Below are 57,671 nucleotides of genomic sequence, written 5' to 3' on the forward strand. Positions count from 1 at the left end.
CAACACGTTTTGCCGTGTTGTTATCCACATAAAGTGTGGGTGAAATTCAGAGGTTGTCTGGTAAATAAAATGAGGTGCTTTTGCGAATACTGATTCGGGTGGTTAAATTTCTCTCTTCGAGTTCGCAACAAATTCTTTCGCAGTTCTGCTCAAGGTTGCAAATTTTCAATTCCAGTATGCTTAAAGTATGCGCCGGAACCATTTCCAGCATATGGAAAATTTCATGACGCACACTTTCACCGAACGTTTTGTTAGATTTATGATGTGTTAACCAGTCTGAAAGTTCTGATTTTTTATCTTCTTCGCTTTTATTCCGATAGAAACGGCTGGTTTGTATATGCCGTATTTTTGCCAGGAAATGGGTATAAAACCGATGTATCTCACCGAGTTGTTTAATATTCATCACAGCCTCATTAAATCAATTTAGTGAAAAATACGCCATCAGCCTGCGACGACAGGCTGATGGTTTATCACGGAATCAGAGTGGGGCAGCAGGGGCAGCAGCCTGGTCGTAACCACCCCAGATGGTCTGGTCATAGTTGATGATGGAACCCGTCATCAGCCCCGACTCTTCACTGGCTAAAAACGCCACGGCACGTGCGGCTTCCTCAGGCTGGATCAAGCGGCCAAAAGGTTGTTCCGCTGCTGCTTTCTCCAGCCAGTTATCCTCAGCTCCGTGATAAGTCCGCATAATGCGGTCTTCACCTTCTGATGACATCCAGCCAAGGTTAATACCGTTGACCCGAATACGATTGCGCAGCAATGCATAGGCGGTATTGCGGGTTAACGTCGCCAGCGCTCCTTTGGAAGAACAATAGGCTGCAATGAACGGTTGACCCGCCAGTGCCGACATCGAGCAGATATTGACAATGCTGCCGGCAATGTTTTCCCGGCGCATAATCTTGATCGTTTCCTGCATCAGGAAAAAGGGGCCACGTACGTTAGTTGCAAACATTTGGTCGAACAGCTCGGGTTCAGTATCCAAAATAGTGCCGCGATCGGTCATCCCTCCCGCATTCACCAGCACATCAACCTGGCCAAAAATTTTATCTGCCGCTGCAATTACCTGGCGGCAGTCTTCTACCGAGGACAGATCGGCGCGCACAAATTCGACTCTGGCGTTGCCTTCCGCGTTAAGTTTTGCAGCGAGGTCTGTTCCCTTTGCGTCATTCCTGCCACAAATAACCACACCGGCAGCACCTTGCTGCACAAAGTGTTTCGCGATTGCAGCGCCTAAACCCTGAGTACCACCCGTGACGACCGCCACTTTTCCGTTTAACTGATTCATTCAATAGCCCCTTCGACGAGAATGTATCCTGCTGCAATGAGTGCCGCTTGCAGGGTGTCATAACCAATACGTGCATATTTCAGTGGCGGTGCTTTTGCCGGGTCCTGCTCTGCTTCCACCACAAACCAGCCCTGATAGCCAATTTCTGCCAGTTTCTGAATGATGGCGTTAAAGTTGATGGCCCCATCGCCTGGTACGGTATAAACGCCTTTGAGAACCGCATCGAGGAAACTGTGTTGATTCCAGTCGAGTGAAGCCAGCACGTCCTGTCGTACATCCTTGGTATGGACATGAATAATGCGATTACCGTGCTTTTCCAGAATGCGCATGGGGTCAACCCCGGCAAAGACCAGATGACCGGAGTCAAACAGCAATCCAACGTTGGTGCTGGTGGCGGCCATCAGGCGATCAATATCATGCTCATCTTCGATCGCCGTCCCCATATGATGGTGGAAGGCCAGCGGTACACCGTAATCAGTACAGAAGTCGGCGAAGCGTGAGAGCTTATCACCGTATTCCTTGATCTGTGCATCGCTGAGACGCCGACGTTTTACCAGCGGAACATTCTGTTGGTTCTGTATCGTGCCCGCTGTTTCGCCATACACCAGACAGGTTGCGCCACAGTCGCGAAACAACTGCATTTGCGGCAGCGACTTTCTGATCTCATCTTCGACGCTGTTATCCAGCAGGGTGCCGGAATACCACCCTGAAACCAGCTCCAGTTGAAACTCACGCAGCAAGGGTTTGAGGGCATCGCTGGTCTTTGGGAATTTGCCGCCGGTCTCAACTCCCTGAAAACCGGCCATATGACTTTCCACCAGACAGGTTGAAAGCGGTGTGTCTCCCCCTAACTGCGGGAGGTCGTCGTTAGACCATGCGATGGGAGCGATGCCCAGTTTGGCTTTCAGCATTTTTAACCCTCCTCAATTAAATACCGATACGCTGATTTTTACGCCCGGCAACATGTTCTGCCCGGGCCTGATTAACGCTGTCGCGGGTGCTCACTTCCGGCACACCCACATCCCACCAGGCATCGCCAGGGGTCCAGTCGAATGGATGGGTTGCAATGGAAATCACGGTCGTGCGGTCATTGCCTTTGGCCCAGGTAATCGCGGCTGCCAGTTCGTCCAGGGTGGTGACTTTCCGCGCCAGTGCCCCCATCGATTGCGCATTGGCGACAAAGTCGACATGGAAGGGTTCCTGCACGCGGCAATCTTTCAGCAGGTTATTAAAGGAAGCACCACCTTTGGCGTTTTGCAGACGGTTAATCACGGCATAGCCGCCGTTATCACACACCAGCAGGATAAATTTGTGCCCCGACAACACGCTGGAATAGATATCGGAATTCATCATCATGTAGGTGCCGTCACCGATCATCACGAACACATCCTGATCTTTGCCTGCCATGGCGGCTCCCCAGCCTGCGGACAATTCATAGCCCATGCAGGAGAAGCCAAATTCACAGTCAAAAGTGCCGGGATTTTTGACGCGCCAGCCTTTGACCAGCTCACCTGGCAGGCCGCCAGCGGCACTGATGATGTAGTCTTCGGGAGCGGCGAGGGCATTCACCACACCAATCACCTGCGCATAGGTGGGGTCACCTTCGCCACAGGTACGCTCCTGTCGTCCGGCGATCAGCGCATTCCAGCCCGCAAAGGCTTTACGGCCACGTTCCAGCCAGCTGCTGTCGGCCTGCCAGTGGCCTAATGCCGCATCTAATTCGGTGATCCCTTCGCGGGCATCGCATACCAGCGGGATAGCACTGTGCTTATGTGCGTCAAAGCGGGCGGCGTTCAGTGCAATAAACTGGGCTTTCTGATCAAATACCGTCCAGGAGCCGGTAACGAAATCCATCAGGCGCGTACCGACCGCAATGATGACGTCTGCATTGCCCGCCAGCTCATTGGCCGATGTGGAACCGAGGATGCCGACAGGCCCCATGTGCATTGGATGATCATGGGTGAAGGCACCTTTACCGGCGATGGTTTCCACCACCGGAATACCATGCGCTTGGGCAAATTTTTCCAGTGCGTTCTCTGCCTGAGAGTAACGAACGCCACCACCGGAGATGATTAACGGGCGTTTAGCGCGCAGCAGACACGCTTTCGCTCTGGCAAGTAATTCCAGGTCAGGACGCTGACGCGGCATGTGATGGACACGAGGTTTGAAGAACTCTTCAGGATAATCACAGGCCATTTCCTGCACATCCTGGCAAACGCCAATAAAAGCGGGGCCACAGTCACCCGGATCCAGCATGGTGGCAACCGCCTGTGGCAGTGAAGAGATGATTTGTTCGGGCCAGGTAATGCGATCCCAGTAACGAGTAACTGTTTTAAACGCATCATTCACGGTTTGAGTCGGGTCGGTAAAGTGTTCGACCTGCTGCATCACCGGATCCGGGACGCGGCGGGCAAAACTGTCACCACAAATCATCAGCACCGGCAGACGACTGGTGTGCGCCACGCCCGCTGCAGTCAACAGATTGGTAGTGCCCGGACCAATCGAGGCGGTGACAACCATGATCTGGCGACGCACCATCGCTTTGGCGAACCCCACTGCCGCGAATGCCATCGACTGTTCATTCTGCCCGCGCCAGGTGGGAAGGGTGTCCTGCACGGCTTCTAAGGCTTCACCGAGACAAGTCACGTTGCCGTGGCCAAAAATTCCATAGACCCCGGGGAACAGCGGCACGCGTTTCCCGTCAACTTCCGTAAACTGATTACTCAGGTAGCGAACTATTGCCTGAGCTGTCGTGCAACGAATCGTAGCCATAATGTCACTCACTCTCATTGGACGCCCGAACACAGCATCATGGTTGTAATCAACAACATTCTTTGCCTTTTTATTTAAGTGGCAATAAAAGTTGCAAAATCAGATCGTCATAAGTCCTTCCCATGAGGGCAAAAGAACAACATTTATTCAGGCGCGGGTGCGTTTGCGGCTGCTTTCGGTGCGCTGTTCCCGTTCTGTAATGGTTTCAATGCGTGGCTGCGATTTTTCCGGTTGCAGAGCCGCTGCCAACGCCATGGCGATACTTTGTGCCAGACAGACCGGGGCTGCCAGTGAACGCGAGAAGCTGTACTCCTCCTCGGGCACGGTAAACAGCACGCGCGCATCCTTTGCCAGCGGTGACAGATTGCTGTCCGTTATCGCCACCACGGGTATGCCACGGGTGAACACCTCATCTGCGATGGCGATAACCTCTTTGGCGTAATGACGAAACGCAATCGCCAGCAGAACGTCGTTGTCGCGCATATTTTTCGCCATTTGTGGCGCCAGGCCACCCGATGTATCCAGCAGGATCACCCGACGATTCAGCATGGTAAAAAGATAACGCAGCAACAGGGCGATCGGTTCCGAACGAAGCTGGCCGATGATGTAGATGGTTTCCGCGTCTTTCAGTAACCGGGCGGCATTATCCAGATCGGCTGCTGTCACGTTCTGGAGCAGCTCCTGCAAGGTGGCAATATCGCGAATCACCAGGCTCTGGAGAAAACCCAGGCTGCCTTTTTCTTCATTCTTTCTCAGGTCGGCTTCCAGCGCATTTATGCGCTCGTTATAACCGGGAGCAGCAGTCGCCAGCCGTGACTGGAAAACGCTTTGCATCTGTTTAAAGCCGCTGTAGCCAAATACCTGCGCAAACCGCACCAGTACCGAAGGGTGCAAACCACACTTTGCCGCCACGGCGTTGATGGATTCCAGCGCCACGGTATTGGGGTTCTGCGTGATGTAACGGGCAGCCTGCTTATGCCTTTCCGACAGCTTTGGATACTGCGCCGTGATTTCATTAACGATTTGCTCATAGGTTTCATGCGGTAACGAATTCGCGGTGGGCGGGTCTTTACGCACTTTGGTCATTTTTCGTTTTACCTCTAAGACTCGGCCTGTTTACGCGTCAGCATGGTCACGCAATAAAAATTGCAAGTGATGCTGGAATGCAATTAGTTCTAACGCATTCCCGGACGCGGTGGAAAATTTCTTCGTAAAATTTGTGATTCCACTCGAAAAAATCATTTTAATTTTTTCTGAATTCTGAACGTGTTTCATGATGTTTTTATATAACACAATGAAAATAAACATAAAAAATCACTTGCATTTACCGTCTAGTAAAGAATTTAACCATATTGCAATTTTTGTTGCCATGATTCTACTATTGCAACCATCAGTGCTGCGAGAGCGTCTTCAGCGAATTTTTGGAGATGGTCATCAGTCGTTGCAACGTCATTCAGGTACAACCCGGCGCACCTGCCAGGCCTGAATCAAATGCCGGAGGAAAGATAAATCATGTACGAACATTTTGGACAATTTATTAATGGCAAGTGGTGCAACGGTAACGGCAGGGAACCGGTCAGCGTTGTTGATCCGGGTAATGGCAAACTACTGGGTTCCATTCCTTCCGCATCAACAGAGGATACGCTGGCGGCGTTGAGCGCAGCGGAAATCGCGTTGGAGGGCTGGAAGCATACCCCGGCATGGACCAGAGCCGATCTCCTTGAGGCGGTGGCGCGCGAGATGACGGCAGCGGCGGCGGAAGCTACCGTGGTGATTTCTAAAGAAAGCGGTAAACCGCTGGCGCAGGCAAAGCGCGAGTGGGAGCTCTCCATCGACCAGTTTGTCTGGTATGCCGGTGAAGCGCGTCGTATTTATGGCCGCGTGGTGGAAAGCCGGGTACCCGGCGGGCGCTGCGAAGTTTTGCATGAACCTGTCGGTGTGGTGGCCGCCTTTACCGCATGGAACTTCCCGGTGGTGCTGGTGGCACGCAAACTGGCTCCGGCCCTGGCGGCGGGTTGTACTGTGGTCCTGCGCCCTTCGAATGAAGTGCCCGGTTCCGCCATGATGATATTTGAGTGTCTGCGCAAAGCCGGTTTACCCGCTGGTGTAGCTAATCTGGTCGTCGGACCAACTGCGGATACCTACGAACCCCTGATTACTTCGCCGGTGGTGAAAAAAGTCTCGCTGACCGGTTCAACGCAGCTGGGCCAGCAGATGATTCGTGACTCTGCTGCCACCATCAAACGACTCAGCATGGAGCTGGGCGGGAATGCACCGGTTATTGTCTTTGACGATGCCGATCTGGAAAAAGCGCTCGATTTATCCGTGGCGACCAAGTTTGCCAACTGTGGTCAGGTGTGCGTGACCTGTGACCGCTTTTACGTGCATGAAAGTCTCTACAGCGCATTTGTTGAGGGATTTGCCAGCCGGGCCAGCAAACTGCAAGTGGGTTACGGCCGGGATGAAGGCACGGCGATGGGCCCACTGATTAACCCCCGTCGCTTACAGGCGATTGAAGCCATTGTTGCCGATGCGCGGCAGAAGGGGGCCAGTGTGGTGACCGGCGGACATCGTATTGAACTCAACGGCGGTTATTTCTATGCGCCAACAGTTATCGCCGATGTTCCTGACGATGCGCTGGCGATCGCCGAAGAGAACTTCGGTCCTATTGCCGCCATCACCTCTTTCAATGACAGCGAAGATCTGTGGGCACGCGTCAATAACTCCTCTTTTGCCCTCTCTGCTTATGCCTTTACCCGCGATCCGGCGCGTATCCGGGAAACCGTTGCGCGTCTGGAGTCGGGCATGGTCGGCATTAACAGTTATGCACTGGCGGCAGCAGAAGTCCCGTTCGGCGGGATCAAAGCCAGTGGCATGGGGCGTGAAGGCGGTTCTGAAGGTATTCACGACTATATGAACGTCAAACTGGCCCAGATCGTGGTGTAAGGAGCGGAAATGAAACTGAACAATATTAAAGCACGCTGGAGCGAAGGCAAAACCGTCCTTAACGGCTGGCTGAGTATGGCTAACGCCTTTTCTGCGGAGATCATGGCAGAGCAGGGTTATGACTCCCTGACTATCGACCTGCAACATGGTTTTATCGGCTATGAAGAAGCCAAACCGATGCTCCAGGCGATGCGCGCCAGTGGCGTTGCGCCGATGGTCCGGGTGCCGTGGCTGGAACCCGGCATCATTATGAAAGCGCTGGATGCCGGTGCATGGGGGGTGATCTGCCCGATGGTAAATACCGCTGAACAGGCGCAGTCGCTGGTGTCCTGTGTACGCTATCCACCTACCGGCAGTCGCAGCTTTGGGCCAACGCGCGTATCAATCTCCGCAGGGGCCGATTACGGCCAGTATGCCGACGACCATGTGGTGTGCTTTGCCATGATCGAGACGGCAGAAGCGGTGAACAACCTTGAAGCGATTGTCGCGACTCCGGGACTTGATGGAATTTATATCGGTCCGGCTGATTTGACCCTCGGTCTGACGGGCCGGAAATATCGCACTGGCTTTGATCGCGAAGAGCCCGAAATTGTTGAGGCGATTAAGCACATCCTTGATGTTGCCCACCGCGCCGGGAAAAAGGCAGGTCTGCATAACGGCACCCCGGCTTATGCCGCCAGAGCGGCGGAGTGGGGCTTCGATTTGGTCACCGTCTCCAATGACGTACAACTGCTGCGTGCGTCAGCTGCGGCCAGTGTGCAGAAATTTCGTGAGCTGAATGAAGGCGCAGCACGGAATAGCCAACCAACCCAGCCTGGAGGCTATTGATATGCCACATGTATTGGTTGCCGGAAAAATTCATGAAGCCGGGTTGGATATTCTGCGTAAAGCACCGGGCATCACCCTGACGCTGGTGCCGCAAGTCAGTGTCGAAAGTTATGCACCTCACCTGCCACAGGCTGATGCGTTATTGATCCGTACTCAGCCTCTGACAGCGAAAGAGATTGCGCTGGCCAGTCAGCTGAAAATGGTTTCACGTCATGGTGTGGGTTATGACTCGGTTGATGTTAACGCGCTGACGGAGCGCAACATCCCGTTGGCGATTGTGGGTGACGTGAACTCCCTTTCCGTTGCGGAGCATACTCTGTCAATGCTGCTGGCGGTGGCAAAGCGGATCTGTTACTTCGACCGCAGCATTCGCGAAGGGCAGTGGAATCGTCGCAACAGCTTTTCCGCCGTGGAAATCGCGCATCGTACTCTGTTTATTCTGGGTTTTGGCCGCATCGGCCGTGAGGTGGCGCGGCTGGCAAAGAGCTTCCGCATGGAAGTAACGGCTTACGATCCTTATCTTTCCGACGAGGTGTTTGCTGAGCATGGTGTGAGGCGGGTGACTGAGGTCCATGCCGGGCTAAAAACCGCCGATGCCGTGACGGTGCACCTCCCGCTCAGCGGTGACAAACCGTTAATCGGGCGTGAGGAGCTGGCGATGATGAAAAGTGGCGCGATGCTGATTAACACCGCACGCGGCGGCATTGTCGATGAAGATGCGCTGGCGGATGCCTTGCAGCGTGAGCATCTGGCGGGTGCGGGGCTGGATGTTCTCAAAGAAGAACCCGCCAGCCTGAGTTCTGCGCTGTTGCAGCAAAGCGATCGGCTGATTCTCAGCCCCCATTCGGCGGGGTTAACCGAAGAAGCGGCGATGCGGATGTCGGTATCCGCCGCCACCAATATTGTGAATTACTTCAACGGGCAACTGGATAACCATCTGGTTGTAAATCAGCAGGTTCTGGCGTTACAGGACCTGATGAGTCAGTTGCCCTGATAACCCTAACTTCCCTCTCTCTGGAGAAATTCATGATCAGAATCGCGATCCTGGGTGCCGGTCGCATCGGCCAGGTCCATGCAGCGAATGTGGCCCGACATCAAGACGCAACACTTGCCGTGATTGCCGATCCCTTTATCGCCAATGCCCAGGCGCTGGCGGCAACGTGGGGCGGTGCGGCGATTTCCGACCCGCTGGCAGCGATTGCGGACCCGGACATTGACGCGGTGGTGATTGGCACACCGACTCACACCCATGTGGAGCTGATGCTGGCGGCCGCCAAAGCGGGTAAGGCGGTGCTGTGCGAAAAACCGGTCGATCTGGATATCAGCAAAGCACTGGCAGCAGATAAGGCGCTGGGTGAACGGCGCAATAAGGTGATGCTCGGCTTCAACCGGCGTTTTGACCCGGGATTCAGTGAAATCAGGCAGCGGATGCAGCAGGGGGAGATTGGTGACCTGCACCAGGTGATTATCACCAGTCGCGACCCAGGGCTGGCACCGATGGGTTACCTCGAAACCTCGGGTGGCATCTTCCGCGATATGGTGATCCATGACTTTGACCTGGCGCGCTGGATGCTGGGGGAAGAACCGACCGAAGTTTTTGCTGTCGGCAGCCGCCTGTTTGAACCGTCGCTGGAGAAACTGGGTGACTACGACACTGTGATGGTGCAGATGCGTACGGCCTCTGGCAAACAATGTCAGATCAACTGTAGCCGCCAGGCGGTTTATGGCTACGACCAGCGCATGGAGGTGTTTGGTTCCGCGGGCATGTTGCTGAATGACAACCTGCGTGAAACCACGGTGCGTCGCTACAGCGCAGACGAAACCGAAACGCGTGGCCCGCTGCTTAACTTTTTTATGCAGCGCTATACCGACGCCTATCGGCTGGAGATGGCCGCCTTTATCGCGTCAATCAAAGAAGGCTCGCCGCTGCCGACCTCGGTGTTTGATGGCTGTCAGGCACTGAAGTTGGCTGACGCGGCGCAGCTTTCCGCCGATACCCACGCTGTTGTCACGCTGAATTAAAAGGAGAGAACCATGCGCAAACTCGGAGTTGGTCTGATCGGGACCGGATTTATGGGCAAATCCCACGCCATGGCGTGGCGGGCTGCGGCGTCATTTTCCGGCGAGGTGCAGCCGGTGCTGGTTAGCGTGGCGGATATTGACGGGGCAGCGGCAGAGAAGGCGGCGCAGCAATATGGTTTTCAGCGCTGGACTACTCACTGGCAGGATCTGATTGATGATCCTGAGATTGATGTGATTTCCATTACCTCGCCCAACCGTTTCCATGCGGAGCAGTCGCTGGCAGCGATTGCTGCCGGTAAGCATGTGCACTGCGAAAAGCCGCTGGCACCGAATAGCGAGATTGCAGAACAGATGTATCGTGCAGCGGAAAAGGCCGGTGTGGTCACGCAGGTCGGTTTTAACTACATCAAAAACCCGTTGCTAAAACTGGCGAAAAACATGATTGCGGCGGGTGAACTGGGGGATATCACCGGTTTTCGCGGTATTCACGCGGAAGACTTTATGACCAGCCCGCAAGTCCCCTGGTCCTGGCGTCTCGACCCGACCGGAGGGGCGGGAGCCGTTGCGGATTTAGGCAGCCATATTCTCGGCATGGCGCGCTTCCTGCTGGGGCCGATTACCGGGTTATTCGCCGATCTGGATACGGTGGTGAAATCCCGCCCGGAACACGCTGGTTCAAGCGTGATGAAAGCGGTTGAAGTGGATGATATCGCGCGTCTGACGGTGAAGTTCGCCCGTGGCTGTGCCGGACAGATTGAAGCCAACTGGGTTGCATCCGGGCACAAAATGCAGCTGGGTTTTGAAGTGACCGGTACGCGCGGCTCGCTGATTTTCAATCAGGAACGCTTCAACGAACTGCAATTCTTCCAGTTCGGTGGCAACGAAGCGCAGAACGGCTTCAGAACGCTGGTGGCGGGACCTGAACATGCACCTTATGGTTTGTTCTGTCCGGCGGCAGGGCATCAAATCGGTTTTAACGATCTGAAAACCATTGAGATGCTGGAGTTTATTCAGTCAATCAGTCAGGGCAATGCCATTGGCCCGGATTTTAAAGAGGCTTTTGAGATTCAGAAACTGGTAGACGCAGCGGTGGCGTCTTCACGCGAGCGCAGCTGGATTTCAATATAAGTCACGTAGAGGTGAGAAGGCAGGACGCTCAGGCGAGGCAGGATGCCTCATTTATTCTAATCAGGAGAACAGTTTTATTTCCTGAATATCTGGCCATTATGTGTATCTGATGAAAAATCAGTGTTCTTCTTTTTTATTTATATTTTTATGGGAGATGTGCTGAGAAATTTGCAGTAGAAGTAAACCCTACGTAATAGCAGTAAATAATAAAATCATCGCGTCAGTGAATAGCTGATATTAACGACTATTGTGGAAGGCTATCATGAAGAAAATCATCTTACTCTGTCTGACTCTACTCACTCTCAGCCCTTCTGTGTTTGCTTTACAGGTCGGCGTCAGTATCGCACAAATGGACGATGTATTTCTCTCCCGGCTGAGAGGTTACATTATTGAGCACGCGAAAGAATATCCGGATATGAAATTACAATTCGAAGATGCGCAGGGTGCCGTCGATAAACAGCTCAGTCAGGTACAAAGTTTTATTAGTGCCAAAGTCGACGTGATTATTGTCAACCCGGTCGATACTCAGGGTACCAAAAATATGACGGATGCTGCCCGGGCAGCAAAAGTTCCTCTGATTTATCTCAACAGGATGCCAGCGGATTCAAAAATGGGTGATGGCATTAGTTATATAGGCAGTGACGAAATTGAAGCCGGTCGTCTGCAAATGGGCTACCTCGCCGAGATGGTTAAAGATCGTAAAAGCGTCAATGTAGCCATTATGAAAGGGCTGCTGAGTAATGATGCAACCCGCTTCCGCACCCAGGGCGCGAAAGAAGTCATTGCCAAACATCCCAACATGCATGTGGTGATGGAAGACACCGCCAAATGGATGCGCGAAGACGGCATGAACCTGATGAACAACTGGATTCTCACCGGCCAAAAGATCGACATCCTCTCAGCGAATGCCGATGAAATGGCCATCGGCGCGGCAATGGCGATTAAAAGCAATGGCCTGAACATCGGCAAAGACATTCTGGTGGGCGGTACCGACGGCGGCCCGAATGGTTTGCAGGCGATCAAAACCGGCTTGCTGACAGTGACGGTGTTCCAGGACGCGAAGTCACAGGCTTATGGTGCCGTGGATATGGCAGAGAAAGCAGCCAAAGGCGAAACCCTTAAAGACATCAACTTTATCCCGTTCCAGCTGGTGACACCGCAGAACTACCAGAAATTTATGACCCATTAATCGTTGTTCCTTTCTGTGTCCTTCGCACCTGTGAAGCCGGCAGGTGCATTTTTTTCAATCAGGAGTCGTTATGAAAACAATTAAGGGTCCTGGCGTTTTTCTGGCGCAGTTTGCCGGAGACAGTACGCCTTTTAATACGCTGGCGGGGATGGCTGCATGGGCCGCAGAAAAAGGATTTAAAGGCGTCGAGATTCCGAGCTGGGACACCCGCCTGATTGACCTGCGCAAGGCGGCTGAAAGCCAGACCTATGTTGATGAGATACTGGGAGTATTAAGCGAACACGGCTTAACTCTGACGGATTTGGCCAGCCATCTCCAGGGGCAGCTGGTGGCACTGCATCCGGCATTCGATCTGCCTGCCGATAGCTTTGCGCCGCAAGCACAGCGCAACAATCCACAGGAACGGCAGCAATGGGCGACTGAGCAGCTGTATCTGGCTGCGAAAGCCTCACGCCGTTTTGGTCTAACCAAACACGTTACCTTCTCTGGCACCCTGTTGTGGCCTTACCTCTATCCCTATCCCCAGTGGCCGGAAGGGTTGATTGAAGAAGGCTTCAGTGAGCTGGCGCGCCGCTGGATGCCGATCCTTAATGCCTTCGATGAACAGGGCATTGACCTGTGCTACGAAATTCACCCGACGGAAGATCTGCATGATGGCCTGACATTTGAGCGTTTCCTGGAGAAAACCGGCAATCATACGCGTTGCAACATCATGTACGACCCGAGTCATCTGGTGTTGCAGGGGATCGATTACCTCACTTACATCGACCACTACCACGAACGTATCAAAGCCTTTCACGTTAAGGATGCGGAATTCCGCCCGAATGGCAAAACCGGGGCCTACGGTGGCTACCAGCCGTGGACCAGCCGCGCCGGACGCTTCCGATCGCCGGGCGACGGTCAGACCGATTTTGCAGGCATCTTCTCAAAACTCACTGGCTATGACTTTGATGGCTGGGCGGTGCTTGAGTGGGAGTGCTGCTTCAAAAACCCGGAAGATGGCGCGCGGGAAGGGGCGAAGTTTATTGATGAACACATTATCCGCGTCACCAACAAGTCCTTTGATGACTTCTGCAAATCCTATGCAGATCAGTCACTGAATAAAAAAATCCTCGGCATTTAAGGAGCCCCTTATGAGTAAATCATCCCTGCAAGGCCGACGCATTCGTCTCGGTATGATTGGCGGTGGCGAAGGTGCCTATATTGGTGGGATCCATCGCTTTGCCTCCCGGCTGGATAATGAGTATGAGCTGGTGGCTGGCGCATTTGATGTCAATGCCGAACGTGGGCATGCTTTTGCGGCGCAGCATCATATCGCGGCAGATCGCTCCTATGACAACTACACCTCAATGATTGCCGCCGAAAAAGTGCGTGAAGACGGGGTTGATGTGGTGGCGATCTGCACCCCCAATTTTACCCATTTCCCGATTGCACGCGCTTTTCTTGAGGCGGGTATTGATGTCATTTGTGAAAAACCACTGACGACCACGCTCGATGATGCCGAAGCACTGGCGGAGGTGGTGCGCACCACCGGCGGTTTTCTCGGCGTCACCTATACCTACTCCGGCTATCCGATGATTATGGAAGCCCGCCAGCGTGTGGCTCAGGGGCTGATTGGCAATGTGCGCACCGTGCAGGTGGAATATCCGCTGGAGTGGATGGCGACCGGGGTCGAACTGAAAAATAACCAGCAGGCGGCGTGGCGTGTTGATCCAAAGAAAAATGGTCGTGGCGGTTCAATTGGGGATATCGGTACCCATGCCTACCATCTCGCCGCTTATGTTACCGGGCTGAAGGCGGAGAGTGTGATTGCTGACCTGGCCACCTTTGTCGGAGGACGTGCGCTGGATGATAACGCCCATGTGATGATTCGGTACGAGGGTGGCGCGCGCGGGTTGTTGTGGTCGTCTCAGGTGGCGATTGGTTGTTCTAACGCATTGCGTCTGCGTGTCTTCGGCGAAACCGGCAGCCTGATGTGGTATCAGGAACAGCCCAATGAGCTGGTCTACACGCCGCTGGAAGGTTATACGCAGATTATCAAACGCGGTCGGGAAGATCTGGATGATCTGACCAAAGCCCGTACCCGCACGCCGCCCGGGCACCCGGAAGGTTACATTGAAGCTTTTACCAATCTCTACAGCGGGTTTGCTTCTGCTTTGCGCGCGCGCGATCAGCAGCAGGAGATTGAGGGTATCGGCGCCGCTGTGCCACAAATCTATGACGGGCTGAAAGGTGTGGCGTTTGTCGATGCCGTGGTCGATAGCCACGAACAAGGTACCGTTTGGGTGAAGCCCAAATATCGCTAAGCATCAGCAACTCACTGAAAACGGAGGCTCCCCGATGCATACTTTACCTGTTCAGCATGGTGATCCTGATTCTGCTAAAAGGATTGAAGGGCGCTTCAGACAGTTGGCAAAGCATCAGGGAGTCAACGCGAATCAGCTAAAGCTGAATCTGATGGAGCACTATCTCAATCAATGGCGCTGTAAGCTCGCTCTGACAGCGATTAACGTCTGCGTTCTTGACGATGCCTTCCGGCGTAAAATGCGCAAACCTATCCCTGTCTATCTTAGTGTTTCCGGGCTGACGCTCATCACCAGTCATCAGGGCATCGCGGTTAGATTGCCCTGTTATGTCAGTCCCTATGAGCATTGCCGCATCATCTCGCTGGAAAAATACCGTGGTTGTCCTGATGCGAATGGTATGAATTTTAATGCAATGCTGTTACCGCAATCTTTGTTCGCTGAAGGGCTGGCGTGGGAAGGTTATGTGCAGATTTTTGACCCGATTTATCATCAGGAGATGCAGCGCAATCGCTTAATTGAAAGCGTGAAAGCTGACCTTTATCATCAGGTGCAACAGGGGCTGGAGCGCTATCAACGTGAACTGGAGCAATAAATAAGGCTGTTCCGGGGAACAGCCTTAGGTCTCACATCAGCGTAGTGATGAATTAATCCTTTTTATCCGGCAGGGCATAGGCAATCACATAATCACCCCGGTTGGCATTGGTGCCGGTGCGGGTTGCCCCTCCGGCGACCACTACGATGTACTGTTTGCCATCTTTACCCATATAGGTCATCGGCGCACCCTGACCACCGACGGGCAGACGTCCACGCCACAGCTCATGACCCGTGTTATTGTCAAACGCGCGGACATAGTAATCCAGAGAACCGTGGAAGAATGTCAGGCCTCCTTTAGTTACCAGCGGGCCACCCATGGTTGGCATACCCAACGGGATATTCACTCCTGGCGTGATGCCATGCACAGGCGCGTCCTGAATACTGCCTACCGGCACCTGCCAGCGGATTTTTCCCGTGGTGAGGTCGATAGCTGTCATGCTACCAAATGGCGGTTTGAAACAAGGCACACCCAGCGGTGACATAAACATTGAGCGTTGCACACCCCAGGGCGTACCTAATTGCTCGGAGTATTCCCCTTCGGTACTGGCCTTCAGTCCTTTACGTTCAGCCTCTTCACGTTTAATGAACTGGCCCCATTGCGCCATGCGGATATCGTTAACAATCAACGTGCCGGTAGACATATCCAGTGCGCCGCCACCCCAGTTAAACCCGCCGTAATAGCCTGGATAAATCAGGGTACGCTGTTTATCGGACAACGGGGTAAACGGACCTTCCCAGCGCATTTGTTTGAACTGGATACGGCAATAAAGCTGGTCAAAAATCGATGCGCCCCACATATCGCTCTCTTTCAGCGGCGTAGCACCGACAGAGATGGCTGAGAAGGGTTGTGTGTCAGCAACTTTCATACCCGGCATGGCATCGGTCGCGACCTTGCGGTATTCAACTGGAACCACGGGTTTACCGGTGCGACGATCAAGAACGAAGACTTCGCCACGCTTGGTTAACTGAATAACCACCGGCGTAACCTGGCCATCTTTACCAGGTAGATCGTACAGAATCGGCTGGGAAGAAACGTCATAGTCGAACTGGTCAGCGTTGGCGGTGCGGAAGTGCCAGCGCTCTTTACCGGTTTTCATCTCAACCGCAACGATGGAGTCATTATATTCTTCAGAATAGCCATGGCGGTTGCCGTTCCAGAAGTCAGGCGTCTGGTTACCTGTCGGGAAGTAGGCGAGACCCAGTTTCGGATCGTAGGAGGCAGTACCCCAGAAGTTAGGTGACTCTTCGGCGTAAACTTCGCCATCTGGCAGCGGCGAGCTGTCTTTTGCGCCACGTGCCGGATCCCATGCCCATAACAGCTTGCCGCTACGAACATCATAGCCACGCACTACACCAGAAGGCTCACCGGTTTCGAGGTTGTCATTCAGATGACCACCGACCATGATGATGCCATCAGCAACCAGCGGTGCAGAGGTCGGGAAGAAGTCTCCCGGCGCTCTCGGGCCAAGGCCTTTCAGCAGGTCGACGAAACCGTGGTCACCAAAATCGTCACACAGCTTACCGGTTTCAGCATCGACGGTAAAAATGCGCGCATCAATGGTGGTGCCGACGATGCGCTTGCGGCAGGCTACTGTTGCCACAGGCAGGCTGTGATCGTCAGCATTTATCGGCAATGTCGTCAGATCCGCATAACCAATACCACGACAGCGTTTCCAGGTGGCATTGGCACCGCCAATTTTAACCTGCGGGTCATAACGCCACTTTTCTTTACCGGTTTCAGGATCAATAGCGATGATCTTATTGAAAGGGGTACACATATACATTGTGTCACCCACCTTCAACGGTGTGGTCTGGTATTCAGCACCATCGATCGCCAGATCCCCGGTGCGATAAGTCCAGGCAACTTTCAGGTCTTTGACGTTGGTGGTGTTGATTTGCTGAAACTGAGCAAAACGCTGTCCCAGGGTGTTTCTTCCCCAGGCGCTCCAGTCGTTGCCACTGTTATCTTCTGCGGTTTTATCGATCACGGTAGGTGGCGGGGTGCCTGCTTCGACTTCGACCTCCGGATGTACCCGGAACATATTGGCAAACATCGTGATCAGCGCGACGAAAATGCTGAGCGACACCACGTAAGACACATATTTATTCAAGGCCGGTGAGCCACTGTTGTTCTTCAACAGCGGTGAGAACAGCGTTGCGAGTAAAGCAATAATCAGGAATGCAATGGTGCGCGGGACTAATTGCCAGAAATCGCTGCCGACTTCGGAGAAGGCCCAAATCAGGCTGACAATAAGCAGCGCCCAGGAGAGATAGACGGCCCAGGCTTTCGCGCGGAAAAACCCTAACCCTGAACCTGCCATGGCAAGTCCTGCCGGAAGATAGAACCACGAACCACCCAGACTAATCAGATAAGCCCCACCTGCGGCTAAAGCCAGGCCGAGCAGGATCAGACCGATCCCCACCAGCCGGATTAAAATGCTAATACTACTCTTCATGTTTAAAAATACCCTTGCGTTTAAAATACACATCCTTAATAAAGATGTGATGAGAATTATGGTTAATGTTTATATTGCTCCCTGCTATATTTTAAAGACGCAGCGGCTCGCTCCTGTTGTCAAAGGCAACGGAGTTTCTGCGAAATAAATAAAATTGATTGTTGCCTTGCTAAGGTTGGATATCAGAGATGTAATTTATACATGGCTTTAACCCTGATCTTAAAGGCAGCAAACAAGGTTGTTCGCTGACTACAACTTAAGTCATCGTTTTCGTCTTAATAAAAATTTATTAAATTAAGTAACACGACAAGACAATATCATGTACATTTAGGTAACAAAAGAACTTAAAGACCTCAAAAAAACCTCAAAATGAAGTTTACCATCAAACAAATTGCTGCTCAGGCGGGTGTGAGCAAAGCGACCGTCGATCGTGCACTTCACCAGCGTGGCGCAGTCCATGCGCAAACAGACCGCCGTATAAAACAGGCAATCAGAGATCTGGAAGTGCAGGAACGCACCAGTCTGGCGGCAGGCAGAACCATCCCTTTTGATGTCATTCTGCATACACCTGAACGCTTCAGCCGTCTGGTATGTGATGCACTGATTGATGAAATGAGTCGCTTCGCGCCGTTTCAATTAAAGTTACGCTTTCATTGTTTTGAAACCATCAGTACCAATGAAATGAAAAAACTGATGCTGCGCTGTGCGAATGACAGTTATGGCATCATATTAAAAGCAGAAAATAATAAGGTCATTTCCCGTACTATTGAGGAATTACAAAAACATCGTGTGCCTGTTGTTACCATGGTAACCGATGTACCGGAAAGTAAACGTCTCTGCTACGTAGGTATGGATAATATTTCCGCAGGTAAGACTGCGGCTTATTTAATGTCCCAGTGGGTAAAACAGGAAGCTTTTGATGTCGGTGTTGTATTAAGCAGCCAGAATTTCCTGGGAGAAGAAGAACGGGTTAATGGTTTTTGTCAGGGGCTGAAAGCGATGGCGCCGGAAATTAACCCGATACGCATCAGTGAAGGCTATGGCGTTGATGAGCCAACTTTTGCGGTGGTGTCTCAGGCGCTCGCTGAACATCCTCATCTGCGCGCTGTTTATTGCGTAGGAGGGGGTAACGCCGCCATATTACGCGCTTTTCAGAGCGCGAATCGTCCGATTGAAATCTACATTGGTCATGATGTGGATGAGGAAAACCGGGAATTGCTGTTGCAGGGTCAGCTTCATGCGGTCATCCAGCATGATCTCAGGCAGGATGCCCGACTGGTGTTCCAGACATTATTGATTTTTCATGGTTTCCTGCCAGCCAGCGAGCAAAATTTTGCCTTCTCAAAAGTCAATGTGGTCACGCCGTGGAATGTGTAGCCTGACCCGCGACAAAATCTCTTTGTGATGCATCTCGCAATTGGGCCGAAAAATCCTGATAAGTAGAAAAGTAATCGATTACATTTTGCGAACTGACTTTTGTAATCGATTACTTTATGAGGCTACCATGGTTTCATCAATCGCAGGTTCTGTTGCAGGCGCAACACAGCACAGGGCATTAGTTCCTCGCCTCGCGCTGATGATGTTTCTTCAGTTTTTCATCTGGGGTACCTGGTCCGTGACGCTCGGGCTGGTGATGACCCAGCATAATATGGCGGCGTTAATCGGTGATGCGTTCTCTGCACAACCCGTTGCCTCCATCCTGTCACCCTTCGTGCTCGGGATGTTGGTTGACCGCTTCTTTGCGTCGCAGAAAGTGATGGCGGTACTGAATCTGCTGGGAGCGGTCATCCTGTGGTTTGTGCCGCAGGCGCTGGAAAACCAGAGCGGGGGACAACTGATCTCATTGTTGTTCGTGTATACGCTGTGTTTTATGCCGACCCTGGCGGTGGCTAATAACATCGCCTTCCATAACCTGGCGAACAGTGAGAAAAGTTTTCCCGTGGTGCGCGTATTCGGCACCATTGGCTGGATTGTGGCGGGTATCTGCATCGGGGTAACGGGCATTGCGGCCAGCGCGTCCATTTTTAATCTGGCGGCGATTTGTTCACTGTTACTGGCGCTGTATAGCCTGACGTTGCCGCATACACCGGCTCCGGCGAAAGGCCAGCCGCTGGCCTTGCGCGACCTGTTGTGTGCCGACGCTTTTGCCTTGCTCAAAAAAAGCCACTTCCTGATCTTTGCCATCTGCGCCACGCTGATATCGGTTCCTCTCGGGACCTACTATGCCTACACCGCGTCCTTCCTGGCGGATCTTGGCATCAGCAATGTCAGTACGGCGATGTCGTTCGGTCAGATGTCAGAAATCTTCTTCATGCTGGTTATCCCGCTGCTGTTCCGACGCCTCGGTGTCAAAGTCATGCTGCTGGTGGGGATGCTCGCCTGGTTTGTGCGCTATGCCTTGTTTGCCTTAGGCGTCAATGAAGAACTGCGCTGGGTGCTGTACCTCGGCATCCTGCTGCATGGCGTGTGTTATGACTTCTTCTTCGTGATTGGCTTTATCTACACCGACCGTGTGGCTGGCGACAAAGTGAAAGGCCAGGCGCAGAGCCTGATCGTGATGTTCACCTATGGCGTCGGCATGTTACTGGGCTCGCAGATCTCCGGTGCGTTGTATAACCGCCTGATCAATCAGGGCAGTGGTGACGTGGTGGCGAACTGGCCAACATTCTGGTGGATCCCGGCGATTGCCGCCGCGGTGATTGCCATCATTTTCCTGCTTTCCTTCCACTATAAAGATGCTGAAGTGGCTAAATAACCTGAGAGGTAATGATGAAAACATTAAAAGGGCCTGGCGTATTCCTTTCCCAGTTTATAAGAGACCAGCCACCTTTTAACTCCCTGCAGGGTCTGGCGGAATGGGCCGCCAGCCTGGGTTTCAGGGCCGTGCAGATTCCCTGTAACCACCCGGCAATCTTTGATTTAGCCACAGCCGCAGAAAGCCAGGTTTATTGTGATGAGGTGAAGGGTATCCTGGCGCAGCATGGCTTGGTGATTAGCGAGCTGTCAACGCATCTTGAAGGGCAGTTAGTTGCGGTGCATCCGGCGTATCAGCAGGCATTCAGTGATTTTGGTCCGGCGGAACTGCGTCAAAACGATAGCGCACGCCAGCAATGGGCGATAGCTCAGGTTAAACGCGCCGCCGTCGCGTCAGCGAAGCTGGGATTACATGCGCATGCTACCTTCTCGGGTTCGCTGGCATGGCCCTATTTTTATCCGTGGCCTCCCAGGAAAGCTGCGTTGATTGACGAGGCTTTTACGGAACTGGCGCGTCGCTGGCAGCCGATCCTCAATGTGTTTGACGAACAGGGCGTTGACCTGTGCTACGAATTGCATCCCTCCGAAGATTTACATGATGGCGTCAGCTTCGAACGTTTCCTCGATGCGGTGAACAATCATCCCCGCTGCCATATCCTTTATGATCCCAGCCATATGCTGCTGCAACATATGGATTATCTTGGCTTTATCGATATTTATCATCAACATATTCGTGCCTTCCACGTGAAGGATGCCGAGTTTACTCCCTCAGCCCGAAGTGGTGTCTATGGTGGTTATCAACCGTGGCTGGAAAGAGCCGGACGGTTCCGTTCACCGGGTGACGGGCAAATCAATTTTGCCGGGATTTTCAGCAAACTGGCGCAATACGATTATGCAGGCTGGGCGGTGCTGGAATGGGAGTGTTGCCTGAAAGATAGCGAAACCGGTGCCAGAGAAGGGGCTGAGTTTATTAAACGTAACATCATCCCGGTGGCGGACCGCGCCTTTGATGATTTTGCTGAGACTGCCTCGGATCGGGCAGAAATTAAAGCCATGCTGGGAATGGCGGGAGATGCCACACATGATTAAAGCCGCCATTATCGGGGCCGGTTTTATTGGGCCCGCGCACCTGGAAGCTATCCGCAGGCTTGGCGATGTGGACGTTGTGGCGATTTGTGATGCTTCTCTGGAAGAGGCACAGAAAAAAGCACAGCAACTGAACATCCCTTTTGCCTATGCCGATGTGGCTGAGTTGTTGCAACACCCGGGATTGCAGGTGGTTCATAACTGCACCCCGAACCATCTGCATGCCAGCATTAACCGCCAGGTAATGCTGGCCGGGAAACATATCTTTTCTGAAAAACCACTGTGTATGACCAGCGTTGAAGCGCGGGAGCTGCTCGCTCTGGCAAACGAGAAAGGCGTGATCAATGGCGTCAGCTTCGTTTACCGACAGTTCGCCATGGTGCAACAGGCGGCCAGTTTAGTCCGCTCTGGCAGCACCGGACGGGTGTTTGCCACCCATGGCAGCTATCTCCAGGACTGGATGGTGCAGCAGACAGATTTTAACTGGCGCACCGATGCTAAAATTGGCGGAATTTCCCGCGCGGTAGCCGACATCGGCTCACACTGGTGTGATACGGTGCAGTTTGTGACCGGGCAGCTGATTACGGAAGTGATGGCCGACTTCGCCATCGTCTGGCCCGTTCGTCATGCTCCACGGCAGCAGCAGGCGACTTTTGGCGCAAGCGGAACGGCGGAGTACGATGAAAAGCCGATTGATACCGAAGACTATGCCAATGTGCTGTTGCGTTTTGCCGATGGCAGCCGTGGCAGTCTGACGGTATCGCAGGTGAGTACCGGTCGTAAAAACCGCTTGTATTTTGAACTGAACGGCAGTGATCACTCGGTGGCCTGGGATCAGGAAGTGCCACAACAGTTGTGGCTGGGATACCGGGCCAAACCCAACGCGATGTTGAGTGACGACCCGTCGCTGATGAGCCGTGATGTGGCTGCCAGTGCCCACTTCCCGGGCGGGCATATTGAAGGCTGGCCGGATGCGTTCAGAAATATGCTCAGTCGATTTTATGGCGCGGTGCGCAATGGATCGTCCGGGGGAGACAGCTATGCCACTTTCCGCGAAGGGACACAGATCATGCTGGTGATTGAAGCCATGATTCAGAGCCATCGCGAACAACGTTGGGTGAAAGTCGCGCCGCTATAAATCAGGCATGATTGAGCCGGCCAGTTGTATGATATCCTGCGAATAATTGTGTTTTAACGAATATGTGGGCGTCATGTCGATTCAGAAAATTGCTCGCCTGGCCGGCGTTTCAGTGGCAACCGTATCACGGGTTTTGAATAATCAGGGCAGCGTGAAAGAGCGCAACCGGATCAAAGTCCTTGAGGCGATTGAGCAGAGCAATTACCAGCCAAATTTACTTGCCAGACAGCTGCGCACCGCCCGGAGCAGTATGCTGCTGGTCATGGTGTCCAATATCGCCAACCCATTTTGTGCGGATGTCGTAAAAGGCATCGAAGCCGAAGCCGAAAAAAATGGTTATCGCATCCTGCTGTGCAACTCCGGTTCCGATGTGGAACGTTCCCGCTCCAGTTTGCAGCTGCTCTCCGGCAAGATGGTTGATGGCGTTATCACCATGGATGCGCTTGCCAGCCTGACCGAGCTGACCACGCTAATCGGCGATGCGCCCTGGGTTCAGTGTGCTGAGTACGATGACGCCTCTGCGGTCTCCACCGTGGGTATCCATGATCGCGATGCTTCTGTCTATGTCGTGCAACAGTTTTTGCAGCGTAAATGCCAACGCGTTGCGATGATCAACCATGATTTAAGCTACAAATATGCCCGGCTGCGGGAAGAGGGCTATCGCCAGGCGCTGACGGATGCGGGTAGCGCCTGGCAGTCGGTGGTATATGCCGCCGATCTCAGTTATGAAGCGGGCAGAAACGCCATGCAGGCATTGCTGAGCCAGGGCGAACGCCCTGATGCGGTGTTCGCCGTTTCCGATACGCTGGCAGCCGGGGCATTGCGGGCCATCCAGGATGCCGGGTTGACGGTGCCTGACGATATCGCCGTTATTGGTTTCGATGGCACGGAATTAAGTGAGATGACTTACCCGAAATTAAGCACGGTCCTGCAACCGTCACGGGAAATTGGCCGCCAGGCAGTGCGTCTGCTGCTACGGCGTATTGATGAACCCGGTAGCGCGGCGGAGAAAATCATTCTTGACTGGGAATTCCTGCACCGCGCATCGAGTTGATTATTTCACGCCCGCAGGGCTGAGTTGTTGCTGAAGGAATTTATTTGATTCGGTAATGATAGCTTCCGCTTCGTTGCCAGGTTTATCGTGCTCGACGATATACCATTGCACGCCTGCGGCTTTCGCTGCTGGCATGATCTCGTTCCAGGCCAGCAACCCTTCGCCCGCTGGCGCGAAATTCATCTGATCGTCGCGAATACCGATGGGCGCGTTATCTTTTGCATGGATCGCAAACACCCGACCTTTATAGCGTTGCAGTATCACTGCCGGATCCTGGCCGCCGCGTGAAGCCCATGCTGCATCCAGTTCAAGCTTAAGATGCTCTGGGTTGCTGGAAGACATCAGAATATCCAGCGCGGTCTGACCGTCGTACTTCTTCATTTCAAAATTATGGTTATGGTAAGCGAGTGTCATGCCCTGGGCTTTTAACTTTTTGCCAATGGCATCTAAGCGTTGCCCCATCTGTTGCCAGCTCTGCTTACTGTCCGGTCGAACGTCAGGTTTGATCCACGGCATCACCAGCGTGGTATTACCGATGGCTTTGTTAAAGGCCACGATAGTGGCGGAATGATTTTCCAGATCGTCCAGTTGCACATGATCGGCAATGGGCTGCAAATGATATTTGCTGAGCAGACGTTTCATTTCATGGGCCGTCACACCCTGATCGCTCACCAGTTCAACAGCATGGAAGCCAGCACGTTGTGCCAGCGCAAACTGCTGTTCCAGCGTGCCATTGTTACGCACCGTATACATCTGCAGCGCGATCGGTAAATCCGTGGTGGCCGCGGTGCAGCTTGCGGCAATGATCAATGAAAGCGAGATAACGGCAGTTCCGGTCAATGTGTTTTTCATCAGTAATCCATCCCATAAATTTAAAGTAATCGATTACATTTTTGATTGAAATGAAAAGTAATCGATTACAAATCGTATCAGCGTTGCGTGCTTTTACAAAGTTGGGCAGGGTAAAGCTATTGATTTAACGCCGATTTTGTGGGTCTGGTCACAAATTTGCGCGTTTGATTTCAGGTATGCGAACCGCTTTGCCGTTCTATGCCGGACAGGATGCGATTGTCAGGTAACACTGCGACAGACCGATGCCATAATTAAATTAACTTATCTCAAATCTTTTGCGAGAAATATGTCCACCGTTGCTCATTATTAATGAGAAATTCTATTTTTTTCAGTAGAAAAATAAGTCAAGATTGCCAGCTTAGCGAAATTGAGGTGTTTTTATTACGAAAACTTTACACTTATGCGCACTCCAATCGGTGAACTTATAAAGAAATAAGTGGACCAACGTTTGGGTTCTGGGAATAATTATTTCTAATAAACAAAATGTTTTACTAATAACGTTATGGCATGGATTTTTTTATTTTTTAAATGAGGAAGCATATGGAGTATTTGGGATTACCTCTGGAGAATGGACTGAATGCAGCATTTATAATACTGGTTTGTATCATTCTCTTGTGGATACTCTTTTGGTGAACAAGGGCATTAGGGTGACTGAGACTTCCTGATTAGTTTTTGTTTAACAATCAGATATGCTGGCCAGTTAAGGCCAGCGTTGTTGGTTAACATCCGGGAATAAGGCGAGGGGAATGGCCGAAAATGTTTATGGCGTGATTAACTATCATCTTTACTGAGAATATCGATTAACTCATAAATTGATGAATCAACAGGTTGATGGCACCGCCGCCTAATACTAACCACACAAACAAGATTAAACCCAGCATAAACGGTCTTGCACCGGCATTAACCAGCTGACGTGCGCTAGTGCTTAATCCAAGTGCCGCCATCGCCATTGCCAGTAACACATTATCCAGCGTATTGATGCCTGCAACCATCGGCGCGGGCAAAAAATGAAACGAATTAAATAACGCCACCACAATAAAAATCAGGGCAAACCAGGGGAAAATAATTGGCTGTTTTGCCGTGCGGGATTCCCCGTTATCCCGGCTGATAAACACACTCAGCAGCAGCAGGAAAGGGGCCAGCATCATGACACGCAGCATCTTGGCGATTACCGCGGCGTTCTCGGTTTCCGGGCTGACTGCGTGCCCTGCGGCAACCACCTGCGCCACTTCATGCATGGTGGAACCGGTATAAACGCCAAACTGGGTCAGCGAAATGCCTGGGATATATTGCGCAAATTCATGCCAGATAAGCGGATAAAGAAAAATGCCCAGCGTACCGAAAATCACAACGGTAGCGACCGCCACGGCAACTTTGGCAGGTCCAGCCTTTACCACCGGGGCGGCTGCCAACACCGCTGCGGCACCACAAATGCTGCTCCCTGCACCAATCAACCAGGCAGTTTTGCGATCAATACCCAGCAACCGCGAACCGATCACACTGGCAAGGATGAAAGTACTGCTTAACATCAACACATCGATGATGACGCCACTCAATCCCACGTCCATCACCTGCTGAAATGTCAGGCGGAAGCCATAGAGGATAATCCCCAGTCGCAGCAATTTCTGTTTGGCAAATTGCACACCCTCATCACATTGCGGATGCAATGCGGGGTAAAAGGTATTCCCCACCACGATACCGGCGATGATTGCCAGCGTCAGCGCCCCCAGCCCCAGGCCCGACATCACCGGCTGGTTACCCAGCCATGCAGTGGTGAAGGCAATCACCGCCGTGAGTGCCAGCCCGGGAATGAAGCGTTTAAGATCCTGTTGATAACGAGCTACTGATAATTCGGCCATGTTGTCCTCCTCTCCTCTACAGGACTAAGGATGAGACCTTTGCAGCCGAATGAAAAATTGATTATATCGTTATAACCAATCTGAATATCAGGTAATCAACGTACGTAGCGGGTTTGTTAATTTGTTAAAATAACAAGATGGTAAATTTGATCGCAAATTCTGTTCCCCGATCACTTTTTTACAGCACCAGGATGGTGCTAACTCCTGTATATGTCATAGTAATCCTACAGGCATTCGCTGTGCCGGATTGTGGAGGAAGGTAAATGAATCAGGACATCTCATCATCCGCTGAAGTGAAAGCGGCGATTTTTCAGCCGCTATATCTGCAAATCAGCCAGCTGCTGCTGGAAAGAATCGCCTCCGGCGAATGGCCCGCAGGTACCTATATTCCCAGCGAAGCGAGTCTGGCGGAAACCTACAATGTCAGCATTGGTACACTCCGCAAAGCGCTCAATGAACTGGTCAGTAACAATGTGGTGATTCGTTATCAGGGCAAAGGCACCGTGGTGGCGGCCCATGATTCAGACAGCGCGTTGTTCCGCTTCTTCAATGTTCTCAGGGCAAATGGCGAGCGTTCGCTGCCGTTGTCACGTGTACTGGCGCGCCATTTACGTACCGCTTCTGAGGAAGAAGCTACCGCGCTGGCTATTACGCCCGGCAGTAAAGTCATTCATATCTGGCGTGTGCGCGATCTGGATGGCGCTCCTGCCATCCTCGAGCATGTTTATATTGATGCCGCACGCTTTCCCCATCTGGATCGGGAACCGGAAATCCTGCCCAACACGCTGTACCAACTATATCAGCAGAAATTTGCCTGCACGGTGGCTAACGCCCATGAACAGATAAAAGCGGTGAATGCGGGACCGGATGAGGTCCTGCATCTTGAGGCGACAGAAGGGGAAGCATTGTTGCGTATCTACCGCGTTGCGCTGGATTTTCAGGATAGGCCGGTTGAGTACCGTGTCTCCACTGTACTCACCCGCCACCATGCCTATTTCAACCAGCTCTGATGCGCAGCTGCTCCAGCAGCGACACAGGCAAACTCAGCGTGTCGCTATTTTGCCGCGCAGTGGCCTGGCGTCGCTCCCCGGGCAATCTCACGTTGGGCTGCGTCAGCATCGCACTGAACAACATTTCCGTATGCTGAACATAGCCAGCGGAAAAGAAAGCCGGATTCAGCAGCAACAGCAGCTGTGCGATATGCGGGGAGCCACCCTCCGTATTAAAGAACGAACTGGCCTGAAAACCGTAATGGCTGCCCGTCAGTCCGGCGGTGAGCAATTCAACCATCAACGCCAGCGCCGCACCTTTGGCACCGCCTGCGGGGGCCATACTGCCCGCCAGTGCCGCATCAGCGTCAGTTGTTGGATTGCCGTCACGGTCGATCGCCCAGCCTGCGGGGATGGCTTCCTTTTTCTGACTCGCCAGCATGATCTTACCGCGTGCCACTTCGGACAGGGAAAGGTCAATCACCAGCGGTTCGCCGCTGGCGCGTGGTGAGGCGAAAGCGATGGGGTTGGTGCCATACAGTGGCACATTGCCGCCCCAGGGGGCCATTGCTGCCGGACCGTTACTTAACGCCATGCACACCAATCCCTGGCGGGCCGCCTGTTCGGCGTAATAACCGGCCATACCAAAATGGTGAGAATAACCGATAGCCACCGCGACCACACCAAACTCCTGCGCCAGCACCATTCCCCGGTCCAGACCGAGCTGCACGGCGGGAAACGCCAGGCCGGAATCCGCATTGACATTGACCACTGCGCCGCGTTGCGTGATCACCGGGACGGCGCGGGGGTTCAGTTTGCCGCTCTCCAGCTGGTCGAGGTAATAGGGCAGCCGGGCGAAACCGTGTGACGCGATTCCGGCACGTTCCGCCGCCATCAGTGCGGCGCAGGTGGCATCAGCCGACTGGTGGTCAACGCCTGACTGACATAACGCGCGTCGGGCAAGCGCTTCCAGCTCTGTCAGCGCCAGGGTTTCATGGCTCATCGCATCGTACTCCTGCCTATCTGTGTGGTTGACAATGGTTCCTCTGCCGGGGAATCCACTGGCATGATCATTTTTTCCGGCCCCAGACGCAGCTGCTCCTGCGCCTGAGCCAAATCCAGTTTTTGTTCCCAGCGGGCGATCACCAACGTAGCGACCACGTTGCCGATCATGTTGGTCACGGCGCGCATTTCATTCAAAATCCGGTCAATACCCAGCACCAGAGTAATCCCCGCCAGCGGGATGATGTTATGGGTTGCCAGGGTGGCGGTGAGTGCAATCAATGCCGCGCCAGCCACCCCTGCGCCACCTTTCGACGTCAGCAGCAGGATCAATAGCAAGCCAATTTGCTGCCATAGCGTCAAATCGGTATTGGTGGCTTGCGCAATAAACAGCGAAGTCATAGTGAGATAAATCGCCGCGCCGTCAAGATTAAATGAATATCCGGTCGGTAGCACCAGCCCGACAATGGCGCGATCGCAACCCAGTTTCTCCATCTTGATCATCAGACGCGGCAGGACAGACTCGGTGGTGGAGGTGCCCAGCACAATCAGTAACTCTTCGCGGAAATAGAGAATTAACCGCCATAGACTCACGCCCACCAGTTTACAGATCAGCCCGAGTACGCCGCCAATAAACAGGAAACTGGTGATGTAGAGGCAGATTATCAGCATGCCGAGATGTTGCAGCGAAGTCAGGCCATATTTGCCGACGGTAAAGGCGATGGCACCAAAAGCGCCGATCGGTGCGAGCCGCATAATCAGTTCGACAATGCGCATCAGGACTTCACCGCACTGTTCAATGGTTTTGGTGATAAAGGCGCTGCGTTGTGAAACCAGCGACAACGCGATACCGAACAGCACCGAGAACAACAACACCTGCAACAGATTGCCCTGCGCAAAGGCGCCGATCACCGAATCCGGAATGATCTGTTCGAGAAAGCCTTTGCTGTGTTCGCTGACGTTAACGTAGTGATTTACCGCACTGCCATCCAGCTTGCTGGCATCGACATTCATACCGGCACCGGGTTTCATGACGTCCGCCACCACCATGCCAATTACCAGTGCCAGCGTGGTTACCACCTCAAAGTAGATCAGCGTTTTGCCGCCAACCTTACCGACCTGCTTCAGGCTTTCCATGCGCGCAATGCCAATCGCCACGGTACAGAAAATAACTAATGTCACGATCATCTTGATCAGACGGATAAAGGTGTCACCGAGGGGCTTCATCTGAACGGCAAAATCAGGAAAGGCGTACCCCACAGCAACCCCGGCGACCAGGCCTATCAGGACCTGGACATAAAGGTGCTTGAGCAATCGCATCTGGTTGTCCTCGCGAAGCCTGGCGGCTGCAAACCGGCGTCCGGCAGGCCGCCGCAGGCGAGTGGAAATCACGCCCGCCAGAGAAGGCGGGCAGGGGGTTAAGCACTTTCGAAAATACGGGTAAGCACAAACTCCCGATGTCCCAGCGCTTCAGCCGCCGTCAGGCGACCATTCGCCGTGCGCAGCAGACACTCCAGCAACGCATCGCCAGCACCGTCGAGGTTCATTTCGCGTCGCAACACGGCTGAGACATCAACATCAATATGTTCAGACATGGTGCGCACCGTACGCGGGTTGGCGCAGACTTTGATCACCGGCAGGATCGGATTGCCGATAACGTTGCCCTGGCCGGTCGGGAAGAAATGCGCCACGTAGCCACCGGCAGCACAGAGCGTCACCATCTCCGCGGCAGCCGAGGAGGAATCCATAAACCACAATCCCGGCCCGGTGGGGGTTTCCGCTTTATCCAGCACCCCATCCACGCGGCACTTTTTCCCGATCTTCTGAATATTGCCCAGCGCTTTTTCTTCGATGGTGGTCAGGCCGCCTTCGATATTGCCTTTGGTTGGCTGTGACTCAGACAGGTCACTGGTTTTCCAGCGATCGATCATCGCGCTGTAGCGATCAAACATGAACTGAAACTTCTGACGCACATCGGCATTGGCGCAGCGTGCCGCCACCAGATGTTCACCGCCGGTCAGCTCGGAGGTTTCACCAAACAGCAGGGTGTTGCCGTTTTCATACAGACGATCAAACAAATTGCCAACGGAAGGATTCGCGCCGCAGCCGGAGGTGGTATCCGATTCACCGCATTTAGTCGAGACCCATAACTCGCTGATGTCGCAGGTTTCGCGTTGCAGCTCCGAGGCATATTGCGAGAATTCACGCGCTTTGCGGGAAGCTGCGCAGATGGTGTTGTGATCGCCGTTTTGCTCGATCCAGAAACCGGCGACGGGTTTGCCCGTGGCCTGGATGCCGTCCACCACTCGCTTTGTCCAACCCGGCTCGATCCCAATCACGATAACGGCGGCAACGTTGGGATTGCAGCCGGTGCCGATCAGGGTGCGAAAGTGCAACTCCAGGTCTTCACCAAACTGCAAACGTCCATAGGGATGCGGCAGGGCGATGGTACCTTTAATGTTATTCGCCACCGCTTCTGCTGCCGCGTTGGAGATATCATCCACCGGCAGCACAATGACATGGTTGCGAATGCCAACACGACCATTGGCGCGACGATAACCTGCAAACTGGCGTCCTGTGATTTCCATAATTACCACCTTTTGGTTTTGACGTTATGTACGTGGAGATGCTCGCCCTGCTTAATCGCCGCAACGACCCGGCCAATGTCTTCGCCATATTTAATGACGGTGTCATTCACCGCCAGATCGCGAATTGCCAACTTATGGCCGATGGGAATGGCATCCTTAACCGCAAACTCAATAGTTTTGTTTTGATCCATGATCCATCCGGTCAGGGTCTGGCCCGCCTCGATACCTTCCACCACTACCACCCCGACAGAATCACCATCATCGTGTACGACAAAATCGATACTCATAACTGCCTCCGTTAGTGGACAACAAATGAACTCATGTATATGACATATATTAAATGACCTGACGGGGCAAAAATTATCTTCTCCCGACATCTGTTTTTGGGAGGCGCTTCACGAATAGCGGCTGAACATCGCGGGAAGAGAAAGGAGAGAAGGAGGTAATCGATTAAATCGATGATTGATAATACTTTATTTTCTATGCATCGAACGATGTGACTAAAATGTGATCACGCCTGAACTTCCGGCGACTGAAGCCGATCGTGATCACTTTTTGTTCACATGCCTTTTGCAGTTACCGGCATAGCTCACTATAGATAGTTCTAGTCATATATATGACACAGGAGTCCGCACCTTCGCCTATTGTCGGAAACCTATCAATCTCTGGAGACGCGTATGTCAGTTACCTGGTTAAAAAAAGCAAGTAAAACGCCGGAATCTAATACTTTTGAAGCCCGCCGCGTGGTGGAGGAGATGCTTGCCACCATTAAAGAACAGGGTGAAGAGGCGGTTCGCCACTACGCCAGCAAACTCGATAACTGGTCTGGTGACATCATTCTGACGCGGGAGAATATTGCTACGCAGATCCGTGCCGTCCCTGCTGACGTGCGTCGCGACATCGATTACGCCATCGATCAGGTTTACACCTTTGCCTGCGCGCAACGCGCTTCGGTGCAAGACTTTGACGTTCGCCTGCCCTCCGGGCTGGTGGCGGGACAGAAAGTGTTGCCGGTGACAACGGTCGGTTGTTATGCCCCGGCAGGACGCTATGCGCATATCGCTTCTGCTTATATGGGTGTGGCAACGGCGAAAGCCGCTGGGGTGAAAAATATCATCGCCTGTTCAGGCCCTTACCTGGGGCAATCGATCCATCCCTGCGTTCTCTACGCTTTTCAGCGGGCTGGAGCTGACACCATTATGACGCTGGGCGGAGTGCAGGCGATTGCTTCGATGGCGTGGGGATTATTTACCGGCAAAGCGGCGGATGTGGTGGTAGGGCCGGGGAATAAGTTTGTAGCTGAAGCCAAACGCACGCTGTTCGGTCAGGTCGGTATTGATGTGTTTGCTGGTCCCTCCGAGGTGGCGGTGATTGCTGATGACAGCGCGGATGCAGATATCGTTGCCAGCGATCTGGTGGGACAAGCCGAGCATGGTCATGAGTCCCCTGCATGGCTGTTCACCACTTCACGCCCGCTGGCGGAAGCGGTGATGCAGAAGGTGCCACAGCTGATTGATCAACTGCCACCGGTGGCCCGTGATGCGGCCAGCTGCGCCTGGCGCGACTACGGCGAAGTGATTTTATGTGACAGCCGCGCAGAGATGGTCGACATTTCCGATCGCTACGCCTCGGAACACCTTGAAGTGCATACCCGCGACCTGGACTGGTGGCGCGATTCCCTTAGCTGCTATGGCTCGCTGTTTCTCGGTGAAGAAACCACCGTCGCCTTTGGCGATAAATGCAGCGGACCCAACCATGTTTTGCCGACCAAAGGTGCCGCGCGCTATTCCGGTGGGTTGTCGGTACACAAATTCCTCAAGACGCTGACCTGGCAACAGATGGCGCGCGAAGCGGTGCCGCAGATCGCCGAGACCACAGCGCGTATCTCCCGGCTGGAAGGGATGGAAGCGCATGCGCGCACGGCGGAAGTGCGGCTGGAGAAATACTTCCCCAGCGATACCTTCCAGCTCGGCATGCCGGTGACGCGCTAAGGAGATCCTATGCATCCTGCAACGTTATTCGATTTACAGGGCAAAACCGCGCTGGTGACGGGCGGGGGGAGTGGCATCGGTGCCGCGATGGCCGAGGCGCTGGTGGCCGTTGGTGCACGGGTGATTCTGGCGGCGCGGCGTGAGGCACAGCTGGCTGACGTCGCCCAGCGGCTGGGTGGTTCAGCACGTTATCTGTGCGCCGATATCACCCGGCAGGCCGAACTGAGCGAGCTGGCTGCGGATTGCGGCGCGGTGGACATCCTGGTGAACGCCGCCGGGGTGAATCTGCGTCAGCCGTTTGAAGAGGTGAGCGAGTCCGCCTGGGATCAGCAACTGGCGCTGCATCTCAAAGCGCCTTTCTTTCTGACGCAGGCACTGGCACCCGGCATGGCACAGCGTGGCTGGGGGCGCATTATCAATATCGCTTCGCTGCAATCCTCACGAGCATTTGACAACAGCGCGCCGTATGGCGCAGGCAAGGGCGGCATCGTCCAGCTAACCCGCGCCATTGCTCAGCGCTGGGGACGTCAAGGTATCACCTGCAATGCCATCGGTCCCGGTTTCTTTCCCACGGCCTTAACCGGTCCGGTGTTTGCCGACGATGCCCTGCGTGAACGGCACGCCGCCCATACCTGCCTGGGGCGTAATGGTGAAATGACGGATTTGCATGGCGTAACGCTGTTTCTCGCCAGCAACGCCAGCGCCTATATCACCGGGCAAACCCTGATGGTCGATGGCGGCTATAGCGCCATTTGATCCTTCCCTTCAGCGCAGAGGAACACATCATGCAAAAACCTGCTGCCGGTAACCTGCGACGCGTCACCCTGTCGAGCCTGTTTGGATCGACCATTGAATGGTATGACTTTTTTCTTTACGGCACCGTTGCCGGGATGGTGTTTAACAAACTCTATTTCCCGGAAGGTGATCCCTTTATTACTACGCTGCTTTCCTATGGCGTGTTTGCGATTGGTTTTCTCACCCGGCCACTGGGGGCAATTATCTTTGGTCATTTCGGTGACACGTTGGGCCGCAAGAAGATGCTGATATTGACCCTGGTGATTATGGGTGGGGCGACGGTATTTATCGGGCTGATACCCAGCTATCACCAGATTGGCCTGTGGGCACCCTGCCTGCTGATTCTGTGTCGTTTAATCCAGGGCATTGGTCTGGGTGGCGAATGGGGCGGTGCGGTGCTGATGACGTTCGAATCCTCCCCGGAGAAACACCGCGCATTTTTCGCCAGTATCCCACAGGTGGGGATGTCGCTGGGGTTATTGCTGGCCTCCGCCGCCATCGGACTGGCGTCGTTGCTGCTGCCCGATGAAGCCTTTATGTCCTGGGGCTGGCGCGTGCCGTTCCTGCTTAGTGGTGTGTTTGTCATCATCGGGACTTATATCCGCAAAAACGTGGCGGAAACGCAGGATTTCCTCAAGGCACAGGAGGAACAGAAAAACGCGCCCAAACGTATCCCGCTGGTGGAGTTATTTCGCAAAAACACCGGGGTGGTGTTCACCTGTATGGGGATGCGTCTGATTGATGGAGTGTTCTTCAATATTTTCGGTGTCTTTTCACTGACCTGGCTGACGCAAACGCTGCACATTCCGCGCGATCAGGCGATTGTTGCCATTCTGGCGAGTGCGCTGGTGATGAGTTTCTTTATCCCGTTCTGGGGCTATATGGCCGACCGCTGGGGGCGTGCGCGTATCTTTGCGATGGGGGCCACCTTGTCGGGACTCTCCGCCTTCCCGGCGTTCGCCCTGATGTATAACCATCCGGATAATATCTGGCTGGTCTGGACTGCCATTGTTATCCCGTTCGGCATTTTCCATGCGGCGGTGTTTGGCACGCTGTCATCGGTCTACTCGGAATGTTTTGACGCATCGGTGCGTTATACCGGGATTTCGTTCGCCTATCAGATTTCGGGCGTGTTTGCCGGTGGTTTAACGCCAGTGCTGGCCACCATTTTCTCGGACATGCTGGGCGGCAAGCCCTGGTTAATCTGCGCCTATGTGCTGATTATCGGCCTGACCAGCGCTGTCTGCGCCGTTTACCTGTGGCGTCGCACCCATGGTGCAGGCAGCATCAATCTCCCCCGTTCTGTCCTGATTAAGTGAGGAAGCATGAAAGCGCTTGTCTATACCCGCCCGCTGGGCGTTGAAATCCAGGAACGACCCTACCCGCAGTTGCCGCAAGAGGGCGATCAGGTGGTGATTCGCATTGCGGCAGCGGGCATCTGTGGATCAGATATGCATGCGTTCCACGGCAAAGACCCACGCCGCCAACCTGGTCTGGTGCTGGGACATGAGTTGGCAGGGGAGATAGTGGAAAGCCAGTCAGCGCGTTTTCAACCGGGGCAGCGGGTGACCGCCAACCCGTTAATCACCTGTGGGCAGTGCGAATATTGCCGCCAGGGGCGTGACAACCTGTGCAGCGACCGCCATATGATCGGCATGGACTGGCCCGGTGCCTTTGCTGAATATATGGCGATTCCGGCGCGTTCAGTGGTGGCATTACCAGCGGGTATCTCGTTGCAGCACGCGGCGATCACCGAACCGGCCGCCACCGTAGTGCACGCGCTACGCCTGACCCAGCGGGCATTGCAGATGCCACTGGCAGAAGCTAACGCGCTGGTGATCGGCGGTGGGGCAATTGGTCTGCTGACGGTGCTGGTGTTGCGCGCCTGGGGATGTCGTCAGATAACGCTTGCGGAAACCAACCCGTTACGCGCCGAAGCGGCTGAGCGCCATACCGGCTGTGCCAGCATCAACCCGATTGAGACGCCGGTAGAAGCGGCAAGTCAGCAGCTGGTCATCGATGCGGTAGGCGCTGGTCCAACACGGAAACTGGCGGTGCATGCGGTGAAACCCGGTGGGGTGATTATGCACATCGGTTTGCAGGATTGGGACAGCGAGATTGATATGCGCAAAATCACCCTGAGCGAGATTACGCTGCTGGGAACTTACACCTACACCATGGAAGATTTCCATCTGACGTTATCGATGCTGGAGCAGGGCGCATTGGGCACGTTGGGCTGGGTGGAACAGCGGGCGTTGCAGCAGGGGGCGAATGCTTTCGATGATCTGGAGTCGCAGCGCGTCTCTGCTGCCAAGATTCTGCTGATTCCCTGAATACCTCCGTTGATGTGTAGCGGCGCGATTTATCGCGCTATTTTCCTCGGTGCACCGACTAAAAGGCGCGCGATAAATCGCGCCGCTACAGCATATGCCATTACGCTGACAGCTCGCTTAAAAACGCGTCTGTAGTGATTTGACGGCAATAGCCTTTGATCGCAGTAAGCGAGTTCTGCTGACGCTCGGGGGAGAGTGTCGCGCAGGCATCCGTCACCAGCGTCACCAGATACCCGAGGTCACAGGCATCGCGCACCGCGCTTTCGATGCATTGGTCGGTGAGGAATCCGGCAATCACCAGATAACGGGTGCCAAGGTTGCGCAGCACGTAATCAATATTGGTGGAGATAAACACGCTGGAGGAGCTTTTGGGCAGAACGATTTCATCTTCGCCTGGGGCGATAGCATCTAACACCTGTGCATCCCACGAGTCGCGCGGGACATTGAAGCCGGTAATTTTGTAATCCAGACTGCGATCGCGGCCATCTTTGGTCAGGCTCTCGATCACCGTATACATCACTTCAATTTTTTCGGCACGGCAGGCCGCCTGGATCTTTTGCATATTGCCCAGGGTTTCGCGCTCGATGATATCGAAGAAATAACCAAACTGTTCATTCTGTTGCGCGGCAGACATACCCACATATTCACCGCCGTCACGGCGGGCATTGTAGTTTTGCACATCAATAAAAAGCAGGGTGGCGGATGCTTTCTCGATAGCAATGTTGCGACTGGTTGGATGAAACATCGATTATGCTTCCTTTTTAAATTGATGGCTGACAATGTCTTCCCAGCACTGGGTGAAAATCGGTGCCAAATCCTCAGCCCACATTTTTTGTCCCGCTGGCTGGCTAATCAGATCCTGGCGCAATTCAATTTCGACATAGTGCAGATCGTTCTTCACCGCATGCTGCGGCACGGCGTAATCTGTTTCGTCGGACACCGAATAAGGTTGGTTATCGCCCACCGTCCAGCGCTGGCTTTGTTGCAGCTGTTCGAGGATCGCCAGCGCATAGTCAGCCTTGTGCTGGTATAGCACGCCAATTTCCCACGGACGTTGCTCGCCGTGAAACACCGGGGTGAAGCTGTGCATCGCCAGTAAACAGGTTGGGATGCCGAGTGCCTTGCGTTCTGCCAGGATGTCCCGAATTGCCGCATGATACGGCGCAAAGATTTCCGTCTGGCGCTGGTCGCGATCGTGCTGACTCAGCGTCATATTGCCGGGCACCAGGGTAGCCTCTGAAATCGTCGGGATTGAGCTGGGAATACCCGGATTGCGGTTACAATCAATCACCAGACGCGAATAGATCTGATGGACCAGCGGAGCATTGAGCAACTGGCTCAGGTGGCGGGAAACCGCCAGAACCCCGATATCCCAGCCAATGTGTCGGTCAATCTCCGATTGTGGTAAGCCCAGATCATCCAGGCGGCGGGGGATGCGTTTCCCGCCATGATCACACAGGATTAGAAAAGGCGAATGACCGGTTCGATTTTCGACGACAAAGGGTGCGGGTTCATCTGGAAAAAGCAGTGGTGCGCTCACGTCTAACGTTACCTCATCTGGAAAAGTCATTTAGATTTTGCATTCAATGAAAGGGGGCCCAGCGCTTCCCATTGTTTCAGCCGTTCCACGGTTTTATCGCCCTGATGTTCCATGATGGCGGCGATAATCGTGTCGATCAGCACAATCCCAGCCGAATAACCGTCAAACAACCATGGGGTTTCGACATGAATGGGCAGGACCACTTTGGCAAGAGAAGCAATAGGGGAAAGTTGCGTGTCCGTAACGGCAATCAGCGTGGCACCCCGCGCCACAATCTCCTGCGCCAGCTGATACATATCCTGTTGATAGCGACGAAAATCAAACAGCACGAACACATCATTTTTATTGGCATCAATGATTTGCTGAATGCGTTCATGATGATTTTCAGAAAGCACATCGACGCCACGCCGTACCTGTTGCAGGTTGCGCCCGAAATACATCGCCAGTGACTGGCTGATGCGCCCGCCACCCAGAATGACATGATGTTCCCTGGCGCCGATTAAGCGGGTTGCTTCGGTGATTTCAAACTCGGGGATATCACGCAGCGAACACTGAATGGCAAGCACTGACGATTTGATGGCTGCCTCGATCAGTGCCGAAGGGCTTTCATTGGTCACCCAGTTATCCAGGCGCTGCAACGGTCCTTTGGCCTGTTCGGAAAGCTCATCCCGTAACGCCTGCTGAAAATCGACAAAACCACCAAACCCCATACGCCGGGCAAAACGCACCACCGAGGGCAGACTGACGCCGGCCTGATCAGCCAGCGTTTGCACTGTTCCTAAACCTGCCCTGGGATAATCCGCCAGCATCGCCCGCGCTATTTTTCGTTCAGCAGGGCTGAGTTCCGCCATGCTGTCTTTAATTTGTTGTGCCAGCACACCTGCTCTCCTTCACCACACCTGTTCGCGGCATTGCCACAAAGACAGTGCCACAACCGGCGTGATTCAGCTATACGAATTTAATATATATTACACATATTGATTTTAAGTTGATTGTGTAACATATATAAAAAAATCTCAAGCGCGGTCACCAGTAAATAGCAGACGGGAGTTCTCGGTGTAATGGATAAAGTTGCGGCAGTAGAAAATAATCAATCCATTGATTCTCAATGTGAAAGTCTTATCGCGAGTGGTGTTGCCACTTTATTTGCCACCCTGGTGGATTCCGCTGGGGTTATTCGTGGCAAATCTATTCCTGCCACTCGCCTGAGAACCATCAGTCAGTCTGGTGTCGGGGCGTCACCTTCCTGGGCGTTATTTTGCGCTGACAATGCCATCGCCTGGATCCCGGCATTTTCGGCGGTAGGTGACGATCGCCTGCGTGCTGATCTTACGGCGCTGGTGAAGCTGAAGGATGGATTTTGCTGGGCGCCTGTTGATGTCTTTGAACAGGAGGGCGACCGCGCAGCGTGGTGTTCACGCCAGTTTCTGCGCAGCCAGGTTGAAGCGTTGCAGACGGCAGGCATAGAGACCCTGGCGGCGGGTGAGCTGGAGTTTTATTTACTGCCGGAGGACGCTGACGCGGCCACCGGTCACTGGCATGCCTATGGCATGGGCGCATTACTGGACAGGGAAGCCGTGGTTAACGATATCGTTAATACACTCGGCGAAGCGGGTGTCGGCCTTGAGCAATTTCATGCCGAATACGGTACCGCCCAGTTTGAATTGTCCCTCGCTCCGGCGAATCCTCTCACCGCCATTGATCGGTTGGTTCTGACCCGTATTCTGCTGGGCCGTATCGCGCGCAAACATAAATTAGCCGTCAGCTTCTCGCCGAAGCCGTTTGAAGGCGGGGCAGGCAATGGCGCGCATTTGCATTTCTCCTTTACCCGTCAGGGCAAACCCTTACTGGCCGGTGGTGACTGTGCGTATGGCATCACGGCGGAAGGGGGGAGTTTAATTGCCGGGATTGTCCACTATCTGCCTGAAATGGTGGCGTTACTGGCTCCTTCGGTACTTTCCGCCGATCGTCTTCAGCCGGGACACTGGTCGGGTGCTTATGCCTGCTGGGGGCTGGAAAATCGCGAGGCGGCGGTGCGCTACTGTGCGGCAAATCCGGCGAATCCGTACGGTGCGCATCTGGAAGTGAAATGTATTGATCCTTCGGCGAACCCCTACATCGCCTGTGGCGCGGTGCTCGGTATGGCGCTGGCAGGTCACACGCAGTCAATGTCGCTACCCGAAGCTACGCAATCCGCCCCCGCTGATTTCTCTGAACAACAGCGCAGCGAGAAACAGATCAAACGCCTGATTTACTCGCAGGCCGATGCCTTAACCCGGCTGGAACAAAGCGAGCTGGCCCGGGCGTTGTTCCGCCCGGAACTGCTGGGCGCTTTGATTGCTGTGCGTCGTCATGAACACGAAAGTTATGGCCACCTGCCATTAAAAACCACAACCGAGAAGTTCCGCTTTGCCTGGTCCGTCTGACGGACCCCTTGCACCATTTTTGCCTGACCAACACCGGGGAAACCCATTAACAACTCGCTAAACAATCACGTTGTATGAGGGTGAGAGAGATGAATAATGCACCAAATAAAAAGCGAAATTTAAAGCTTTGGGAAGCGCTGGCCCTTTCGCTGGGCATGGTGGGACCGACCTTAGCCATGTCCGGCAATGCGCAGGGATTAATTGATTCAGTTGGGAAAGCACTGCCTATCGTATTCGTGCTGGGTCTGGTGGGGATTGCGCTCATTGCGTACGGTTTTATCCGCCTGACGCGCTTTTATAACCATGCCGGCAGCGCCTATGGTCTGGTGGGCAAAACCATCGGGCCGCGTGCGGGATTCTTTTCCGGTTTTGCCATCATGGGAACCTATCTGTTCTTCTCGATTGCCACCCTGGCGGCCTTAGGGGCATTCACCAATGCTTTCCTGCAGGCGCTATTTCCCGCCTCGCACATTGAGATCCCGTGGATTGTCACTGCGGCGGTGGGGGTGATTTTTAGCTGGATTCTGAACTCGCGTGATGGACAGACCGTGGCGCGCGTGCTGATGGTGATTGAAGGGGTAGGGATCGTCCTGATGCTGGTGCTGGCTGCGGTCATCATCATCCATCAGCCAGTGACCACGGAGCAACATGCATCGCTGTTTAGCCTGAATGGTGTGAGTTTCCAGGCGGTGATGGCGGCGGTGGTCGCGGCGTTCCTCTCCTGGGCGGGTTTTGAAGCCTGCGCCACGCTGGGTGAGGAGACAGAAAACCCACAACGTAACATCCCGTTGGCGTTGCTGGGTTCCATCGTGCTGACCGGGATTTTGTTTGTCGGCATGATGTATGTGCAAACCCTGGGCTTCGGCACCAGTGAGGCCGGACTGAATGCCTTTAAAAATTCCGCCAACTCACTGGGTACGCTGTCGCAGACCTATGTCGGAACGGTATTTTCGCTGTGCATGTTGTTCACTGCCATGATGTCCGCCTTTGCCGCTAATCTCTCCGCCGCCGCAACTTCCAGCCGTTTGTTGTTCGCCCTGGCCCGTGACGGCTTTGGTCACAGCTGTTTTGCCGAGGTATCAAGCAAAACTCATCAACCGCGTAATGCGCTGACGTTAGTGTTAGTGGTGAGTCTGCTGGTGGACGTTGCTGCATGGCTGACCGGCAAACCTTCAATGGGCACGGGCAACAGCGCGATTGATGCTTACTTCTACTTTGCAGTGATTGGCTCAGTGTGTCTGATGATTACCTATCTGATGATTGAGTTAGGTGTCATCAACTTCATCACCCGCATGGGTCAGAACATCCCTAAATGGGAGCTGTTATTGCCGGTACTGGGCATCGTCATCATGGTCGTCTCCCTCTATTACAACGTGGTAGGCCAGGAAGATTTATTTAGCCCGGCGCTGGTGGCGTTCTACTGGTGCATTGCCGGACTGATCATCATTATCTCCGCGCCGCGTCTGGTGCGAAATATTGGCTTGTCGCTGTCGGAAGAGTTTTCCGCTCCGGCTGAACCCATCGCCACTGCTATCGCACAGAAGGAATCAGTATGAGTCAGGCTATTTTTCCGCCGGAAGCTGAAGCGCTTTATCAGCGCGATGCGCAATCGATTGCTGGCATTGAGAAGTTACGTTTTTTCCCGCTGACCGTTTCATCAGGTGAAGGATGCTGGTTAACCGAAGTGGGGGGACGGAAACTGCTCGATCTGTCGGCGACCTGGACTGCCTGTGGCCTGGGGCACGGACATCGGAAAATCACCGAAGCGATGATGAAAGCGGCGCAGACCCCAGCCGGAGCTGGAGGGCTGTCAGCGGTGCATCCTGATTCCGTCGGGCTGGCCGAAGATTTACTGGCGATCACCCCGGGCAAAGGGGATCGCTGTGTCTACCTCGGTCACGCCGGGAGTGATGCCAACGATGTCGCGCTGCGCGCCTGTCGCCTGGCATCGGGCAAACGCAAGGTGGTGGCCTTTGCTCATGGTTATCATGGCGGCATTGGGCTGGCGATGAAGGTATCAGGAGTACATATTTCGGCAGGCAGCGCCGCCGATCCCGATCTTTACCTCGCGACTTATCCCAATCCCTTCCGTCCGCATAGCGCAGGCAAAGACCCGGTTAAAGCCAGCGTTGAGGCCAGTCTGCTCGAAGTGCAGGCCCAGTTGGAGCAGGGGGATGTCGCTTGTGTGATTGTCGAACCGATCTTATCCGATGGCGGCATGGTTGTGCCCCCGGCCGGTTTTCTCGCCGGATTACACCAGTTATGTATTAACGCTGGCGTACCGCTGATTTGCGATGAGGTCAAAATGGGGCTGGGCCGTCCCGGGCTGTTGCATGCCTTCCAGCATGAGAACATTGCACCGGAAATTGTGACCTTCGGGAAGGTGCTGGGTGGCGGTTTGCCGCTCTCAGCCACGGTTGGTCCCAAAGAAATCCTCGGCGGACCAGCCGCCCATGCTTTGTTAACCACAGCGGGCAATCCCATCTGTACTGCCGTTGGGCGTGCGGTGCTGAATGTGCTGGAAACGGAGGAATTGCCGCAGCGCGCAGCCCAGTCCGGGCAGTATTTTATGCAGATGCTGCGTGACCTGGCGAAGGACCTCCCGGTTATCGGCGATGTGCGTGGTCATGGTCTGGCGATTGGTGTGGAGTTGGTTGCGGCCGATGGCAGCCAAAGGCCGGACCGCATCCTGGCGCAGAAAGTGGTGTATCAGGCCTGGAAAGAAGGGCTGGTGGTTTATTACGTTGGCGGCAATGTGCTGGAGATTACGCCACCGCTGATTATTACCACTGAGGAAATTGATTACGCCATTGAGAAGCTGGCACTGGCAATTCGCAAAGCTCCTCAGGTGACGGATGCCGAAATCAAGGCTTATGCCGGCTGGTGAGTAATGTGATGGCAGATGGCCATTAACCTGGCCATCTGTTCGCATCAGGAATAAATCCGGTTCATATGACATGACAGGCTTATCATAAGAAAATCATCTGGATTGGCAAGGCTCAGATTGGTGAGCGTTTCAAATTTCCGCAGCCGTTGGTAGAGCGTATTAATATGGATATTCAGCTCCTTCGCTGTCAGCACGGTTGACTGGCTATTTTTCAGATAAGACTGCAAAGTTGCGATTAAAACAGCCCCTTTATCGCCGGTGTTCAATACCGGAGAAAGGACATCGTTAACAAATGTTTTGAGTTCTTCACTGTTATGTTTGGTGAATAATCTTTCAATGCCGGTGTTGCTGAAATTCAGAATGCCGGGCCGCTGACGGGTTTTGAGTACATCCAGAGCGGTTCCTGCCTGCTGATGACTTATCACGATATTTTCTTTGGTTGTGATGGAGCTTAAGCCCACCTGAAAATTGTGCTGAAGATAGTGGTCCTCACCTATTTTCTGCTCCAGCATACTCAGTTTTCCATTTATATTTTCTGAATGGAATATCACCACCTCATCATTTTCAACATAGAAGGCTGAATGATTAAGCCCTGTCTTGCCGACCAGATGGTTTTTGATCGTGATAAAGGTCAGGTCATTCAACTCGGTGTTAAATGGCGATAATCTTATGCACATTATCCAGTTTTTAAAATGAAAACCGTTATCCAGCAGGCTGCGTTCATGTCTGGCAGATAATCCATAGCGGATGATCTCCTGAAAAATAAACGCGATCTTTTTGTGAGCGATAATAACGGCACTGGTTCGCTTCATGATCTCCATTACGACGAAGTCACGAATGCGGGCTGCGATCACAGAATTCAATTCATCAATGTCGTAGCCATTGATAATGATAAAACCCACCAGGAAGTCATCATTAATCAGCGGATAAATAAGACATTCACCCTCGGTTATCACGTTACTGGTGTTGTCATGCGCTTTATGGAGGTGAGATAGCGTATCCCAGCTATAGTGCTGGCTTCTGGCGTTGAAATAACGGTGACCAAGAATATCGATATAGCTCATGGCTGAGTTCACCCGAGCGGAAAGTTGTTCGATGAACTCATCTAATCTATTGAACTTTGTCGATAAATTTATCATGTCCGCATGGAGGTCCACGCTCACCTTCAACAGCCTGTTTTGTTTTTCGAGTTGTGATTTGAGCGTTTCCACTTCACGCAGACTGGCGGCTTTTTCATCGTACAAACGGGCATTGCGCCAGGCTAATGCCACCTGGGAGGCGAAGGTTTCCAGTAAAGAAACTGCCAGCGAGTTAAATACCGAATGCCGTTTCAGGGATAATATCGTCAATGTGCCATAACAGGTTTGTTGATCTAACACCGGGACACATAACAGGGCATTGGCGATCGGGTTGTTTTTCATGATGGTTTCACGAACCGTTGAGTGCTCCGTAAAACTATTTAATATTTCTTCTCTGGAATTAACTAAAATCGATGATCGGCTTTCAAAAGCTTTGCCGGAAATGGATTGTTGTGGTGTAACGGCGTATTCATAATAATTGTTCTCAAACCCCAGCATCGCAACCGGAATCAACAGGTTCTTTTCTTGATCATAGATACGAAAGATCGCCGCATCACTGTGCGGAATGGTTTTAAGGGCGCCCTCAATCACATGCTGTAAAATGACTTCATGCGATAAACCCGAGGCCAGATGCCAGGTATTATCGCTGACTTTTCTGAACATAAAATTCTGATATTTAATCACACCAGAGAGAAAGTAAACTTTGATGTCATTGATTAATGCATGCACATAGCCATTCTCAGACTCGTTATCAATGTTTTTAATGTTTATCTTTAGTGAATCAATATACAGACAGACCGCTTCTATGATGATCTCTCGGGGCAGGATTTGATGGCTAAGAATATATGATTCGTTACGCTCATCAATATTTTCGTCAGCATCTTTCAACGCATCATCATAACGCCGTGCCGAATGTCTGACATTAACCTGCGCCTGCGGATAATAGCGCTGCACAATTGAGGTTATTGCCGATGCATGATCCGGCACGGCAACGCTATGTGTATCTTCATACATAAAATAAACCTTTCTTGTGTGTGTTCGAACATAGTTATTTTTCACTTTTTTTGCAAGGGTAGCAAGGGCGAAGAAATGGTATCGCTATCCACTTGAGGGTCATCTATGTCTGGCTTCATTACAAAGAATAAAAATAAAGTCATTATCTTCATATTGTTTTTGTGTTGGGTTGTGGGCTTCATTGATAAAACCGCGATAAACATTGCCATCATTCCGATTAGCGGTGAATTCGGACTGGCCTCTGATGAAACGGGCATGATTATCAGTGGCTTTTTCCTCGCCTACTCAATCACGCAACTGATTGGTGGCTATCTTGTCGATCGGCTGGGTAGCAAAACCATTCTCACCGGTGCGGTAGGTCTCTGGTCCGTCGCCACCGCCTGTACCGGAATGGCGACCGGGATCCTCGGTTTGGTCGTGTCGCGTTTCTTTGTCGGGATGGGGGAAGCGGTTTTCCCTTCGGGCAGTTCTGTCGTCATTGCCCAGCAATTTGATAAAAGCAAAATGGCAAGAGCCAAGTCTTTCCTGCAATCCGGTGCATCGGTTGGCTTTGCCGTGGGGTCCGTGGTCGTCACCACGCTGATTGCCTTCTTCAACTGGCGGATGATGTTTTTCGTGCTGGGGATTCTCGGCATGGGTCTGGCACTGGTGCTCTGGCTGGTGCTGCGTTCGTCAGCGGATCACCAGACAGCTTCCCCGGCTGCCAGCCCGGCGCGGGATAAGACCTCGGAAAAAAGACGCTTGCTGGAAATCGTTACCCGCCCGCTGACATGGCAAATCGCCGCCTGTTATTTCTTCACCAATATCGTGTTCTGGGGGCTGCAATCATGGCTGCCGTCCTACTGGATTAAAGTGAAGGGCATGAGCATGGTCTCAATGGGGGCATGGTCGATGCTGCCACCCACACTGGGTTTTATCTCGTTTCTGGTTTGCGGCTGGTTGTTGGATCGTTTTTTCCAGGGGCGGGAAAAGTTTCTGATTGCGATCGGCTCCTCGGTGTCTGCGCTGTTTATCTGGCTGATGTTTAATGCCTCTTCAGTGCCGATCGCCTTTGCCTGGTTATCCCTTTCCAACATTTTCCTTAACGCGATCAGCATCAGCGTCTTCGTCACCATCATCAAGCAATACCCGAAAGCATCCGTCGGGACTGCGACCGGCCTGATTAACTCTGTGGCGCAGATCGGTTCGTTCCTGTCCCCTCTGGTGATCGGGTATCTGTTGAAGCTGACCAACCAGAATTATTCCACGGCCTTTCTGATGATTATCGCCTGCGCCGTGGTCACCTGCCTGATTGCGCTTTCAATGACCCATTCGAACAGCACGGTACAGAGTGAAACCCGTTCAAATCCATCGCATTAATAAGAGAGGCCCTATGAATTATTCAGCCATTATTCAGGACACGCTGAACCAACAACGTGAAAAGATTCTTTCGGTCAGCGACCAGGTGTGGGAATTTGCAGAAGTCCGTTATGAAGAGTCGCAGTCGGCCGCGCTGATTGCGCAGACCCTTGAGGATGCGGGTTTTGAAGTGAAGCGCCAGGCTGGCGGCATTGAAACCGCTTTTGTGGCGACTTTCGGGACCGGCCAGCCGGTTATTGCCTTCCTGGGCGAGTTTGATGCATTGCCTTCCCTCAGCCAGCAGGCAGAATGCAGCTATTTTTTGCCGGTGGTGCCGTCCGGTAACGGGCATGGTTGTGGGCATAATTTGTTAGGTGCGGGAGCCTTAGCGGCAGCCCTTGCCACCAAAGCCTGTATGGAACAAACCGGGCTATCCGGGACGATTAAATTCTTTGGCTGCCCGGCGGAAGAAGGCGGGGGCGGTAAAGCATTTATGGCACGCGCTGGCCTGTTTGAGGGCGTCGATATTGCCTTCACGTGGCACCCCTGGGATGAAAACCTGGCGTATAACGCACGTATGCTGGCGACCAATCAGGTGAAATATCTGTTTAAAGGGAAGAGCACCCATGCGGCCTTTAGCCCGCATTTGGGACGCAGCGCATTGGATGGCGTCGAGCTGATGAATGTCGGTGCGAACTTCCTGCGCGAACATATTATTCCCGAAGCGCGACTGCATTACGCCATTACCAATGCCGGTGGTAACGCGCCGAATGTGGTGCAATCTGAGGCGCATGTTCTCTACAAAGTACGCTCCCCCAAAATGCATGAAGTACGCGATATTACCGAGCGAGTGCATGATATCGCCCGGGGTGCAGCGCTGATGTCAGGTACCCAGGTGACGATTGAATTTGATGCGGCTTCTGCGGATCTCATTCCCAACGTGACGCTGGCAAGTATCATGGATGAAGAACTGAACAAAATTGGGCCGGTAGCCTTCAGCGAGGAAGAAAAAGCCTTTGCTGCATCGATCCAGGCAACCTTTTCTGATGAGGAAAAACGCAAGGTTGCGAAAAGAGGACGGGTGTTATCCGAGGATATTACCCCTTTACGCCGCGACCCTGATTTCCTCAATGGCTCCACCGACGTTGGGGATGTTAGCTGGCTGTTGCCGGTTGGGCAGGTCTATATTGCGACCTGCGCATGGGGTACGCCACCGCATTCCTGGCAAATGGTGACACAGGGCAAAACCTCTTACGCACACAAGGGCATGCTGCTGGCGGGCAGCGTGATGGCAGCCTCAGCCGTGCGTGTATTAACCAATCCGGCGATTATTAACCAGGCCAAAGAAGAACATATCTTGCAACTGGAAGGTGAGACATACCATTCATTGCTGCCGCAGGATGCGCAACCCCGTCCATTAAACCGTTAATAGTGCAATTGGGTGGCATCTCGCCACCCCTTTTTAAAATAAAAATGATGAGGCATTAATAATGAAGATGATGAAATATACACTGCTTGCGGTGGCTGTTGTTCTGCCTGCAATCTCTCAGGGAGCAGAAATTTATAATAAAGACGGCAACGAACTGGATCTTTATGGCAGCGTGCGAGCCAGGCATTATTTCAGTGATAATACCAGCGTTGATGGTGATAACAGTTATGTGCGTCTGGGTTTTAAAGGGCAAACAAAAATTAATGATAAGCTCACCGGTTATGGTCAGTGGGAATATAATATTCAGGCCAACCATTCCGAAGCGGAAGGTGATGAGGGCAATAAAACCCGTTACGGATTTGCCGGGCTGAAATATGGCCAGTGGGGTAGCATCGATTACGGCAGAAATAACGGTGTGTTATATGATGTTGCCAGCATTACGGACTATGCCCCGATTTTTGACCATCTGACGGACAGTTACACCGATGGCTTTATGACCGGCCGCGCCACCGGGGTGCTGACTTACCGCAATACAAATTTGTTTGGCTTGTCTGATAAGGTCAGCTTTGCCTTGCAGTATCAGGGGAAAAATGGGGCAGGTAGTAATAACAGCGGCCGCACCGTCTATACCTCGAATGGTGAGGGTGCAGGCGCGTCAGTCAGTTATAGTTTCGACTGGGGTGGCACCGTGCTGGCAGCTTATGGCAACTCGCATCGTACAGCGGCGCAGGAAGCCTTAGCATATGGCGAGGGTGATCGGGCCGAAATGTGGGCGCTGGGATTCAAATATAATCCAGGCCAGTTTTATGCTGCGATTAAATATTCTGAGGGCCAGAATATCACGCCTATTAGTGGCTATGGTTTTGCCAACAAAACCCAGAACTTCGAAGTCTATTCACGCTATGTTTTCGAAAACGGTATCGTCCCCGGCATTGGCTGGTTCCAGTCTCAGGGGAAAGAGATTGAAGGTTACGGCGATGTCTATCTGGCCAAATATCTGGATGTTAACGTCGCGTACTTTTTAAATAAAAACTTTCTTGTCTACACCGACTATAAAATCAACCAGCTTGATAAGAATACCCCGTTCGGGATATCCACCGATGATAGCTTTGGCGTCGGGATGACTTACCAGTTCTAAGGCATATTGCGTAGCGGCACGATGTATCGTGCGTCTTTTTACAGGGTTTCTGCTGCCCAAAACCTGCGCGATAAATCGCGCCGCTACCGATAAGTGCCTTCTCCCAACGCTGCCCGCAGGATTTCAAAGCAACGCATTCACCCAGATCCACACCGGCAGCGTGCCCATCGACAGCAGGGTGGTCAGGCAAATCGCGGAACTGTTTATCTGGCTATCCTGCTGCGAGCGTGAAAACCCGAGAACATTAACGCCGGAAGGATTGGCGTCCATCAGCACGCCGGGTTTAAACGGCTCGCTTCCGGCGAGGGTGCTATACAGGCTTTGAAAGCCAAACAGCAGCAGGCTGTGGACCGCGAGTACCGTGAACAGCAATACCAATCCCGCATCACCGTACATACTCGCCACCATCGCCAGACCGATCAGGCCATCATGCAGCGGCGCGTTGACCATCCCGGTAAACAGGACCATCGGCATAAACAGCTTAAAGGCGAGACTACCCAGCGCTTTGTTGGCATGGGCATCGAGGGCTCCGGTAAAAACTTGCGAATCATATTATTACCGAACGCTCCCCCCGCTGTCAGCGCACTTCCCCGTAGCGGAACCCCTCCTGGCATGCTAATTGCTAACAACCTATAACCTGGTGTTAAGCGTTTAACAGCTCAGCACACGCTATTCATTCCTCAGAGGAAAACCGAATGCAGTCGCTTAATCTACGTCAGATTGAAGTCTTTCGGGCGATTATGATTACCGGTTCGATTAACGGTGCCGCGCAACTGTTGTTTGTGTCTCAACCCGCCGTCAGTCGGATGCTGTCGCACACGGAAGCTCGCATTGGCTTCCGGTTGTTCGAACGGGTTAAGGGAAGGTTATATCCTTCGCCAGAAGCACGCAGCCTATTCAATGATGTCGAATCGGTGTATCGCGATATCCAGCGCGTCAATACCACGTTGCACAACCTGGTACAGCAGCGTCAGGGTGTGCTGCGCATTGCCAGCAGCCCCAGTCTGGGGCATCAACTGGTGCCAGATGCTATTGGTGCTTTCAGGCAGTGCAACGAAAACATCCTTGTCAGCCTCGAATGTTTGCGACACCGGTTGCTGCGGGATCGGCTACTTGATCAGCATGCGGACCTCGGTATCTCCTTGTTTCCTATCGATCATCCCAACCTGTGTGCCGTGCCCCTGAGTTATATCCGCGTGATGGTGGTGTGCCCGGCCAATCATCCACTCACCCGATTACCGGCCAAAGAGTTGCCTGCGGCGCTGGCGGAGACGCCTTTTATTGGTTACTCCACGGATACCCCGTTCTACAGTTTTATGATGAAGGCCTTCGAACGCGTTGGTCTGCCATATCGTCCGAGTATTGATGTCGATTCCCCACATCACGCCTGTGCGCTGGTTAAAAACGGCACCGGCTTCTCGGTGGTTGATGAAATCTCGTTCCGTGCCTCCGGTGCTGAACACATGGCGGTGCTGCCGATTCTCGGTGAAGAACGCCTGACCATCAGCCTGGTGCATCTGCGCCACGAACCGCTGGCGCAGTTCGCGCAGGTGTTTATCGACCATTTGCGCAAGGTGCTGGATAGCAGCGGCTTCCATCTGTTCAACATGGATTAACTTTAGGTTAAGTAAGGCCCACATTTTGGTATACGACAGAGCGCTCTGAACCTCACACAATGGCCCTACGACACTGTGTCGGTCTTGTTGAGGAAAAGTGCGTGCGTGAAATTGTAATTGGCGGAGCTCAGTTGGGAGCAATCCAAAAAAGCGACTCAAGAGAAAGTGTGGTCCAGCGCATGCTGGCATTACTGGAGCAGGCGCGGCAGCAGGGGTGCGAGCTGGTGGTGTTTCCTGAGCTGGCGCTGACGACGTTTTTCCCACGCTGGTATATGGAAGACCAGCATGAAGTCGATAGCTGGTTTGAACGCGAAATGCCGAATGATGTGACGCGTCCGCTGTTTGATTTCTCCCGCGAGCATGGTATTGCCATCACCTTTGGCTACGCCGAACTGACCCCGGAAGGGCGTCACTTTAACACCTCCATCATGACCGATCGGCAGGGCAATATTGTCGGCAAATACCGCAAGGTGCACCTGCCGGGGCATGTTGAGTACGATCCACATCGTGATTTCCAGCATCTGGAAAAACGTTATTTCGAGCCGGGCGATCTGGGCTTCCCGACCTGGGAAAACCAGGGCGCGATCATGGGCATGTGTATCTGCAACGATCGCCGCTGGCCGGAAACCTATCGCGTCATGGGGTTGCAGGGGGTGGAACTGGTCACGCTGGGCTACAACACCCCTTCCGTGAATTCCCTGGAGCGCGACGAAGGCGAAACCAAACGGCTGTTCCACTCCGAACTCTGTATGCAGGCAGGTGCTTACCAGAATGCAACATGGGTGGTTGGCGTGGCGAAGGCTGGCGTGGAGGATGGCTTCCCGTTGATGGGCGGCAGCGTCATCGTGGATCCAAACGGCTTTGTCATGGCGCGCGCCAGCGGGCAAGGTGATGAGTTGATCTCCCACCGCTGCGACATGGATCTGTGCCAGTTCGGCAAAACCACCATCTTTGATTTTGCCCGTCATCGCCGCATCGAACATTACGGCATCATCACACGCCAGACCGGCGTGGAACGCCCCTAACCCGGAGAAATTGAGTCATGCGCACCGTCTATCTGAATGGTGAGTTTATTGCGGAAAATGAAGCGAAAATCTCGGTCTTTGATCGGGGGTTCACCTTCGCCGATGCCATCTATGAGGTGACTGCGGTATTGCAGGGCAGGTTGGTGGATTTCGAACAGCACCTCAAGCGCCTGCGCCGTTCGCTGGGCGAGCTGGCGCTGTCGTTACCGGTTGATAACGATCAGTTGCTGGCGATCCATCGGGAACTGGTCACCCGCAACGATTTGCACGAAGGTCTGATTTACCTGCAGGTAAGCCGTGGCGTCGAAGACCGTAACTTCTCGTTTCCCGCAGCAGGTACGCCACCGACACTGGTGCTCTATACCCAGGCCAAAGATATCCTTGGTAGCCCACTGGCGAAACGCGGGATGAACATTATCAGCCTGCCGGATTTGCGCTGGGGGCGTTGCGATATCAAGACCACGCAACTGTTGTACGCCTGCCTGGCGAAAGAGCAGGCGCGGCTGCGTGGCGCTGACGATGCCTGGCTGGTAAAGGATGGCCTGATTACCGAAGGCACCTCCAACAATGCCTTTATCATCACCCACGCCGGTGCCGTCGTCACCCGTGAGCTTTCTCAGCTGTTGTTGCCGGGTATCACCCGCAGTGCGCTGATTGCCCTGATTAACGAACATGGCCTGCGTCTGGAAGAGCGCGGCTTCACTATCGATGAAGTCAGGGAGGCCGCAGAATCTTTCATTACTTCATCCACCTCCTTTGTTTACCCGGTCGTCAACGTCGATGGTCAGCCGGTTGGCGCGGGTCAGCCGGGTCCCCTGACTCAGCGTTTACGCCAGCTTTATATCGAGCATGCCTTAGCCGCAGCACTCTGACGGCAGCAGGACGTTTACGTCCTGCGTTGTCCCCTTACATTGCACACACCGCATTTCCCGACACCAGGGTTTGCCTTTTACTGGAGTGTTAAGAGTGAAACTATTTCCGTCCCGTACTTTGATTGCTTGTCTGTTATCGGTTGGCCTGAGCGCCGCCATTGCCGCGCCATCGGTGATGGCGGCAGAGAAAACCCTGCATGTTGTGATGTCATCTTCCTTACGGGTATTGGATCCGATCGCCACCACGGCGCAAATCACCCGTAACCATGGCTACATGATTTACGACACCCTGATCGGCATGGACGATAAACAGACGCCGCAGCCACAAATGGCGGACTGGAAAATTTCACCCGATGGCCTGACTTACACCTTCACCCTGCGTGACGGCCTGTTATGGCATGACGGCAAACCGGTGACCGCCACCGATTGCGTTGCCTCGCTGAAACGCTGGGCTCGTTACGATGTCGGCGGGCAATTGATGATGAAGTATGTCGCTAGCCTCACCGCCACCGATGATAAAACCATCACCCTCAAGCTGGCGAAACCCTTCGGCTATGTACTGCAACTGCTGGCGAAGCCCTCGTCAGTCGCGGCATTTATGATGCCGGAGAGGGTCGCGAACACCCCGGATGGCAAGATGATCACCGATTACACCGGTTCCGGGCCGTTTAAGTTTGTTGCCAGCGAATTTGATCCGGGTAACCGCGTGGTTTATGAAAAATTCAAAGGCTACGTGCCACGCAAAGAGCCGGCCAGCGGCACGGCGGGTGGCAAAGTGGTGAAGGTGGACCGGGTCGAATGGATCAACATGCCTGACCGGATGACGGCGATTAATGCTTTAACCTCCGGTGATATCGATTTTATTGAACAGCTGCCAATCGACCTGCTGCCGATGGTGCAGGCCGATCCGAATCTCAAGTACGGCACCCTGAGCAAACTCGGTTCCATGACCGGTGGGCGTATGAACTTCCTCTATCCACCGTTTAACAATCCTGATATCCGCCGCGCGGCATTGCTGGCCATGAACCAGAAAGATGTGCTCGATGCGCTGGTGGGCAATCCGCAGTACTACAAACTTTGTGCCTCGGTGTTCGGTTGCGGTACAGCACTGGAAAGCCAGGCGGGCGGCGCATCGCTGCTGAACGGCGGCAATATCGAGGAAGCGAAAGCGCTGCTGAAGAAAGCCGGTTACGACGGCACACCCGTGGTAATCATGCAGCCAACCGATGTGCCAAGCCAGGCCTCACAACCGGTGGTGGCTGCCCAGGCGTTGCGTAAGGTGGGCTTTAAGGTCGATTTACAGCCGATGGACTGGCAGACGCTGGTGTCGCGTCGCGCCAACCCGAATCCACCGGCCCAGGGTGGCTGGAATATGTTCTTTACCTACTGGAATGCCGAAACCATCTGGAACCCGGTGGTGAACCCAATGCTGGACGGTGGCGGACGTAACGGTGCCTGGTTCGGCTGGCCGACCGATCCGCAGATGAACCAGCTCAAAGTGGATTTTGCCACCGCCACCGATCCGGCCAAACAGAAAGAAATTGCGGTCGAGATCCAGAAGCATGCGATGGATGAAGTCAGCTACATCCCGCTGGGGCAATTTTATGATGTCGCTGCGTGGAGCAACCATATCAGCCACTTAATGACCGGACCTTCCACCGTGTTCTGGAACGTCGAGAAAGACGATTAATTGCTGACTTAAACACAACCTTCGGAGGCTCCTGTGGCTGGTTATTTTATTCGCCGCGTACTGGCGGCAATCCCGGTGATGCTGGTGGTCGCGCTGTTTGTTTTTCTGTTGTTGCGCCTGTCGCCGGGCGATCCGGCGGCAATTATTGCTTGTGATATGGCGACACCTCAGCAGCTGGCGGCGATTCGCGCCAATCTGGGTCTGGACCAGCCGCTATATCAGCAATTTTTCGTCTGGATAGGACAGCTGTTGCATGGCGACTTCAGCACGTCACTGATGGCACATACCCCGGTACTGACCATGATTGGTCAGCGACTGGAGCCGACACTGAGTCTGGCGCTGGTGGCGATTATTCTCACCATCCTGATATCCGTGCCGCTTGGCGTGCTGGCGGCGTGGAAACACGGCAGCTGGATCGACAACCTGGTGATGTCGGCATCGGTGCTGGGCTTCTCGATTCCGGTGTTTGTGATTGGTTATCTGCTGGCAACCCTGTTCGCCATTGAACTGAGATGGTTGCCGGTGCAGGGATTTACCAGCATCACCAAAGGGGTGTGGCCGTTTGCCGAGCGCATCATTTTACCGGCTCTGACGTTGTCATCGGTGTATATCGCGCTGGTGGCACGCATGACTCGCGCCAGCGTGCTGGAGGTGCTGGGTGAAGACTATATCCGTACCGCCCGCGCTAAAGGGTTAGCGGAAATCCATGTGCTGTTTCGTCACGCGCTGCGTAATTCGATGATCCCGATCCTGACGGTGATCGGCACCGGTTTTGCGCTGATGATCTCCGGCGTGGTGGTCACCGAAAGCGTGTTTAACATCCCCGGTCTGGGCCGGTTGATTGTTGATGCGGTGCTGGCGCGCGATTACCCGGTGATTCAGGGCATGATCCTGCTGACCAGTGGAGTCTACGTCATCATCAATCTGTTGATTGACCTGTCGTATGCGCTGAGCGATCCGCGTATTCGTTACTGAGGGTAAGGCATGAGCATGATTAAACCTGTTTCAGCGGTGCTGCCAGCGCCCCGACGTCGTTGGTTAACGCTGCCGCGTATCCCGTTGTTGTCGGTGATGGCGCTGGTCACGTTAACGCTGATTGTCGGCATGGCGATCTTTGCCCCGTGGATTGCCAGCCATGATCCCGAGGCGCTGTCACCCGCGTTTCGTCTCAAATCACCCAGCGCGGAGTTTTGGTTGGGGACCGATGCCTATGGTCGTGACCTGTTTGCACGCGTGGTGTATGGCGCACGCATTTCGTTAATGGTCGGGCTGGGCGTCACGCTAATGAGCGTGTTGATTGGCCTGCCGCTCGGGTTGCTGGCCGGGTATTTTCGCAGCCTCGACGCGATAGTCATGCGGGTGATGGATGGCCTGATGGCGATCCCCGGCATCCTGCTGGCCATTGCCATCGTTTCACTGAGCAGCGCGGGCATCTGGACGGTGATGGTGGCGATTATGGTGCCGGAGATCCCGCAGGTGGTGCGCCTGGTGCGTTCCAGGGTGTTATCGGCGCGTGAAGAACCCTATGTAGAAGCGGCGATCCTGACGGGTACCTCCACCTTCCGGGTGCTCACCCGGCATCTGATGCCGAATACCCTGGCTCCGCTGATTGTGCAAAGTACTTATATCTGCGCATCGGCGATTCTCACGGAAGCGATTCTGTCCTTCCTCGGCGCGGGTATCGGCACGGAAATTCCCACCTGGGGCAACATCATTTCCGAGGGACGCCTTTATTTCCAGCTGAAACCCTCGCTGGTGCTATGGCCGGGGCTGCTGCTTTCGCTGTGCATTCTGTCGATTAACCTGCTGGGCGATGTGGTGAGCGATGCCCTCGACCCGCGACTGAAAAAAAGGGGCGATAAATGACGAAACAACATTATGAGGTGCTGCATGTCGATCGCCTGTCAGTAAGTACCGCACAAGGTGTGCCGATCCTGCAGGATATCTCTTTCCGTATCCACGCCGGAGAGACGCTGTGTCTGGTGGGGGAAAGCGGTTCGGGTAAATCGGTCACCTCACTGGCGACTCTCGGTTTGCTGCCAAAAGGCGCGCTGAAGGTCACCGATGGCCGCATCCTGCTCGATGGCGAAGATGTGTTGCAGGTGAGCAGTAGCCGCCAGAAAGCATTGCGTGGCAGCCATATGGCGATGATTTTTCAGGAGCCGATGACGGCACTCAATCCGGTGCTGACGGTGGGACGCCAGATCGACGAAGTATTGCAGACGCATACCGGGCTCGGCGCGGCGGAACGCCATGCTCGCGTAATGGATGCCTTATCGCAGGTGCATCTGCCGGATATCACCCGTATCTATGGTGCGTATCCGCACCAGCTGAGCGGCGGCCAGCGTCAGCGCATTATGATCGCGATGGCGCTGGTGCTGGAGCCCCGGTTACTGATCGCCGATGAGCCGACCACCGCGCTGGATGTCACCACGCAGCAGCAAATCCTCAAACTGATCCGTGAATTGCAGCAAAAGCACGGTACAGCGGTGTTGTTTATCACTCACGATATGGGCGTGGTGGTGGATATTGCGGACCGCGTCTGCGTGATGCGCCAAGGCAATATCGTTGAATCCGGTGGAGTAGAACAGGTGCTGTCGCAACCCCGCGAGGATTACACCAAAGCGTTGCTGGCGGCGGTACCTGGCCTGGCGCCACGACCGGTACGCAAAGCCATCAGTCCGCAGGTGGTGCTGGATGTGGTGGAGCTGGGCAAAATCTATCGGGCGAAAGGGGGGCTGCTGAGCTGGTTTGGCAAACGGCGCGCAGGAACACGCGCATTGGATGATGTCACCTTCAGCCTCAAGAGAGGGCGCACGCTGGGTATTGTCGGCGAAAGCGGGTCCGGTAAATCCACCATGGCACGCTGCGTAATGCGCTTGCTGACGCCGGATGAAGGGGCGATTCGCATCACCGGCAACGATATTTCCGAGCTGTCTCCCGCGGGTCTCAAACCCCATCGTAAACGCATTCAGATGATTTTTCAGGATCCGAACCGTTCGCTCAATCCGCGCATCAGTATCGGAAAAAGTCTGGTGGAAGGGCCGATGAATCACGGCGTCTCTTTCGCCGAGGCGTGGGCGCGTGGACAGGAACTGCTGGAACTGGTCGGGTTGCCTGCTGACGCTATCGAGCGTTTTCCCCATCAGTTTTCCGGTGGGCAGCGGCAGCGTATCGCTATCGCCCGTGCGCTGGCGATGGAGCCGGATGTGATTGTGGCGGATGAAGCGGTATCAGCGCTCGATGTTTCAGTGCAGGCGCAGGTGTTGCAACTGCTTGATGACATCCAGCGTCGTCTCGGGGTGGCGATTTTATTTATTACCCATGATTTACGTGTCGCCGCTCAGCTGTGTGATGACGTGCTGGTGATGCAGCACGGCAAGGTGATCGAATACGGTGCAGCAGCTGATGTGCTGGGTGCGCCACAACATCCTTATACCCAACAACTGATGGGGGCGGTGCCTGGTAAAGGCTGGGATTTTGCCGCAGGCCGGAGGATCGGAGCATGACTTTTGATTTGCTGTTTCGTGCCGTCATGGTGGTGGATGGCAGCGGTGCTGAACCCTATATGGCGGATGTGGCCGTTGCGGGCGAACGGATTGTCGCTATCGGTGATCTCAGAGGAGAGGCGGCGCAGCGCGTGATTG

The 57,671-nt window shown here is 53.7% G+C and carries 50 protein-coding genes (1 of these 50 only partly in view); 33 read left to right on the forward strand and 17 right to left on the reverse strand.

Going from position 1 to position 57,671, the window contains the following annotated elements:
• Nucleotides 1–46 precede the first annotated feature (46 nt).
• The 5 genes from RCF31_RS26905 to RCF31_RS26925 form a co-directional block, all read right to left on the reverse strand.
• On the reverse strand, nt 47–403 hold the full coding sequence (locus RCF31_RS26905; protein WP_416414747.1) for a hypothetical protein: 357 nt from the start codon (nt 401–403) through the stop codon (nt 47–49).
• Between the two features lie 75 nt (nt 404–478).
• Nucleotides 479–1,288, reverse strand: a complete 810-nt coding sequence (locus RCF31_RS26910) for an SDR family oxidoreductase (RefSeq protein WP_416414748.1) — start codon at nt 1,286–1,288, stop codon at nt 479–481.
• Complete coding sequence (gene iolE / locus RCF31_RS26915; RefSeq protein WP_416414749.1) at nt 1,285–2,199, reverse strand: myo-inosose-2 dehydratase; 915 nt, start codon at nt 2,197–2,199, stop codon at nt 1,285–1,287. The genes RCF31_RS26910 and iolE overlap by 4 nt, the downstream gene beginning before the upstream one ends.
• A gap of 16 nt (nt 2,200–2,215) precedes the next feature.
• On the reverse strand, nt 2,216–4,060 hold the full coding sequence (gene iolD, locus RCF31_RS26920) for a 3D-(3,5/4)-trihydroxycyclohexane-1,2-dione acylhydrolase (decyclizing) (RefSeq protein WP_299454497.1): 1,845 nt from the start codon (nt 4,058–4,060) through the stop codon (nt 2,216–2,218).
• A gap of 147 nt (nt 4,061–4,207) precedes the next feature.
• Nucleotides 4,208–5,146, reverse strand: coding sequence for a MurR/RpiR family transcriptional regulator (locus tag RCF31_RS26925; protein WP_299454494.1), 939 nt, complete (start codon nt 5,144–5,146; stop codon nt 4,208–4,210).
• 426 nt (nt 5,147–5,572) lie between these two features.
• Here RCF31_RS26925 and RCF31_RS26930 point away from each other — a divergent pair, with 426 nt between their 5' ends.
• The 9 genes from RCF31_RS26930 (at nt 5,573) to RCF31_RS26970 (ending at nt 15,071) form a co-directional block, all read left to right on the forward strand.
• Complete coding sequence (locus RCF31_RS26930; protein WP_416414750.1) at nt 5,573–7,006, forward strand: NAD-dependent succinate-semialdehyde dehydrogenase; 1,434 nt, start codon at nt 5,573–5,575, stop codon at nt 7,004–7,006.
• Between the two features lie 9 nt (nt 7,007–7,015).
• On the forward strand, nt 7,016–7,834 hold the full coding sequence (locus RCF31_RS26935; RefSeq protein ID WP_416414751.1) for an HpcH/HpaI aldolase family protein: 819 nt from the start codon (nt 7,016–7,018) through the stop codon (nt 7,832–7,834).
• 1 nt (nt 7,835) lies between these two features.
• Nucleotides 7,836–8,828 carry a hydroxyacid dehydrogenase gene (locus RCF31_RS26940; RefSeq protein ID WP_299454485.1) on the forward strand — a complete coding sequence of 331 codons (993 nt, stop codon included), beginning with the start codon at nt 7,836–7,838 and terminating at the stop codon, nt 8,826–8,828.
• A gap of 32 nt (nt 8,829–8,860) precedes the next feature.
• A complete protein-coding gene (gene iolG, locus RCF31_RS26945) occupies nt 8,861–9,856 on the forward strand; it encodes an inositol 2-dehydrogenase (protein WP_299454483.1) in 996 nt (331 codons plus the stop codon).
• Between the two features lie 12 nt (nt 9,857–9,868).
• Nucleotides 9,869–10,984 carry a Gfo/Idh/MocA family protein gene (locus RCF31_RS26950; RefSeq protein WP_299454480.1) on the forward strand — a complete coding sequence of 372 codons (1,116 nt, stop codon included), beginning with the start codon at nt 9,869–9,871 and terminating at the stop codon, nt 10,982–10,984.
• Between the two features lie 262 nt (nt 10,985–11,246).
• Entirely contained in the window at nt 11,247–12,173 is a 927-nt protein-coding gene (locus RCF31_RS26955; protein WP_299454477.1) for a substrate-binding domain-containing protein, read from the forward strand.
• Between the two features lie 70 nt (nt 12,174–12,243).
• Nucleotides 12,244–13,296 (forward strand): sugar phosphate isomerase/epimerase family protein, encoded by a 1,053-nt coding sequence (locus RCF31_RS26960; RefSeq protein WP_416414753.1) that lies wholly within the window; start codon nt 12,244–12,246, stop codon nt 13,294–13,296.
• A gap of 10 nt (nt 13,297–13,306) precedes the next feature.
• The gene (locus RCF31_RS26965) at nt 13,307–14,479 is read left to right on the forward strand and encodes a Gfo/Idh/MocA family protein (RefSeq protein WP_416414754.1); all 1,173 of its coding nucleotides are present in this window, start codon (nt 13,307–13,309) and stop codon (nt 14,477–14,479) included.
• A gap of 34 nt (nt 14,480–14,513) precedes the next feature.
• Entirely contained in the window at nt 14,514–15,071 is a 558-nt protein-coding gene (locus tag RCF31_RS26970; RefSeq protein WP_299454469.1) for a hypothetical protein, read from the forward strand.
• 52 nt (nt 15,072–15,123) lie between these two features.
• Here the strand turns inward: RCF31_RS26970 and RCF31_RS26975 are convergent, their stop codons facing one another.
• Complete coding sequence (locus RCF31_RS26975) at nt 15,124–17,529, reverse strand: membrane-bound PQQ-dependent dehydrogenase, glucose/quinate/shikimate family (protein ID WP_416414756.1); 2,406 nt, start codon at nt 17,527–17,529, stop codon at nt 15,124–15,126.
• Nucleotides 17,530–17,898: 369 nt separating this feature from the next.
• Between RCF31_RS26975 and RCF31_RS26980 the strand changes: the two genes are divergently transcribed.
• The 5 genes from RCF31_RS26980 to RCF31_RS27000 all read left to right on the forward strand — a co-directional run bounded on the left by RCF31_RS26980 (nt 17,899) and on the right by RCF31_RS27000 (nt 23,561).
• Entirely contained in the window at nt 17,899–18,906 is a 1,008-nt protein-coding gene (locus RCF31_RS26980) for a LacI family DNA-binding transcriptional regulator (protein ID WP_299454465.1), read from the forward strand.
• 127 nt (nt 18,907–19,033) lie between these two features.
• A complete protein-coding gene (locus RCF31_RS26985; protein ID WP_416414757.1) occupies nt 19,034–20,284 on the forward strand; it encodes an MFS transporter in 1,251 nt (416 codons plus the stop codon).
• Nucleotides 20,285–20,298: 14 nt separating this feature from the next.
• Nucleotides 20,299–21,372, forward strand: coding sequence for a sugar phosphate isomerase/epimerase family protein (locus tag RCF31_RS26990; protein WP_416414840.1), 1,074 nt, complete (start codon nt 20,299–20,301; stop codon nt 21,370–21,372).
• Entirely contained in the window at nt 21,365–22,507 is a 1,143-nt protein-coding gene (locus RCF31_RS26995) for a Gfo/Idh/MocA family protein (protein ID WP_416414758.1), read from the forward strand. Before RCF31_RS26990 ends, RCF31_RS26995 begins: the two co-directional genes overlap by 8 nt.
• Before the next feature lie 73 nt (nt 22,508–22,580).
• Nucleotides 22,581–23,561, forward strand: a complete 981-nt coding sequence (locus RCF31_RS27000; RefSeq protein ID WP_299454456.1) for a LacI family DNA-binding transcriptional regulator — start codon at nt 22,581–22,583, stop codon at nt 23,559–23,561.
• On the opposite strand, the gene RCF31_RS27005 is transcribed toward RCF31_RS27000, so the two are convergent.
• Together RCF31_RS27005 and RCF31_RS27010 are read right to left on the reverse strand one after the other, a co-directional pair.
• Entirely contained in the window at nt 23,562–24,413 is an 852-nt protein-coding gene (locus tag RCF31_RS27005; RefSeq protein ID WP_299454453.1) for a sugar phosphate isomerase/epimerase family protein, read from the reverse strand. It lies immediately after the preceding gene.
• A gap of 800 nt (nt 24,414–25,213) precedes the next feature.
• Nucleotides 25,214–26,272, reverse strand: a complete 1,059-nt coding sequence (locus tag RCF31_RS27010) for a YeiH family putative sulfate export transporter (RefSeq protein WP_416414759.1) — start codon at nt 26,270–26,272, stop codon at nt 25,214–25,216.
• 263 nt (nt 26,273–26,535) lie between these two features.
• On the opposite strand from RCF31_RS27010, the gene RCF31_RS27015 reads away from it, so the two are divergent.
• The gene (locus RCF31_RS27015; protein WP_299454448.1) at nt 26,536–27,282 is read left to right on the forward strand and encodes a GntR family transcriptional regulator; all 747 of its coding nucleotides are present in this window, start codon (nt 26,536–26,538) and stop codon (nt 27,280–27,282) included.
• On the opposite strand, the gene RCF31_RS27020 is transcribed toward RCF31_RS27015, so the two are convergent.
• The 4 genes from RCF31_RS27020 to RCF31_RS27035 all read right to left on the reverse strand — a co-directional run bounded on the left by RCF31_RS27020 (nt 27,269) and on the right by RCF31_RS27035 (nt 31,138).
• A complete protein-coding gene (locus RCF31_RS27020; protein WP_416414761.1) occupies nt 27,269–28,264 on the reverse strand; it encodes an Ldh family oxidoreductase in 996 nt (331 codons plus the stop codon). The genes RCF31_RS27015 and RCF31_RS27020 overlap by 14 nt on opposite strands.
• Nucleotides 28,261–29,583 carry a C4-dicarboxylate transporter DctA gene (gene dctA / locus RCF31_RS27025; RefSeq protein ID WP_416414763.1) on the reverse strand — a complete coding sequence of 441 codons (1,323 nt, stop codon included), beginning with the start codon at nt 29,581–29,583 and terminating at the stop codon, nt 28,261–28,263. The genes RCF31_RS27020 and dctA overlap by 4 nt, the downstream gene beginning before the upstream one ends.
• A gap of 98 nt (nt 29,584–29,681) precedes the next feature.
• Nucleotides 29,682–30,851 (reverse strand): UxaA family hydrolase, encoded by a 1,170-nt coding sequence (locus RCF31_RS27030; protein WP_084879402.1) that lies wholly within the window; start codon nt 30,849–30,851, stop codon nt 29,682–29,684.
• A gap of 2 nt (nt 30,852–30,853) precedes the next feature.
• Entirely contained in the window at nt 30,854–31,138 is a 285-nt protein-coding gene (locus RCF31_RS27035; RefSeq protein ID WP_084879401.1) for a UxaA family hydrolase, read from the reverse strand.
• A 390-nt stretch (nt 31,139–31,528) separates the two neighbouring features.
• Here RCF31_RS27035 and hisD point away from each other — a divergent pair, with 390 nt between their 5' ends.
• Genes hisD through RCF31_RS27055 form a run of 4 tightly spaced genes read left to right on the forward strand, consistent with a single transcriptional unit; the run spans nt 31,529 to nt 35,970 of the window.
• Entirely contained in the window at nt 31,529–32,842 is a 1,314-nt protein-coding gene (gene hisD / locus RCF31_RS27040; RefSeq protein WP_416414764.1) for a histidinol dehydrogenase, read from the forward strand.
• A 9-nt stretch (nt 32,843–32,851) separates the two neighbouring features.
• A complete protein-coding gene (locus RCF31_RS27045) occupies nt 32,852–33,598 on the forward strand; it encodes an SDR family NAD(P)-dependent oxidoreductase (RefSeq protein WP_416414765.1) in 747 nt (248 codons plus the stop codon).
• A gap of 29 nt (nt 33,599–33,627) precedes the next feature.
• Nucleotides 33,628–34,956, forward strand: a complete 1,329-nt coding sequence (locus RCF31_RS27050) for an MFS transporter (protein WP_299454422.1) — start codon at nt 33,628–33,630, stop codon at nt 34,954–34,956.
• Nucleotides 34,957–34,962: 6 nt separating this feature from the next.
• Entirely contained in the window at nt 34,963–35,970 is a 1,008-nt protein-coding gene (locus tag RCF31_RS27055) for an alcohol dehydrogenase catalytic domain-containing protein (RefSeq protein WP_416414766.1), read from the forward strand.
• Between the two features lie 100 nt (nt 35,971–36,070).
• Here the strand turns inward: RCF31_RS27055 and RCF31_RS27060 are convergent, their stop codons facing one another.
• Genes RCF31_RS27060 through RCF31_RS27070 form a run of 3 tightly spaced genes read right to left on the reverse strand, consistent with a single transcriptional unit; the run spans nt 36,071 to nt 38,388 of the window.
• On the reverse strand, nt 36,071–36,715 hold the full coding sequence (locus tag RCF31_RS27060; protein ID WP_416414767.1) for an isochorismatase family cysteine hydrolase: 645 nt from the start codon (nt 36,713–36,715) through the stop codon (nt 36,071–36,073).
• Nucleotides 36,716–36,718: 3 nt separating this feature from the next.
• Nucleotides 36,719–37,540: an N-formylglutamate amidohydrolase gene (locus tag RCF31_RS27065; protein ID WP_416414768.1), complete on the reverse strand. Its 822-nt coding sequence runs from the start codon at nt 37,538–37,540 to the stop codon at nt 36,719–36,721.
• Nucleotides 37,537–38,388, reverse strand: coding sequence for a MurR/RpiR family transcriptional regulator (locus RCF31_RS27070; protein WP_299454413.1), 852 nt, complete (start codon nt 38,386–38,388; stop codon nt 37,537–37,539). Before RCF31_RS27070 ends, RCF31_RS27065 begins: the two co-directional genes overlap by 4 nt.
• A 183-nt stretch (nt 38,389–38,571) precedes the next feature.
• On the opposite strand from RCF31_RS27070, the gene RCF31_RS27075 reads away from it, so the two are divergent.
• From RCF31_RS27075 to RCF31_RS27085, 3 genes are all read left to right on the forward strand, one after another.
• A complete protein-coding gene (locus tag RCF31_RS27075) occupies nt 38,572–39,936 on the forward strand; it encodes a glutamine synthetase (RefSeq protein WP_416414769.1) in 1,365 nt (454 codons plus the stop codon).
• 89 nt (nt 39,937–40,025) lie between these two features.
• Nucleotides 40,026–41,492: an APC family permease gene (locus tag RCF31_RS27080; protein WP_416414771.1), complete on the forward strand. Its 1,467-nt coding sequence runs from the start codon at nt 40,026–40,028 to the stop codon at nt 41,490–41,492.
• On the forward strand, nt 41,489–42,823 hold the full coding sequence (locus RCF31_RS27085; RefSeq protein ID WP_416414773.1) for an aspartate aminotransferase family protein: 1,335 nt from the start codon (nt 41,489–41,491) through the stop codon (nt 42,821–42,823). The genes RCF31_RS27080 and RCF31_RS27085 overlap by 4 nt, the downstream gene beginning before the upstream one ends.
• 44 nt (nt 42,824–42,867) lie before the next feature.
• Here the strand turns inward: RCF31_RS27085 and RCF31_RS27090 are convergent, their stop codons facing one another.
• A complete protein-coding gene (locus RCF31_RS27090) occupies nt 42,868–44,916 on the reverse strand; it encodes a helix-turn-helix domain-containing protein (RefSeq protein ID WP_416414775.1) in 2,049 nt (682 codons plus the stop codon).
• A 105-nt stretch (nt 44,917–45,021) separates the two neighbouring features.
• Between RCF31_RS27090 and RCF31_RS27095 the strand changes: the two genes are divergently transcribed.
• The 3 genes from RCF31_RS27095 (at nt 45,022) to RCF31_RS27105 (ending at nt 48,821) form a co-directional block, all read left to right on the forward strand.
• Nucleotides 45,022–46,275 (forward strand): MFS transporter, encoded by a 1,254-nt coding sequence (locus RCF31_RS27095; RefSeq protein ID WP_416414777.1) that lies wholly within the window; start codon nt 45,022–45,024, stop codon nt 46,273–46,275.
• A 13-nt stretch (nt 46,276–46,288) separates the two neighbouring features.
• On the forward strand, nt 46,289–47,683 hold the full coding sequence (locus RCF31_RS27100; RefSeq protein WP_416414778.1) for an amidohydrolase: 1,395 nt from the start codon (nt 46,289–46,291) through the stop codon (nt 47,681–47,683).
• 70 nt (nt 47,684–47,753) lie between these two features.
• A complete protein-coding gene (locus RCF31_RS27105) occupies nt 47,754–48,821 on the forward strand; it encodes a porin (RefSeq protein ID WP_416414841.1) in 1,068 nt (355 codons plus the stop codon).
• 123 nt (nt 48,822–48,944) lie between these two features.
• Here RCF31_RS27105 and RCF31_RS27110 read toward each other — a convergent pair whose 3' ends face one another.
• Nucleotides 48,945–49,295, reverse strand: a complete 351-nt coding sequence (locus tag RCF31_RS27110) for a hypothetical protein (protein ID WP_416414779.1) — start codon at nt 49,293–49,295, stop codon at nt 48,945–48,947.
• A gap of 221 nt (nt 49,296–49,516) precedes the next feature.
• On the opposite strand from RCF31_RS27110, the gene RCF31_RS27115 reads away from it, so the two are divergent.
• The 8 genes from RCF31_RS27115 to RCF31_RS27150 all read left to right on the forward strand — a co-directional run.
• On the forward strand, nt 49,517–50,437 hold the full coding sequence (locus tag RCF31_RS27115; protein ID WP_299454226.1) for a LysR family transcriptional regulator: 921 nt from the start codon (nt 49,517–49,519) through the stop codon (nt 50,435–50,437).
• Nucleotides 50,438–50,538: 101 nt separating this feature from the next.
• On the forward strand, nt 50,539–51,462 hold the full coding sequence (locus tag RCF31_RS27120) for an N-carbamoyl-D-amino-acid hydrolase (protein ID WP_416414781.1): 924 nt from the start codon (nt 50,539–50,541) through the stop codon (nt 51,460–51,462).
• A gap of 17 nt (nt 51,463–51,479) precedes the next feature.
• Nucleotides 51,480–52,334, forward strand: coding sequence for a D-amino-acid transaminase (locus RCF31_RS27125; RefSeq protein ID WP_416414782.1), 855 nt, complete (start codon nt 51,480–51,482; stop codon nt 52,332–52,334).
• A 94-nt stretch (nt 52,335–52,428) separates the two neighbouring features.
• The gene (locus tag RCF31_RS27130; RefSeq protein WP_416414783.1) at nt 52,429–54,024 is read left to right on the forward strand and encodes an ABC transporter substrate-binding protein; all 1,596 of its coding nucleotides are present in this window, start codon (nt 52,429–52,431) and stop codon (nt 54,022–54,024) included.
• Nucleotides 54,025–54,057: 33 nt separating this feature from the next.
• A complete protein-coding gene (locus RCF31_RS27135) occupies nt 54,058–54,999 on the forward strand; it encodes an ABC transporter permease (protein WP_416414784.1) in 942 nt (313 codons plus the stop codon).
• Between the two features lie 9 nt (nt 55,000–55,008).
• Nucleotides 55,009–55,890 (forward strand): ABC transporter permease, encoded by an 882-nt coding sequence (locus RCF31_RS27140; protein ID WP_416414785.1) that lies wholly within the window; start codon nt 55,009–55,011, stop codon nt 55,888–55,890.
• Nucleotides 55,887–57,533: an ABC transporter ATP-binding protein gene (locus RCF31_RS27145; RefSeq protein WP_416414786.1), complete on the forward strand. Its 1,647-nt coding sequence runs from the start codon at nt 55,887–55,889 to the stop codon at nt 57,531–57,533. The genes RCF31_RS27140 and RCF31_RS27145 overlap by 4 nt, the downstream gene beginning before the upstream one ends.
• Nucleotides 57,530–57,671, forward strand: partial view of an N-acyl-D-amino-acid deacylase family protein gene (locus tag RCF31_RS27150; RefSeq protein ID WP_416414787.1) — the beginning only. Its footprint extends 1,310 nt past the window's final position; the window shows 142 of its 1,452 coding nt (coding positions 1–142); its start codon is at nt 57,530–57,532; the stop codon falls past the right edge of the window. The genes RCF31_RS27145 and RCF31_RS27150 overlap by 4 nt, the downstream gene beginning before the upstream one ends.

Source organism: Pantoea sp. App145 (assembly GCF_047947045.1).
Taxonomy (GTDB): domain Bacteria; phylum Pseudomonadota; class Gammaproteobacteria; order Enterobacterales; family Enterobacteriaceae; genus Pantoea.

Excerpts from the sequence above, each read along its gene's own strand:
- RCF31_RS27115 (WP_299454226.1), top strand. The coding sequence starts at position 49,517 with ATGCAGTCGCTTAATCTACGTCAGATTGAAGTCTTTCGGGCGATTATG.
- dctA (WP_416414763.1), bottom strand. The coding sequence starts at position 29,583 with ATGCGATTGCTCAAGCACCTTTATGTCCAGGTCCTGATAGGCCTGGTC.
- RCF31_RS27020 (WP_416414761.1), bottom strand. The coding sequence starts at position 28,264 with ATGAGCCATGAAACCCTGGCGCTGACAGAGCTGGAAGCGCTTGCCCGA.
- RCF31_RS26910 (WP_416414748.1), bottom strand. The coding sequence starts at position 1,288 with ATGAATCAGTTAAACGGAAAAGTGGCGGTCGTCACGGGTGGTACTCAG.
- RCF31_RS27060 (WP_416414767.1), bottom strand. The coding sequence starts at position 36,715 with ATGTTTCATCCAACCAGTCGCAACATTGCTATCGAGAAAGCATCCGCC.
- RCF31_RS27100 (WP_416414778.1), top strand. The coding sequence starts at position 46,289 with ATGAATTATTCAGCCATTATTCAGGACACGCTGAACCAACAACGTGAA.
- RCF31_RS26940 (WP_299454485.1), top strand. The coding sequence starts at position 7,836 with ATGCCACATGTATTGGTTGCCGGAAAAATTCATGAAGCCGGGTTGGAT.
- RCF31_RS27085 (WP_416414773.1), top strand. The coding sequence starts at position 41,489 with ATGAGTCAGGCTATTTTTCCGCCGGAAGCTGAAGCGCTTTATCAGCGC.
- RCF31_RS27035 (WP_084879401.1), bottom strand. The coding sequence starts at position 31,138 with ATGAGTATCGATTTTGTCGTACACGATGATGGTGATTCTGTCGGGGTG.
- RCF31_RS27090 (WP_416414775.1), bottom strand. The coding sequence starts at position 44,916 with ATGTATGAAGATACACATAGCGTTGCCGTGCCGGATCATGCATCGGCA.
- RCF31_RS26980 (WP_299454465.1), top strand. The coding sequence starts at position 17,899 with ATGAAGTTTACCATCAAACAAATTGCTGCTCAGGCGGGTGTGAGCAAA.
- RCF31_RS27075 (WP_416414769.1), top strand. The coding sequence starts at position 38,572 with ATGGATAAAGTTGCGGCAGTAGAAAATAATCAATCCATTGATTCTCAA.
- RCF31_RS26950 (WP_299454480.1), top strand. The coding sequence starts at position 9,869 with ATGCGCAAACTCGGAGTTGGTCTGATCGGGACCGGATTTATGGGCAAA.
- RCF31_RS26965 (WP_416414754.1), top strand. The coding sequence starts at position 13,307 with ATGAGTAAATCATCCCTGCAAGGCCGACGCATTCGTCTCGGTATGATT.
- RCF31_RS26935 (WP_416414751.1), top strand. The coding sequence starts at position 7,016 with ATGAAACTGAACAATATTAAAGCACGCTGGAGCGAAGGCAAAACCGTC.
- RCF31_RS27125 (WP_416414782.1), top strand. The coding sequence starts at position 51,480 with ATGCGCACCGTCTATCTGAATGGTGAGTTTATTGCGGAAAATGAAGCG.
- RCF31_RS27080 (WP_416414771.1), top strand. The coding sequence starts at position 40,026 with ATGAATAATGCACCAAATAAAAAGCGAAATTTAAAGCTTTGGGAAGCG.
- RCF31_RS27065 (WP_416414768.1), bottom strand. The coding sequence starts at position 37,540 with ATGACTTTTCCAGATGAGGTAACGTTAGACGTGAGCGCACCACTGCTT.
- iolE (WP_416414749.1), bottom strand. The coding sequence starts at position 2,199 with ATGCTGAAAGCCAAACTGGGCATCGCTCCCATCGCATGGTCTAACGAC.
- RCF31_RS26970 (WP_299454469.1), top strand. The coding sequence starts at position 14,514 with ATGCATACTTTACCTGTTCAGCATGGTGATCCTGATTCTGCTAAAAGG.
- RCF31_RS26985 (WP_416414757.1), top strand. The coding sequence starts at position 19,034 with ATGGTTTCATCAATCGCAGGTTCTGTTGCAGGCGCAACACAGCACAGG.
- RCF31_RS27110 (WP_416414779.1), bottom strand. The coding sequence starts at position 49,295 with ATGCCGATGGTCCTGTTTACCGGGATGGTCAACGCGCCGCTGCATGAT.
- RCF31_RS26905 (WP_416414747.1), bottom strand. The coding sequence starts at position 403 with ATGAATATTAAACAACTCGGTGAGATACATCGGTTTTATACCCATTTC.
- RCF31_RS26990 (WP_416414840.1), top strand. The coding sequence starts at position 20,299 with ATGAAAACATTAAAAGGGCCTGGCGTATTCCTTTCCCAGTTTATAAGA.
- RCF31_RS26995 (WP_416414758.1), top strand. The coding sequence starts at position 21,365 with ATGATTAAAGCCGCCATTATCGGGGCCGGTTTTATTGGGCCCGCGCAC.
- RCF31_RS27105 (WP_416414841.1), top strand. The coding sequence starts at position 47,754 with ATGAAATATACACTGCTTGCGGTGGCTGTTGTTCTGCCTGCAATCTCT.
- RCF31_RS26955 (WP_299454477.1), top strand. The coding sequence starts at position 11,247 with ATGAAGAAAATCATCTTACTCTGTCTGACTCTACTCACTCTCAGCCCT.
- iolG (WP_299454483.1), top strand. The coding sequence starts at position 8,861 with ATGATCAGAATCGCGATCCTGGGTGCCGGTCGCATCGGCCAGGTCCAT.
- iolD (WP_299454497.1), bottom strand. The coding sequence starts at position 4,060 with ATGGCTACGATTCGTTGCACGACAGCTCAGGCAATAGTTCGCTACCTG.
- RCF31_RS27045 (WP_416414765.1), top strand. The coding sequence starts at position 32,852 with ATGCATCCTGCAACGTTATTCGATTTACAGGGCAAAACCGCGCTGGTG.
- RCF31_RS27010 (WP_416414759.1), bottom strand. The coding sequence starts at position 26,272 with ATGGCCGAATTATCAGTAGCTCGTTATCAACAGGATCTTAAACGCTTC.
- RCF31_RS27030 (WP_084879402.1), bottom strand. The coding sequence starts at position 30,851 with ATGGAAATCACAGGACGCCAGTTTGCAGGTTATCGTCGCGCCAATGGT.
- RCF31_RS27015 (WP_299454448.1), top strand. The coding sequence starts at position 26,536 with ATGAATCAGGACATCTCATCATCCGCTGAAGTGAAAGCGGCGATTTTT.
- RCF31_RS27050 (WP_299454422.1), top strand. The coding sequence starts at position 33,628 with ATGCAAAAACCTGCTGCCGGTAACCTGCGACGCGTCACCCTGTCGAGC.
- RCF31_RS27000 (WP_299454456.1), top strand. The coding sequence starts at position 22,581 with ATGTCGATTCAGAAAATTGCTCGCCTGGCCGGCGTTTCAGTGGCAACC.
- RCF31_RS27055 (WP_416414766.1), top strand. The coding sequence starts at position 34,963 with ATGAAAGCGCTTGTCTATACCCGCCCGCTGGGCGTTGAAATCCAGGAA.
- RCF31_RS26975 (WP_416414756.1), bottom strand. The coding sequence starts at position 17,529 with ATGAAGAGTAGTATTAGCATTTTAATCCGGCTGGTGGGGATCGGTCTG.
- RCF31_RS26930 (WP_416414750.1), top strand. The coding sequence starts at position 5,573 with ATGTACGAACATTTTGGACAATTTATTAATGGCAAGTGGTGCAACGGT.
- RCF31_RS26960 (WP_416414753.1), top strand. The coding sequence starts at position 12,244 with ATGAAAACAATTAAGGGTCCTGGCGTTTTTCTGGCGCAGTTTGCCGGA.
- RCF31_RS27005 (WP_299454453.1), bottom strand. The coding sequence starts at position 24,413 with ATGAAAAACACATTGACCGGAACTGCCGTTATCTCGCTTTCATTGATC.
- hisD (WP_416414764.1), top strand. The coding sequence starts at position 31,529 with ATGTCAGTTACCTGGTTAAAAAAAGCAAGTAAAACGCCGGAATCTAAT.
- RCF31_RS27140 (WP_416414785.1), top strand. The coding sequence starts at position 55,009 with ATGAGCATGATTAAACCTGTTTCAGCGGTGCTGCCAGCGCCCCGACGT.
- RCF31_RS27145 (WP_416414786.1), top strand. The coding sequence starts at position 55,887 with ATGACGAAACAACATTATGAGGTGCTGCATGTCGATCGCCTGTCAGTA.
- RCF31_RS26925 (WP_299454494.1), bottom strand. The coding sequence starts at position 5,146 with ATGACCAAAGTGCGTAAAGACCCGCCCACCGCGAATTCGTTACCGCAT.
- RCF31_RS27095 (WP_416414777.1), top strand. The coding sequence starts at position 45,022 with ATGTCTGGCTTCATTACAAAGAATAAAAATAAAGTCATTATCTTCATA.